Here is a 56448-nt window from a genome sequence, read left to right as displayed (position 1 = left end):
GGAGATAAAAGCGCGCCTGTCCCTGCGTGTTGAATCGCGTCGTCAGCTCCTCCAGCTCGGTCTTGCGGGTGACGACGATCACCCGGTCGATCGGCCTGCCGCTCTGGTCGCTTGCCACCCGTGCTTGCCTTTCAGGACCCGGCTTTCGGCGTGGAAAGCTGGCTGAGCGCGCTGGTGAGCATGTCAGGCGTGATCGACAGATTGCCGACCGAACCGCCCTTTTCCGCCCAGGCCTTGAAGGCCATCGCCGTCAGCACGTGGGCGGGCGCCGACGAATAGACGGTCAGTTCCAGCTGCTGCGCCTTGGCTTGCGCCTCGGCAAGCGTCAGCTTGTTGCGCGCTTCGGTGTCGACCAGCAGCTTGTTGCGTTCGGCAAGCTCGATTTCGGTCGCCAGCTCGCTCTGCTTGATCTCGCGCTCCTTCTCCACGCCCCAGGCACGGCGCCCATAGATCGCGGCATCGGCCTGGCGCTGCAGCGCCTCGCGATATTCGGTCTGGAGCGCCTTGCGGATCTCCGGCGTCGGCTGGACCGAGGTGATGTGAACCTCCTCGATCGACAGGCCGGCGGTCGCGGCAATCGGATCGTTGCGCAGGAGTTCGGCGAGATTGCCACCGAGCTTGGTCACCTCGGCCAGCGCCTGTTCCAGCGTCATGCTCGAAACCACCGCGCGGGCGCGGCTCTGTATCGCAAGCACCAGGCGCTCGGCGATCTTCTCCCGGCCGTCGCCGACGACGTCGGCACGGCTGAGCTTGGCGCTGAAATCAAAACCTTCGGCTGCCTTGAGTGGATCGATGATGCGGTAGCTGACCGACCCCTGGATTGCCAGATCCTGAAAATTCGCCGTCGTCTCGGTGAAGATGAAGGGGTTATCGAGCGACGTCACCGGCACCATCGCTATCGTGGTGCCGAACGTGCCGTACCAGAAGGAGATGCCGCGCCCCTGCTCCGTGATCTTGCCGTTCTTGAAGCGCAGGATGTGATACTCAGGCGTTCCCTTGAAATAGCTGATAAACATGCGCCCCCCAAGGTTTATCAATTCAATCAGATGTTTAGCCGCGATCCCTGAAACGGTTGGTGATGGGATAGCGGCGGTCGCGGCCAAAATTCTTCCGGGTGATCTTCACACCCGGCGCCGCTTGCCGGCGTTTGTACTCGGCAATGTAGAGCAAATGTTCGACGCGCGTCACCGTCGCCCGGTCGTGGCCGCGCGCGACGATGTCGTCGACGCCCATTTCGTTCTCGACCAGGCATTCCAGAATGTCGTCCAGCACCGGATAGGGCGGCAGCGAATCCTGGTCGGTCTGGTTCTCGCGCAATTCCGCCGACGGCGCCTTGTCGATGATATTCCTGGGGATCACCTCGCCTGAGGGACCGAGCGCGCCCGGCGGCACATGGCTGTTGCGCCAGCGCGACAGCGCATAGACCTGCATCTTGTAGAGGTCTTTTATCGGGTTGAAGCCGCCATTCATGTCGCCATAAAGCGTGGCGTAGCCGACCGACATCTCGCTCTTGTTGCCCGTGGTGACGACCATCGAGCCGAACTTGTTGGAGATCGCCATCAGGATCGTGCCGCGCGCGCGGCTCTGTAGATTCTCTTCGGTGATGCCTTCCTTGGTGCCTTCAAAAAGCTGCGCCAGCGTGTGTAGGAAACCCTCGACCGGTTCGAAGATCGGCACGATGTCATAGCGGCAGCCAAGCGCACGGGCGCAATCCTCGGCATCCTTCAGCGAATCCTCCGAGGTATAACGGTAGGGCATCATCACCGCCCGCAGCCGCTCCTCGCCGAGCGCATCGACGGCCAATGCGGCGCAGATCGCCGAATCGATGCCGCCGGAGAGACCCAGCACGACGTTCTTGAAGCCGTTCTTGTTGACGTAGTCGCGCAGGCCGAGCATGCAGGCGCGGTAGTCCGCCTCCTCGCGCTCGGGGATTTTCGACATCGGCCCTTCCGAGCAGACCCAGCCGTCGAACTCTTCTGCGTTTTGCGCGCCTGCGGCGACGCGGTTGCGCTTCCAGGTCGTGACGTCGACAGTTTCCTCGAACTGGCTCATCTGGAAGGCGAGCGTCTTGTCGGCGCCGATGGCAAAAGAGGCGCCGTCGAAGATCAGCTCATCCTGGCCGCCGATCTGATTGGCATAGATCATCGGCAAACCGGTCTCGATGACCTGGCGGATAACGACCTGATGGCGCACGTCCATCTTGGCGCGGTAGTAGGGCGAGCCGTTCGGCACCAGCAGGATTTCCGCGCCGCTCTCGGCCAGGGTTTCACAGATGCCGACGTCGCCCCAGATGTCCTCGCAGATCGGAATTCCGATGCGCACACCGCGGAAGTTGACGGGTCCCTGAGCCTCGGGGCCGGCCTGAAAGACGCGCTTCTCGTCGAACTCGCCATAGTTTGGCAAATCGAGCTTGTAGCGCTCGGTGAGGATCTTGCCGCCATCGGCGACGATGATCGAATTGTGGGTGCCGCTCTTGCGCTTCAGCGGCGTGCCGATGATGACGCCCGGCCCGCCATCGGAGGTATCCGCGGCGAAATCCTGCGCGGCCTTCTCGCAAACCTTGAGGAAGGCCGGCTTCAGCACCAGGTCCTCCGGCGGATAACCGGCAAGGAAAAGCTCGGTGTAGAGCACGATGTCGGCGCCCTGGCGGGCGGCATCCGCCCTCGCCTCGCGCGCCTTGGCAAGGTTGCCGGCGACATCGCCGACCGTCGGGTTGAGCTGGGCAACGGCGATGCGCAGAATATCGGGTGCGGTCTTCTGGGTCATCTGTGCGGTTTAGCGCGGCAAATTTGCCCGGGCAATGGCGTTCGTTTGGACCAATTCGGTGATCAGTCGTCGCCCATATATTCGCGCAGCGATTGCGGCGAATGGTTCTCTCCGATCGACATCGCCAGAATGCGCGAAATGTGCCGGCGCGGCAGGCCGGTTTCCTGCGCCCATTTGTTGATCTGCGCCTGAATCTTGTCGAGATCCCTCTTCGACGTCGGACTTTCGGCGATGTCGAGGCCGGCGTCGCGCAGTGCCGCCCCCATATCGGCTGAGATGACAAATGCGTCCCAGCCCAGCCAGCGCAGGAAATACTGGCCGGTGTTGCCGCCAAGCCGGCTGCCATGCTTGCCGAGATACGCCATCAGCCCGACCTGGTCGTCGTCAGGCCACTCCGCGAGGAATTTGCCGAAACCGCCATGTTCCTTCGACACACGCTCAACGAAGGCGGCGTTGTCGCGGACGGATTTGATCTTCTGCGGGTTGCGCACAATGCGTTGATCAGCCGTCAGGTCGTGCCAGAAGTCATCAGGTTGAAACAACAGCCGTTTCGGCTCGAAATGGAGAAAGGCTTCCTCGAAGCCCGGCCATTTCTGTTCGATGACGCGCCAGACGAAGCCGGCGGCAAACACCCGCTCGGCCATCGTCGACAGGATGCGATCGTCCGTAATGTCGGCAACAGCAGCATTGTCAGACGCCGGCCCGAGCAGCGACGTCAGCACCGCGTCGCCGCCTTTGCGTTTTGCAGCACGGGCGCGAATCTTCGCGAAATCGGGCATCCTGCATCCTCGCGCCGCGCTTTTGACGAAACGCCATCTTCCTATATGCAAACAAGGCTGCCAAGCCGACGCTTTTCCTATGGAGACATCCATGCACAAGACCGTGCCAGAACTTGCCAACCGCTGGTTGAGGCGAACGCCTGAAACCCTCAGCGAGCTCGAGCGGCGGGTGTTGCAGAGCACTGTCGACCGCAAGCCCATCTCGCAGGATATCAACGACAGCCTCACCGGCCTTCAGGGCGCCGGCGACCGGATCGCCGATGCCATTGCCCGCATCGGCGGCTCGTGGACGTTCATCCTGTCATTCATTGCTTTCCTGGTGCTGTGGATCGGCGCCAATTGGTGGCTGCTCGGGCGAGACTCGTTCGACCCCTACCCCTTCATCTTCCTCAACCTGGTGCTGTCGATGATCGCCGCCTTGCAGGCGCCGGTGATCATGATGTCGCAGAACCGCCAGGCCGCGCGCGACCGCATCGACGCCGCGCATGACTATGAGGTCAACCTCAAGGCCGAGATCGAGATCATGGCTCTGCATGAAAAGCTGGACGAACTGCGCCACAGCCAGATCATCGGCGTGCGCGAGGACATGGCGCGCCTGGCCGAACAGGTGAACCGCATAGACGAAAAACTGTCGGGCCGGCAAACCTCTCAATGACCGGGATCGTCCATCACCTCATCGAGCAATATGGGTTGATCGCGGTTTTCATGGGCTGTGTCGCCGAAGGCGAAAGTGCGGCCATCCTCGGCGGCTTCTTCGCCCATCAGCATGTCTTCATCCTCTGGAAGGCTTTCCTCACGGCCGCCATTGGCGCCTTCGTCGGCGACACGTTTTTCTTCATTCTCGGCCGCAGCTTTGCCGACCATCCCAGGGTGCTGAAACTGAAGGCGAGGCCCGGCTTCAACCACGCCTACCGTCTCGTCTCGTCCCATCCCAACATATTCGTCCTGTCCAACCGCTACATCTATGGCCTGCGCCTGGTCGGCGGCATCGCGGCCGGTTTAGCCAGCATTTCGGTAGCGCGCTTCGTTATCCTCAACGCGGTGTCGTCGCTGGTCTGGGCGGCTTTGTTCTGCGGCATCGGCTACGTCTTCGGCCTCGGCGCCGAGCAGATGATAGGCAAGGCACTGCTCCATCACGAACGGCTGCTGATCGCGCTTGCCATAGGTCTGGGTGTCGCCATCCTTGCCTGGCTCATCGCCCGCACCGTCGCCGGCAAGGAGCGCGCCAAGGACGCCCGCGACAGCGAAACCATATCGTAAGGTTCAGTCGTCGTCCTCGACCAGAGCCCGGTCGCCGCGATCGAGGATCAGCGGGATGATGAGATCTTCCTCGTCGGCCAGATGCCGCTTCAGCATGGCGATCAGCCGGCTGTTCTCGTCCGCATAGGCGTCGGCGGCGAAGCGCTGCCTGTCCTCGCTCTCCTCGAGCGTGCGGATGAAGGCGTTCGCCGTCTCGGCGTTGCGCTCCAGCCCCTCATGAATGGTGTGATGGTCGGCATCGAGGATTTCGAAGCCGCGCTTCAGGCGCGGCTCCGCCTTGGCGAAAGCCGGGAAATACTGGTAGTCCTCGACATTGTGGTGGCCGTCGAGATTGCCGAGAAAGTGGTTCAGCCGCGGCGCGAACCAGCGCGCGAAATCCGGCGCCGTCAGCCTGCCTTCGCGATAGTCGCCAATGCCGTTGGTGAGCATGCCGCCCAGCTCTCGGAACATGTCGTGCCGCTGCAGCCACATGTTTGCCATGCCGTGGATGTTGGCGTGGCCCTGCCATGTCTCGCGCGGATATTTTTCCGCCAGCCAGCGCAGGTCTTCCGGCAGGCCGGCTCTTTCAAGCAGCAGAAAATTGGCTTCCACGACGTTAGTCTCCTTTGGTGACTAACATATGGGAGCGTTCAGATCAGATCGGTAGTCCCGTGATGCGCTCGATGAGGGCGATTCCCCAGACGCCGGCGACGATAACAACCGAAATCAGCACCGCCAGCGAGCCGCAGTCCTTGGCGAGTTGGATGTCGACGTTGAACTCGCGACTGAAGGCATCGCAGGCTGCCTCGATGCCGGTGTTCAGCACTTCGACCATGATGAGCAGCAGCACCGCGCCGATCAACAGCGCGTAGCCGCGCCACGAGATCGAGACGAACCAGCCGAGCGGCAGCGCCAGCACCAGCAGCATCAGTTCCTGCTGAAATGCCCTTTCGCTGGCGGCGAGCTTGCGAAAGGCTCGCACAGAATTGAAGTAAGCACCGATCAGCCGCTGCATGCCGCATCCCCTTCGAATCACCGGCAGGGGATATCGCAATGGCTGGATCAAGGGAATAAGGCAGCCGCCGCAAAATCACTCCTCCGCAACCTTGATCGTCGGCGTCGACTTCTCGAACTGCGGCAGTCCATCGTCGATCGTATAGTAATCGCCCTTGTCGCCGACAAAGATGTGGCATTGGCCTTCGAGCCCGGTCGGGTTGTCGAACGATCCGGCCAGAACCGAGACATAGGCATCCTGACCCGGCTTCCAGAACAGCACCGAGCCGCAGATCTTGCAAAAGCCGCGCTTGGCAAAGGAAGACGATTCGTACCAGCTGATGTTGTCGGCGCCGGTTATCGTGATGTCGCCGTCGGCGACGTTGGTCGCGGCGTAAAAATGCCCGCTCTGCTTGCGGCACTGCGAACAGTGGCAATAAATGACGCCGCGCAACGGCCCTCGCGTCTGGAAACGCACGGCTCCACACAGGCAAGATCCGCTGTGGTTGTTGCTCATCCCTACCTCCACCAGCCATCGTCCACGGCTTCGCCGCTGGCCGAGAGGATTTCAGTTTTGCCGCAGCCGGGCACCGGCAAATGCGACATGGGGTGGGCGTGTTCGGACCTGACCTCAGGATCTTTGCAAACCATTTCTGCAGCCTGCGGTAGAACGGACGCGTTACCTGGCGGCACATTAAGGAAACTTTAGCGCCGGCGCATCTATGGTCGTTGCCAAGCGAATGTCGCGATTGGGGACGTGTCTTTCGCAGGATGATCCGAAATACGGCTGGCACTCTCCGGTCGGCGGCATCTCGCACGGTCTGCGATGGTTCCCAGAGGCAGAGTGAACAGAACATGCAGCCGGCAGCCGTCCAGACCGACCGAAACAGCGACATTGCAACAGCCGTTGTGGCGACCATGCGTCAGCTCGGCGTGCTTGGCCTGCCGCGCAATTACGAAATCTTCTACGAAGCACTGAAAGGCACCAATCGCGAACTCGGCCTGGCCGTCGTCGCGCTGGGCAACCAGCCGACGCAGGACGATCTCGACCGCATCGGCCGCGCTTTCTTTGCCCAGCATCACGGTCCTGGCATTGTCGAGCAGGCGCGCGACGTGCTGGCCAGGGAACTCGAGGACATCGCCTTGCTGCTGCGCAGCGAACGTAGCCATATCGAGAAATACGGCAAGATCCTCGATGAGACATCGAGTGGCCTCGCCAACCGCAGCCTGCTTTCGCAGGATCTGCTGCAGAAGGTCGCCAGCGCCATGGCGGCGGCCACCAACTCGACCCTCGACCACGGCAAGCAGGTTGCAACCACGCTGAGCGACAAGACGGCGGAACTGGAGAGCGTCAAGTCGAAGCTTGAGGAGTACAAGCGGCTCGCCGACACCGACCCCTTGACGCATATCTGGAACCGCCGCGCCTTCGACAAGCAAATCACGGCGATTTACACCTCCAACAAGGGGATCCTGTTCAACGCCCTGATCCTTGCCGACATCGACCATTTCAAGGGTGTCAACGATCGCTACGGCCACCCGGTCGGCGACAAGATCATCCAGATCGTCGCTGAAATCTTCCAGACCAGCATCCGTGAAGACATGTTCGTAGCCCGCACCGGCGGCGAGGAATTCGCGCTGATCGTCGAGGGCGCCAGCGAGGATACCACTTACGAGATCGCCGAACGCATCCGCGTGCTGATCGAACAGACGCCGTTCACCAGCAGCCAGACCGGCGCCAATTACGGCACGGTGACCGTTTCCATGGGCATCTGCATGGCTTCCGAAGCGGAAAGCCCGGAGGATCTCTACACCAAGGCGGACCGGGCGCTCTACCGCTCCAAGGTTGGCGGGCGCAACCGCGTCACCCGGCACTCGACAATGGCCGGCCGCACCGGCAAGAACTGGCTGCTATACAAGAAAGACTGACGCTTCGGCGTCCAGCCAATTCCCGGGCACGGGCAAATTTATCGGATCCCGCCTCTTTCCATATGAATTTTCGTGGACTATATTTTCCATGGAAAGAGAGAGGCCATGTCTGTTACACAACCCAATGCTGCCGCCCCTGATCTGACCGCGAAGGCGGCCGAAAATGCGGTTCTGACCAAGGCCACGCTGCGCGCCGCCGAACTCCTGGATATAACCGCCAGGGTGCTTGCGTCGATCATCGGCGTCTCGGAAGCCACGGTTTCACGCATGCGCAGGCAGGAATTCCTGCTGGAGCGCGGCACCAAGCCGTTCGAACTCGCGGTGCTGTTCGTGCGGCTGTTCCGTTCGCTCGACGCCATTGTCGGCGGTGACGAGACGATAGCCCGGGCATGGCTGAAGAACGCCAATACCGCGTTCGATGGCAGCCCGCTTGAAAAGATCCTCACCATTACCGGGCTTGTCGATGTCATTGCCTATCTGGACTCCCGACGCGCTCTCGTCTGAAGCCGTCCGGCTCGACGGCAAATACTGGCGCATGGTCGAGGCGCAGCACCGCGTCTCCACGCTGAAGATCGTCGACACGCTGGACGAACAGGCGCTGCTCGAGGATCTGATCGAGGAGACCAAGCCGCAGATCCCCATGGAATGCCGGCATCTCCACTATCTCTTGGCGACGCCCTTCCGCTACGGCTCGATCTATCCCTGCGGCTCGCGCTTCCGCCGCGCCGGCCGCACTCTGGGGGTCTACTACGCGGCGGAGACGATCATGACGGCGGTCGCCGAAATGGCCTTCTACCGCCTGCTGTTCTTCGCCGATTCGCCCGAGACGCCATGGCCGCACGACGCCGCCGAATACACCGCCTTCGCCGCCGCGATCCGTACCGACAATGCCATCGACCTGACGCGGCCGCCGCTCGACCGCGACCGGGCCCATTGGACGCATCCGACCGACTATGCCGCCAGCCAGGCGATTGCCGATGTCGCGCGTGAGGCTGGGCTGGAGGCGATCCGTTACCGTTCGGCGCGCGACCCGAAGGGCGTCAATGTGGCGCTGCTGACATGCCGCGGCTTTACCAAGGCCAAGCCGCTGGAGCCGCATACCTGGCGCATCCGGCTCGGCGCGTTCGGCGTCCAGGCCATCTCAGAATTTCCGGAGAAGCGGATCGAGTTTTCCAGAACCGCCTTTGCCAACGATCCCCGGCTCAACGGATTGCGCTGGGAACGCGGGCGTTGATCTAAACGAAAAAGCGCCGGATTTCTCCGGCGCTTATCATTTCAGTTTCTGAAAACAGGCTCTCAGCCGTTCACGGCCTGCTTGTGCTGGATCGGATGGGTCTTCTTCAAGAGGTCGGACACCAGGAACGCCAGCTCGATCGCCTGGTCGGCGTTGAGGCGCGGGTCGCAATGGGTGTGGTAGCGATCCTGCAGTTCCTCTGCGGTGATGGCGCGGGCGCCGCCGGTGCATTCGGTAACATTCTTGCCGGTCATTTCGACATGGATGCCGCCGGGATGCGTGCCTTCGGCGCGATGCACCTCGAAGAAGGTCTGGACTTCCTTGAGGATGCGGTCGAACGGCCGCGTCTTGTAGCCGGCGGCCTCGATCGTGTTGCCGTGCATCGGATCGGATGACCAGACGACGCTGCGGCCTTCCTTCTGCACCGCGCGCACCAGCTTCGGCAGATGGTCGGCGACCTTGTCGGAGCCGAAGCGTGCGATCAGCGTCAGCCGGCCCGGCTCGTTCTCCGGATTGAGCAGGTCGATCAGTTCCAGCAAGCCATCCGGCGTCAGCGACGGGCCGCATTTGAGGCCGAGCGGGTTCTTGATGCCGCGGCAATATTCGACATGGGCATGGTCGGGCTGGCGGGTTCGGTCGCCGATCCAGATCATGTGGCCGGAGGTTGCATACCAGTCGCCCGACGTCGAATCGACGCGGGTCAGCGCCTCTTCATAGCCGAGCAACAGCGCTTCGTGGCTGGTGTAGAAATCGGTCTCGCGCAAGGCGTAGTTGGTTTCCGAGGTGATGCCGACGGCCTTCATGAAGTCCATCGTCTCGGTGATGCGGTTCGCGAGCTTGCCGTATTTCTCGCCCTGCGGGCTGTCGGAGACGAAACCCAGCATCCAGCTATGCACGTTCTCAAGGCTGGCATAGCCGCCCTGGGCGAAGGCGCGCAACAGGTTGAGCGTCGCCGCCGACTGGCGGTAAGCCATCTCCTGGCGGGCCGGGTCGGGAATGCGCGACTTCGGGTCGAACTCGATGCCATTGATGATGTCGCCACGGTAGCTCGGCAGCGTCACTTCGCCCTTGGTCTCATTGTCGGACGAGCGCGGCTTGGCGAACTGGCCGGCGACGCGGCCGACCTTCACCACCGGCTGCGCGCCGGCGAAGGTCAGCACCACCGACATCTGCAAGAAGACGCGGAAGAAGTCGCGGATGTTGTCCGCGCCATGCTCGGCGAAACTCTCGGCGCAATCGCCGCCCTGCAGAAGGAATGCGTCACCGGCAGCGACAGCTGCAAGCTGCTTCTTCAGCTTGCGCGCCTCACCTGCAAAAACCAGCGGCGGAAAGGTGGAAAGCTGGGCTTCCGTGTTCTTCAGCGCGGCAAGGTCCGGATAGGCAGGAACCTGCTTGATCGGCTTTGCTCTCCAAGAATTCGGCGACCATTTCGTCATCGCTGCACCCAAACGCTCTTTCCAGCAGGTCTTTTGCCCGCCATTTCCGCCCCATATGGGGATCCCGGCTCCATACACGAAGCCGATTTCCTATTCTAGACCGGAATTCAAGCGCTGGCGAATGGGTGGCTGGCAGTTCACTCTGCCGTCTGTGACAAAGCGACATAGAAAAGGCCCAACCCCAGCAGCAGACATGACGGGCTGTAGAACCAGCTGTCGTAGCTGGCAAAACGCGTGGTCCTTACCTGCTTGAACAGCCCGAAATATCTCGACCAGCTCAAAGTCCTTGCGGTGAAGATAAGCGCCCACAGGATGATGCCCGCCTTCAGCAGTTGTTGCGGCACCGGCAGGCGGATCACATTGGTGAAGCCGAAAATCAGCAGCAGCATCAGCGCCAGGATCAACCCTACCACCATCGCCCCAAAGGCCGTCTCCTTGACGGCGGGAGTGCCGTCCTCGCGTTGCGGCAACGCGACGCCGGCGCCAACACTCCCACCGAGACCCCAATAGAGATGAAAGCCGGCCCCGAGCAGCAGAATGGCCGAACAGAGAGCGACGACCGCTGTCGCCATACTATCGGGCGACCTCGTTCAATCGCCTGAGCTGACGACCGAGCCCACCTGTCAGCTCAAGTGCAAGCATGCGCAGCAAGGCGATGGCGCTCCATAACGGCCGATCCGCAAACGGCTTGTTGCTGTTATGCTCGAGGAAAGGGTGAGTGAGAAAAGCCGCGACATAGAAGAACGGAATGATGACCAGGAAAGCCCACCAGACGACCATGAAAGATGCCGCAATCCCGGCGAGCGGCGCGAAAAACAGGCCGATATAGTGGATAAACCGGGTCGAAGGTTTTGAATGGCCGGCAAGATAACCGAGCCAGTATTCATCGAAGGTCTGCGGGTTCATGGATTTCCCCGTTCAGCGATGAGTTGCAGGATCCATCTGATCCCTTGGGTCAAACTGATCCCTTGGGCCAAAATACTTCAATGGCTCCAATCGTCGCAGACCCAGAAGCGATCTTTGCTAAGCGAAGTCCCACAACTAGGCGGCCTTCTCCACCAGCCGCGCCAGTTGCGTCATGACGACGGCCGAGCCCGCCAGGCGCTTCTCCGCCGTTGGCCAGTCGCGGATGAAGACCACGCTGTGGTCGGTCCTGATCTTGGCCAGCGAACCCTGCTCGCCGATGTATTTGACCAGCCCGACCGGGTTGGAGAACTCGCGCTTGCGGAAGTGGATGACGACGCCCTTGGGGCCGGCATCCAGCTTTTCGACATTGGCCCTGCGGCATAGCGCCTTGATGAAGACAATCTTCAAGAGATGCTTCACCTCTTCCGGCAGCGGGCCGAAGCGGTCGATCAGTTCGGCGCCGAAAGCGTCGATTTCCTCGGTGTTTTCGAGGTCGCCGAGGCGGCGGTAGAGCGCCAGCCTGAGCTGCAGGTCCGGCACATAGCTCTCCGGGATCATGACAGCCGTGCCGACGGCGATCTGCGGCGACCAGCCGCCATCCTGAACCTCGCCGGAATCCTTCACCTCGGCCACCGCCTCCTCCAGCATCTGCTGGTAGAGTTCGAAGCCGACCTCCTTGATATGGCCGGATTGCTCTTCGCCCAGAAGGTTGCCGGCGCCACGGATGTCGAGGTCGTGGCTGGCGAGCTGGAAGCCCGCGCCAAGCGTGTCCAGCGACTGCAGCACCTTCAGCCGGCGCTCGGCCGTGTCGGTGAGCTTGCGATTGGCCGGCAGCGTGAACAACGCATATGCCCGCACCTTGGAACGGCCGACGCGGCCGCGCAGCTGGTAGAGCTGCGACAGGCCGAACATATCGGCGCGATGGATGATCAGCGTGTTGGCGGTCGGAATGTCGAGCCCGGATTCGACGATGGTGGTCGACAACAGCACGTCGTACTGGCCGTCATAGAAGGCGTTCATGATGTCGTCGAGTTCGCCCGGCGGCATCTGGCCATGGGCCACCGCCACCTTCAGCTCGGGGACGGATTCGCGCAGGAAATCATGGATTTCGGCGAGATCGCTGATGCGCGGCACGACATAGAAGGAATGGCCGCCGCGATAGCGTTCGCGCAGCAGCGTCTCGCGGATGACCAGCGGATCGAAGGGCGAGATGAAGGTGCGCACCGCCATGCGGTCGACCGGCGGCGTGGCGATCAGCGACAGTTCGCGCACGCCGGTCAAGGCAAGCTGCAGCGTGCGCGGGATCGGCGTCGCCGACAGCGTCAGCACGTGGACGTCGGTCTTGAGGTCCTTCAGCCGTTCCTTGTGCTTGACGCCAAAATGCTGCTCCTCGTCGATGATCAGCAGGCCGAGATTCTTGAACGAGATCGCCGACCCGAGCAGTGCATGGGTGCCGATGACGATGTCGACCTGCCCCTCGGCGATGGCTTTCTTGGTTTCCGCCAGTTCCTTGGCGCCGACCAGCCGCGAGGCCTGGCCGACGCGGATCGGCAGGCCGGAGAAGCGCTGCGAGAAGGTCTTGAAATGCTGGCGCGACAACAGCGTCGTCGGCACCACGACCGCGACCTGGAACCCTTCCATCGCCGCGATGAAGGCGGCGCGCAACGCCACTTCGGTCTTGCCGAAGCCGACATCGCCGCAGATCAGCCGGTCCATCGGCTTGCCGGCGCCGAGATCGTCCACGACGGCATCGATCGCGCCTTGCTGGTCGTCGGTCTCCTCGTAGGGAAAGCGCGCCGAGAATTCGCCGTAAAGCCCTTCCGCCGGCACCATGGGCGGCGCGGTACGCATCTGGCGCTCGGCGGCAATGCGGATCAGCTGTCCGGCCATGTCGAGCAGGCGCTTCTTCAGCCGCGCCTTGCGCGACTGCCAGGCGCCGCCGCCGAGCTTGTCCAGCGTCGCCTCGGCTGTGTCAGAGCCGTAGCGCGACAGAAGCTCGATGTTTTCTACCGGCAGGAACAGCCGGTCGTCGCCGGCATAGTGGATTTCCAGGCAGTCATGCGGCGCACCGACCGCCTCGATGGTGCGCAGGCCGATGAAGCGGCCAATGCCGTGATCGGCGTGGACGACGATGTCGCCGGCCGACAGCGACGAGGCCTCGGCGATGAAATCCGACGCGCGCTTCTTGCGCTTCGAGCGGCGGATCAGCCGGTCGCCCAGAATGTCCTGCTCGGCGACGACAACCAGCTGTTCGGTCTCGAAGCCGGATTCCAGCGGCAGCACGGCGAGTGCCGCCTGCCCCGGCTCGAGCTTTTCCGCCTCGGCCAGCGTCGCCACCGGCACGAGATTGCCGAGATGGTGCTCGGCCAGGATCTGGCCCAACCGGTCGAGCGAGCCTTCGGTCCAGCCGGCGACGATGACCCGGCGGCGCGCCGCGCGCTCGTCGGCGATGTGTTTTACGACGACATCGAAGACGTTGATGTTTGGGTCAGCCCGTTCCTCGGCAAAGCTGCGGCCATGGCGCGAGCCGCCATGGAAGACCTTCTTGGCCCCGACATCGGGCGCGTCGAAGGCGGTGAAGTCGATGGCTTCGCGCGGTCCGAGCGACGCCACGAGGTTTTCCGGTGAGAGATAGAGCAGGTCCGGCGCCACCGGCTTGTAGGGCACGGCGTCCTTCAAGGCGGCGTCGGCCTGTTTGCGGCGCGCTTCGTAGTGGTCGAGGATCAGCGTGTGACGCTCAGCCAGCGCTTCGTGCGCCAGATGGTCGAAGATGACAGGCGCATCCGGCAGATAATCAAACACTGTCTCCAGCCGCTCGTAGAACAGCGGCAGCCAGTGCTCCATGCCGGCAAAGCGCCGCCCTTCGCTCACCGCCGCATAAAGGCCGTCGTCGCGCTGCGGCGCGCCAAAGGCTTCGATATAGGAGCGGCGGAAGCGGCTGATGGTTTCGGGGGTCAGCGCCACTTCACTCATCGCCTGCAGCGCCATCGACTTGCGCTGGCCGGTGGTGCGCTGCGTGGCGGCGTCGAAGACGCGGATCGATTCCAGCGTGTCGCCGAAGAAATCGAGCCGCAGTGCTTCCGTCCAGCCGGGTGCGTAGAGGTCGAGGATGCCGCCGCGCACGGCGAATTCGCCGATACCCCGCACCGTCGGCACCCGCTCGAAGCCGGAAATCTCCAGCCGGGACACCAGCGCGTTCATGTCGATCTGGTTGCCGGGCTTTGCGTGGAAAGTCTGCGCTTCGACCAGATCGGCCGGCGGAATGCGCTGCAGCAGCGCATTGGCAGTGGTCAGGATGACCGCGCGATGCGGCTTTTTTGCCAGCGCGATCATCGCCGTCAGGGCGTCGAGCCGCTTGGCAGCGGCATCGGAGCCTGGCGAAACGCGGTCATAGGGCAGGCAATCCCAGGCCGGCAACTCCAGCACCGGCAGGCCGGGGGCGGCAAAGGTCAGCGCCTCGATGATCGACGGCAGGCGCTGGCCGTCGCGCGCCACGAACAGCACCGGTTTGTCAGGCGCAATCTCATGGATCGCCTGCACCAGCGCAAAGGCTTCGTAGCCATCGGCAACGCCGTCGACGATGAACTGGCCGGCACGGCCTTTCGGCAGACCGATTTTGGGAATGAGGCTCATGGTTGCACGTTTAAAATGTCATGGTCCGGCGCGATGCCAGGATCTTTTGCAGGACGGCACAGTCGATATTCCTGGGAACCGGGCGTTCGCCGGTGACCATGGGCAGGAATTCGGTGTCGGGAATGTCGAGCAGCCTTTCATATTGGTCGATTTCATCGCCGGTCAAGGCGCCGATCTCGTTGTCGGCAAACGTACCGAGGATAAGGTCCATCTCGCGCATCCCGCGATGCCAGGAGCGGAACAACAGCTTGCGGCGCCTGATATCCAGCCCCTCGCTTGATCGTTTCGTCCCGGTCATCGTGCCGCATCCTTGCTTGGTGCGGCGCATATAGCGTGGATAGAGGGCGGTGTCAGCCTTGCAACGCACGGGTGGGCGGCTAAACATCCCGGGTGTGAAGAACACTCCTGACAACGCTGGTGCCGGACACCGCCCGCACTTCACCCTCCCCCTTGTGGGGAGGGTCGGCGAGCACGCTTCGCAAAGCGAAGCGGGTGAGACGGGGTGGGGGTGCGGCGCTGACCTACCGACTTCCTCGAAAGTTAGACGCGCACCTACCCCCACCCCGCTCCGCTTCGCGGATCGACCCTCCCCACAGGGGGGAGGGTAAAGGCATGCGCCCCTCCCTCCTCGACCCTCTCTTCGTCCCCATCACTTCGCTTGCCGGCGTCGGCCCCAAGGTTGGCGCTCTGATCGAGAAGGTGGTGGCGGCCGATCTCGGCGAACGGCCGGCGCGCGCGGGCGACCTGTTGTTCGTGCTGCCGCACACCGTCATCGACCGTCGCAATCGTCCCGGCATCGCGCTTGCGCCGGCCGGCGCCATCGTCACGCTCGACGTGCGCATCGACCGCCACCAGCCGCCGCCGCGCGGCAACCGGTCGGTGCCTTACCGCGTCTATGCCCATGACGACACCGGCGAGATCGGCCTGATTTTCTTCCACGCCCATGCCGCCTATCTCGAAAAGGCGATGCCGGTGGGCGAGCATGTCGTCGTCTCCGGCCGCATGGAGTGGTTCAACGGCCGCCCGACCATGGTCCATCCCGACCATATCGCCCTGGTGAGCGAGGCGGAAACACTGCCGCTGGTCGAACCGGTCTATCCGCTGACCGCCGGCCTGTCGGGCAAGGTGCTGCGCCGCGCCATCGGCCAGGCGCTCGGCCGGCTGCCGGAATTGCCGGAATGGCAGGACGGCGCCTTCATGCGCAAGCAGACTTTCCCCGCCTTCGCCGACGCGCTCGCCCGCATCCACTATCCCGCGGACCCGATCGATGTCGCCATCGAGGGGGTGGCATGGCGCCGCCTTGCCTATGACGAGCTTCTCGCCGGCCAGGTCTCGCTGGCATTGGTGCGGGCAAAAGTGCGCCGGCTGTCGGGCCGGCCGCTCATCGGCGACGGTCGCATCGTCGAGAAACTGCGCGCAGCCCTGCCGTATTCATTGACCGGCAGCCAGGAATTCGCGCTTGCCGAAATCAATGCCGATCTGGCCGACCCCGAGCGCATGCTGCGCCTGCTGCAAGGCGATGTCGGCTCCGGCAAGACGGTAGTGGCGCTGCTGGCCATGGGGCGCGCAGTCGAGGCCGGCGGCCAGGCGGCCTTGATGGCGCCGACCGAAATCCTGGCGCGCCAGCATCTGGCTACAATCACGCCGCTGGCCGAACAGGCCGGCCTGCGCGTCGCTATCCTGACCGGCCGCGAAAAGGGCCGCGAACGCACTGAAACGCTATCAGGTCTCGCCAGCGGCGAGATCGACATCGTCGTCGGCACCCATGCGCTGTTCCAGGAAACGGTGACCTATCACGACCTCGTCTTTGCCGTGGTCGACGAGCAACACCGCTTCGGCGTCCACCAGCGGCTTGCCATCACCGCCAAGGGCGACGCCCCCGACATGCTGGTGATGACGGCGACGCCGATCCCGCGCACTCTGGTGCTGACCGCCTTCGGCGACATGGACGTCTCCAAGCTGACGGAAAAACCGATCGGCCGCCAGCCGATCCGCACCGTAACGCTGCCGCTGGAACGGCTGGACGAACTGGTCGGGCGCATGCTTGATGCCGTTGCCGACGGCCAGAAGATCTACTGGATCTGCCCGCTGGTCGAGGAATCCGAAGAGATCAAGCTGATGTCGGCCGAGGACCGTTTTGCCTCGCTGCAGCCCTTGTTCGGCGATCGCATCGGCCTCGTCCACGGCCGCATGAAGGGGGCTGAAAAAGACGAGGCGATGCGCGCCTTCAAGGCCGGCGAAACCCGCATCCTGATCGCCACCACCGTCATCGAGGTCGGCGTCGACGTGCCGGACGCTACGATCATGGTCATCGAGCATGCCGAACGTTTTGGTCTCGCGCAACTGCACCAGCTGCGCGGCCGCGTCGGGCGCGGCGACAAGCCTTCTTCCTGCGTGCTGCTCTACAAGGACCCGCTCGGCGAGACGGCAAAGCGCCGGCTGTCGGTGATGCGCGAGACCGAGGACGGTTTCCTGATCGCCGAAGAGGATCTGAAGCTGCGCGGCGAAGGCGAATTGCTCGGCACCCGCCAGTCCGGCACGCCGGGCTTCCAGGTGGCGCGCATCGAGGTGCACGCCGACTTGCTCGAAGCAGCCCGCGACGATGCAAGGCTGATCCTGTCGCGCGACCCGGAACTACAGTCTGAGCGCGGCGAGGCGCTGCGCCTGCTGCTCTATTTGTTCGGCCGCGACGAGGCCGTGCGGCTCTTGCGCGCCGGCTGAGCGCCCTCGGCGATCAGCCCGCCAAGCGGCGGGTTGGCGAGATCTCCGTCGATCGGCTGGCCGTTCATCGTCACCATTTTCGGCTTGACTTCGGGCGCCACCAGCCCGGCCGAGACGATCAGCCTGGCGCCGTCCTCAATCGTCATGTCGAGCAGCACGATGTCGGATTTCGGCACGTACATCAGGAAACCGGTGGTAGGGTTCGGCGTGCACGGCATGAACACGGCGATCATCGGGTCGCCTGCATGGTCGAGCTTCTGGTTGATCTCGGTTTCCTTCTCACTGGCGACGAAGACCAGCGACCAGACGCCTTTTCGCGGATATTCGACCAGCCCAACCTGGCGGAACATATCGCCCTTGTTCGACAGCACCGTCTGGAAAATCTGCTTCAGCGAACCGTAGATGCCGCGCACCAGCGGCATACGGCCAAGCAGCCGTTCGCCGAAATTGACGATGGCGCGACCGACGATGTTGGCGGTCATGAAGCCGATCAGCGTGATCAGCACGAGCGCCACGATCAGGCCGAAGCCGGGCACCGGAAACGGCAAATAGGTGTCGGGGCTGTAGCGCGCCGGAATGTACGGCTTCACCCAGGAATCGACCCAGCCGACGAACGACCAGGCGATATAGGCGGTGATCGCCAGCGGCGCGCAGACGATAAAGCCTGTGAGGAAATAGTTCCTCAGCCGGGTCATGCCGGAAGTTCTGGGAGCATCGGACATGGTTCACCGGGGATGCGGGTTGCAGCGCCACACTAGTGAAGCGGACGGCGCTTTGGAACTGCGAAGTTTTTTAGACCCCCGATGAGCGCCGACTACTCCACGGTCACCGATTTCGCCAGGTTGCGCGGCTGGTCGACGTCCGTCCCCATGAACACGGCGGCGTAGTAGGCTAGCATCTGGATCGGCAGCGCATAGATGATCGGCGAGATGATTTCCGGCACGTCAGGCAGGATGATCGTCTCCATCGTCTTCACGCTCACCTGAGCCGCGCCCTTGGCGTCGGTGATCAGGATGATCTTGCCGCCGCGCGCCGCCACCTCCTGCATGTTCGACACAGTCTTTTCGAAGATGCGGTCATGCGGCGCGATGACGATGACCGGCATGTTCTCGTCGATCAGCGCGATCGGCCCATGCTTCAGCTCGCCCGCGGCGTAGCCCTCGGCGTGGATGTAGGAGATTTCCTTGAGTTTCAGTGCGCCTTCCATGGCCAGCGGGAAATTGGTGTCGCGGCCGAGATAGAGCACGTCCTTGTAGCGCGAGATTTCGCGCGCGATGCGCTCGATCTGCTCCTCGAGCTTGAGCACCTGGTTGGCGTAGCGAGGCGCCTCCGAAAGAGCGCGTACCAGCGTCTTTTCCTCGTCCTTCGAGATCGTGCCGCGGGCCACGCCGGCGCGCACCGCCAGCGAGGCCAGCACCGAAAGCTGGCAGGTGAAAGCCTTGGTCGAGGCTACACCGATCTCCGGGCCGGCCAAGGTCGGCAGCACGACATCGGATTCGCGCGCCATGGTCGATTCGCGCACATTGACGATGGCGCCGATCTTCATGCCCGCCTTGCGGCAATAGCGCAGCGAGGCCAGCGTGTCGGCGGTTTCGCCGGACTGCGAAATGAAGAAGGCCGCGTCATCAGCCGATAGCGGCATTTCGCGGTAGCGGAACTCCGAGGCGACATCGATGTCGACCGGCAGCCGCGCATAGCGCTCGAACCAGTATTTGCTGATCAACCCCGCGAGATAGGCGGTGCCGCAGGCCGAGATCGCCAGCCGGCCGATCTTGGCGAAGTCGAACGGCAGCTCCAGCGGCTTCGACACGCCGGAGACGAAATCGACATAATGCGCCAGCGTGTGCGAGATCACTTCCGGCTGTTCATGGATTTCCTTTTCCATGAAATGGCGGCGGTTGCCCTTGTCGACCATGAAGCTGGTCGACAGCGATTGCTGGCGCTTGCGGGCAACCTCTTTGCCGTCGATGTCGAAAATGGTGACGCCATCGCGGCGCACCACCGCCCAGTCGCCGTCTTCGAGATAGGTGATGGAATTGGTGAACGGGGCGAGCGCAATGGCGTCGGAGCCCAGAAACATCTCGCCATCGCCGTGGCCGACGGCCAGAGGCGGACCATTGCGGGCGCCGACGATGAGGTCCTCGTCGCCGGTGAACATGATGGCCAGCGCAAAGGCGCCTTCCAGCCGCTTCAGCGCCTGATGCGCGGCCTCGATCGGCTTCAGCCCCTTGGCCAGTTCGCGCGCCACCAGATGCGCTACGACCTCGGTGTCGGTCTGCGACGAGAAGGAATAGCCGTCGCGGATCAGCTCATCGCGCAACTCGGCGAAATTCTCGATGATGCCGTTGTGAACGATGGCGACGCCGTTGGAAAAATGCGGATGGGCGTTGGTCTCGTTGGGCACGCCATGTGTGGCCCAGCGCGTGTGGCCGATGCCGATCGTGCCATCGAGCGGCTCGTCCTTCAGCCGACGTTCGAGGTTGATCAGCTTGCCTTCGGCGCGGCGGCGGCCAAGCCGGCCATGCTCGATCGTGGCGACACCGGCCGAGTCATAGCCGCGATATTCCAGCCGCTTCAGCGCATCGACGATGAGCGGCGCGACCTGGCTCTGGCCGACAATTCCGACGATACCGCACATATGCCTGCCCCCAATTCCCGCTGGAAAACCAGTCCCGATGGAAAACCAGCGCTATCTAGGGATTGCCGGCCCGCCGCGAAAGTCACTTTGCGTTTCGTCTGCTGTAACGGAACGCTTCTCAACCCGATGCACTATGACACACCGCTCTTGCAATCCGGTTACCGCAATTCCTCGGTTGTTCAATTGCTTCGGCGGTTAATGGTCGGTGCCGGCCTTTTTCTTCGCCGCTGCGGCAGACGCGAAGCGCTCGCGCAATTCCTTGCCCTTGCCGGGAATGGTCTTCTGGCGGGCGCGGCCGAAGGCCAGCGCATCGTCCGGCACGCTTTCGGTTATGACGCTACCCGAGGCGATGTAGCCGCCCTTGCCGATCGTAACCGGCGCCACCAGCGACGAGTTCGAACCGATGAAGGCGCCCTCGCCGATGTCGGTGAAAAACTTCGAGTAGCCGTCATAGTTGCAGGTAATGGTGCCGGCGCCGATATTGGCTCCCGCGCCCACACGGGCATCGCCGATATAAGTCAGATGATTGACCTTGGCGCCCTCCTCGATGACCGCCTGCTTGACCTCGCAGAAATTGCCGACCTTGGCCTTGTTGCGAAGATCGGCACCCGGCCGCAGCCGCGCGAACGGCCCGACAACGCAGTTGGAGGCAATGGTGGCGCCTTCGATGTGGCTGAAAGCGTGGATCTTGGCGCCGGTTGCAATTTTCACGCCCGGTCCGAACCAGACATTGGGCTCGACGATCGTATCGGCGCCGATTTCGGTGTCATGCGAGAAATACACGGTTTCCGGCGCGATCAGCGTTACGCCCGACCGCATGGCCTCGTAGCGCCGGCGCACCTGCCAGATGCCTTCGGCCTGCGCCAGTTCGGCTCGGTTGTTGATGCCGAGCGCACTCTCGAAGCTGGTTTCGGTGGCAACGACATCGAGCCCTTTCGCACTGGCGATCTCGACGATGTCGGTGAGATAGAACTCGCCCTTGGCGTTCTTGTTGCCAACCTGGTCGAGCAGGTCGAGCGCATGCTTGCCCGCCACCGCCATCATGCCGGCATTACAGAAGCCGATCTTCTTTTCCTCGGCGGAGCAGTCCTTCTCCTCGCGGATGGCGGTGAGCTTGCCGCCCTTTTCGATCAGCCGGCCATAGCCGGTCGGGCTGGGCGGGCGGAAGCCGATCACCACAACAGCCGCGCCATCGGCAAGCTTTTGCCGCGCGGTCACCAGGGCTTCAGCGTCGATCAGCGGCGTGTCGCCGAACATCACGAGAATATCGTCATAACCCTTTGATATCGCATCGCCCGCAGCCAGCACGGCATGCGCAGTGCCGAGCCGTTTCTCCTGCACGAAGGTCTCGGCCTTGGGCGCGAACTTCGCGGCCGCCTTGCGCATATCATCGGCGCCATGGCCGATCACCAGCGCCTGGCTGGCAGCACCGGCGGCCTCGGCCGCTTTCACCACATGGGCGACCATCGGCATTCCGGCGATCTGGTGCAGCACCTTCGGCATCGCGCTCTTCATGCGCGTGCCTTCACCGGCGGCGAGAATGACGGACAAGCAGGATCTCTGGCTCATGGAAGGACAACCGTATGAAATGGGATCAGGAATCGCAGAGTGGTAGCATCTGGTGTCATGCTGCACCAATGGGGTTAAATTCCGGTGAGGTGATAGGCAGTTCACTCTCGATCAGCGGATCGCTACCCCAGCCGGCCCAGCACCGGAAAATTCTCCAGCAGCCAGTAGGACACCGTCTGCACGCCGCCGGTGAGAAAGAACACCCCGGCGACGACCAGCAGCGCGCCGATCGCCTTTTCGACGCGACCGAGATGGACGCGGAATCTGCCGAGGAAGCGCATGAAGGCGCCGGAGAACAGTGCAGCGATCAGGAACGGAATGCCGAGGCCAAGCGAATAGGCGGCGAGCAGAAGAGCGCCCTCGCCCACCGTCTCGCGGCCGCCGGCCAAGGTCAGGATCGGCCCCAGCACCGGGCCGATGCACGGCGTCCAGCCAAAGGCGAAGGCCAGCCCCATGACATAGGCGGCGACCATGCTGGCAGGCTTGCCCTGCGACTGAAAGCGCGCCTCGCGCGACAGAAGTGGTATGCGCAGGATGCCGAGGAAATTCAGCCCCATCAGGATGATCAGCACCCCGGCCGCCATCGCCAGCGGCTCCTGCCACACGCGCAGCCAATGGCCGATGGTCGAGGCGCCAGCGCCGAGCGCCACGAACACGGTGGAGAAACCAAGTACGAAGGCGAGCGAGGAATAGATGAGCGCGCCGCGGGCGCCGGCCTTGGCCGTAACGCCGGCATCGTCACCGCGAAAATCGTCGACCGACACGCCGGCCATGTAGCAGAGATAGGGAGGCACCAGCGGCAGCACGCAAGGCGACAGGAACGAGATCGCCCCCGCTCCGACCGCGCTGACATAGCCGATGTCCAATGGCATTCCAGAACTCCAGATTCCTTGGCGCCGATATAGCGACGCAAAATCGTGTTCGCCAATCACCATCGTGTGGAATTTGGCTACAGATACGATCCGGCCGGACGAATTGTTGTCGGCCAATCCCAAGTTGACCAAGCCGGGGAAGAAATGTCCCTCGCCGAACGTTCACAGAGCGAAGCCGCGGTTTCTGCGCGCTTCGTCGGATCACCAGGGAGATTTCCATGAAAACGATCACCGTCGGCCTGGCCGCCCTTCTGCTCAGCACCGCCGCATCCTTCGCCGCCGAAGCGTGGAAGGAAGCGGAAGTCGCTGGCACCAAGATCTACACCGATGCCAACGGCATGACGCTCTATACCTATGACAAGGACGAGAAGGGCAAGACCAACTGCTATGAGAAATGCGCCACCAACTGGCCGCCGCTGAAGGCCGAGGATGGCGCCAAGGCGGACGACGAATGGACCATCGTCGAACGCACCGACGGCACCAAGATGTGGGCCTATGACGGCAAGCCGGTCTACACCTTCATCAAGGACAAGAAGGCCGGTGACATCACCGGCGACGGCGTCGGCGAAGTCTGGCACATCGTCAAGGCCGACTGATCGTCCGAGCCTCTATCCCGCACCCCATCGGCGGGACTCGGCTGGCCGCCGGCTCCAAGCGACCCGGCGGCCAGTTCGGCATTTACGGGCAGCACGAACTGGTCGCGGCGCCTTTCCCGGTGGCTCGAAACACGAACCCTCCCAGACAAAAATTTTGTGATCTTCTCCATACACTCTAAGAGTGTATTGCGGCACACGCCTCCGCATTTTGGCCGCTTGCCCTTGACCGATCGCAAAAGCGCGGCCATGTGAGCGACCAATTGAATGCGTCACGCAGCGGAATTCTTCTGCCGCCCCACAGCTGATATGAGACCTCATGGACGTCGTCGTCGTCGAATCGCCGGCCAAGGCAAAGACAATCAACAAGTATCTCGGCAAGAACTTCAAGGTTCTGGCCTCGTTCGGCCATGTCCGCGATCTGCCGGCCAAGGATGGTTCGGTGCGTCCCGACGAGGATTTCGCGATGTCCTGGGCGGTCGACACCGCGTCCGGAAAGCGTCTCACCGACATCGCCAACGCGGTCAAGGATGCCGATGGCCTGATCCTCGCCACCGATCCGGATCGCGAGGGCGAAGCCATTTCCTGGCACGTGCTGGAGGTGCTCAAGCAGAAGCGCGTGTTGAAGGACAAGCCGGTCAGCCGCGTCGTCTTCAATGCCATCACCAAGTCGTCGGTGCTGGAAGCGATGGCCAATCCGCGCCAGATCGATGCGCCATTGGTCGATGCCTATCTGGCTCGCCGCGCACTCGATTATCTCGTCGGCTTCACGCTGTCGCCGGTGCTGTGGCGCAAATTGCCGGGCGCCCGTTCCGCCGGCCGCGTCCAGTCGGTGGCGCTGCGCCTGGTCTGCGACCGCGAATCCGAAATCGAACGTTTCGTCCGCGAGGAATACTGGCAGATCGCTGCCCTCCTCGGCACGCCACGTAACGACAGCTTCGAGGCGCGGCTGACCGCGTTCGAGCGCAAGAAGCTGCAGAAGCTCGACATCGCCAGCAAGGCGCAGGCCGACGATATCAAGGGCATGCTCGAACGCGCGACCTTCAAGGCTCTGTCGGTGGAAGCCAAACCGACAAGGCGCAATCCTGGCCCGCCCTTCACCACTTCGACGCTGCAGCAGGCGGCATCGTCGGGCCTCGGCTTTTCGGCGACGCGCACCATGCAGGTGGCGCAGCGCCTCTATGAAGGCATGGAGATCGGCGGCGAGACCACCGGCCTGATCACCTATATGCGAACCGACGGCGTGCAGATGGCGCCGGAGGCGATCGACGCCGCCCGCGACACCATCGCCAAGGAATTCGGCCCAAGATACCTCCCGGAAAAGCCGCGCCAGTACACAGCCAAGGCCAAGAATGCCCAGGAAGCGCACGAGGCGGTCCGCCCGACCGATTTCATGCGCACGCCGGCTTCGGTCAGGCAGTATCTCGATTCCGACCAGCTGCGGCTTTACGAATTGATCTGGAAGCGCGCCATCGCCAGCCAGATGCAGTCGGCCGAGATCGAGCGTACCACGGTCGAAATCGAGGCGGTCAATGGCGCTCGCACCGCGGAGCTTCGCGCCGTCGGTTCCGTCGTTCGCTTCGACGGCTTCATCGCCGCCTACACCGACCAGAAGGACGACGACGCCGAAGACGAGGAAAACCGTCGTCTGCCCGAGATCCGTGCCGGCGAGCAACTGGCCCGTCAGGCGATCAATGCCACCCAGCACACCACCGAGCCGCCGCCGCGCTACTCCGAGGCGTCGCTGATCAAGAAGCTGGAAGAGCTCGGCATCGGCCGTCCGTCGACCTACACCGCGATCCTGAAGACGTTGGAAGACCGTGACTACGTCACCATCGACAAGCGCCGGCTGGTGCCGCAGGCCAAGGGCCGGCTGCTGTCGGCTTTCCTCGAAAGCTTCTTCGAGCGCTATGTCGAATATGACTTCACGGCCTCACTCGAGGAAAAGCTTGACGAGATTTCCGACGGCAAGCTCGCCTGGAAGGACGTGCTGCGTGACTTCTGGAAAGATTTTTCCGGCGCCGTCGCCGACATCAAGGAACTGCGCGTCACCGACGTGCTCGACGCGCTGAACGAGGAACTGGCGCCGCTGGTGTTCCCCGCGCGGGAGGATGGCTCGAATCCCCGCATCTGCCCAAAATGCGGCTCCGGCAATCTGTCGCTGAAACTCGGCAAGTTCGGCGCCTTCGTCGGCTGCTCCAACTATCCGGAATGTTCCTTTACCCGCCAACTCGGCGATGCCGCCAACCCGAATGGCGAGAATGGCGGCGGCGAGGACGGCACCAAGGTGCTCGGCAACGATCCCTACACGGCAGAGGAAATCACGCTGCGCTCAGGCCGCTTCGGTCCTTATATCCAGCGCGGCGACGGCAAGGAAGCCAAGCGCTCCAGCCTGCCCAAGGGCTGGACGCCCGACTCGATCGACCATGAAAAGGCCTTGGCGCTGCTGTCGCTGCCGCGCGATATCGGCAAGCATCCTGAATCCGGCAAGATGATCTCCGCCGGGCTTGGCCGCTATGGTCCATTCGTTTTGCATGATGGCACCTATGCCAATGTCGACAGCATAGAGGATGTGTTCTCGATCGGCCTCAACCGCGCTGTCACCGTGATCGCCGAGAAGCAGCTGAAGGGCAAGGGCGGCCGCAATGGCGGCACCGCGGCGGCGCTGAAGGAACTCGGCGACCATCCCGATGGCGGCGGCAAGATCGTCGTGCGCGATGGCAAATACGGGCCCTATGTCAACTACGGCAAGGTCAACGCGACACTGCCCAAGGGCAAGGATCCGCAGTCGGTGACCGTCGAGGACGCGGTGGCGCTGATTGCCGAGAAGGAAGCCAAGGGCGGCGGCAAGAAGCCGTTCCGCAAGGCGGCAGCCGCCAAGGCCCCCACAGCCAAGAAAACCACTGCCAAAACAACCACTGGCAAGAAAACCACAGCCAAGAAGTCGGCGACCAAGAAGCCGGCGGCGAAGAAAAAGGGATAGCAGAGTGGCGCGCAGGATCACCGGTAGAAGCCACGGCGATCCGCGCACCGCCGACACGAGGGCCAAGGTCAAGGACGACTACAGGCCGTCGCGTGACGAAATCCTGCGCTACATCGCCGAGAACCCCGACCGCGCGGGAAAACGCGACATCGCAAAGGCGTTTGCCTTGCGCGGCGACGACCGCATCTGGCTGAAGGACATCCTGCGCGACCTGCAGGACGAAGGCATCCTGACCAAGGAGCGCAAACGGCTGGCCCGTGTCGGCGCCTTGTCGCATGTCGCCGTACTCGACATTTTTGGCCGCGATGGCGACGGCATCCTGCTGGCGCATCCTGCCGAGCCCGTAGGCACCGGCGAACCGCCCGTCGTCTCGATCCGCGTCTCGCGCGGCGGCAATGGCCCGCAGCCGGGCATCGGCGACCGTGTGCTGGCCAAGACCTTCCCGACCGACGAGGCGACCGGGCCTGCCTATACCGGCCGCGTAATGAAGATTTTCGAGAAGCGGACAGATGCCGTGCTGGGCGTCTTCCGTATCCTGAGGGACGGCACCTTCCGAATCGAGCCGGTCGAACGTCGCCAGCCCGAACTGATCGTCGACAAGGAATTCCAGAACGGCGCCAGGAACGGCGACCTTGTCGAGGTCGAGCCGGCGCGGGCCTCCCGGTATGGTTTGCCGCGCGCAAAAGTGCTGGCGGTGCTGGGCTCGCTGACCAGCGAAAAGGCGGTCTCGATGATCGCCATCCACGCGCACGACATTCCGCATATCTTCCCGGCCGACGTCATCGCCGAATCCGAGGCGGTAAAACCGGCGACGCTTGCTCACCGCGAGGACTGGCGCGACCTGCCGCTGGTGACCATCGACCCGGCCGACGCCAAGGACCATGACGACGCCGTCTTCGCCACGCCCGACCTCGACGAGAAGAACCCCGGCGGCGTGATCGCCACGGTGGCGATCGCCGATGTTGCAGCCTATGTCCGCTATGGCACCGCACTCGATCGCGAGGCGCTGAAACGCGGCAATTCTGTCTATTTCCCCGACCGCGTCGTGCCGATGCTGCCAGAGCGCATCTCCAACGACCTGTGCTCGCTGCGCGAAGGCCAGGACCGTCCCGCGCTTGCCGTGCGCATGATTTTTGCCGCCGATGGCCGCAAGCTGCGTCACACCTTCCACCGCGTCATGATGAAATCGGCGGCAAAGCTCGCCTATCCGCAGGCTCAGGCCGCGATAGACGGCCTTCCTGACGACAAGACCGGCCCGATCCTCGATACGGTGCTGAAGCCGCTGTGGGACGCCTACGCCATCCTCAAGCGCGGCCGCGATGGCCGCCAGCCACTCGAGCTTGATCTGCCCGAGCGCAAGATCCTGCTCAAGCCGGACGGCACCGTCGACCGCGTCGTCGTCCCGGAGCGGCTCGACGCCCACAAGCTGATCGAAGAATTCATGATCCAGGCCAATGTCGCCGCCGCCGAAACGCTGGAAGCGAAGAAGCAGGCGCTGGTCTACCGCGTCCACGATGCGCCGTCGCTGGCCAAGCAGGAATCGCTGCGCGAGTTCCTGCAGACGCTCGGCCTGTCGCTGGCGCGTGGCGCGCAGATGCGGCCCGCCCAGTTCAACGGCATTCTCGAGCGCGTGCGTGGCGCCGACAATGAGGGGCTGGTCAACGAAGTGGTGCTGCGCTCGCAGAGTCAGGCCGAATATTCGCCCAAGAACATCGGCCATTTCGGCCTCAACCTGAAGCGCTACGCGCATTTCACCTCGCCGATCCGCCGCTATGCCGATCTGATCGTGCATCGCGGGCTGATTGCCGCACTTGGGCTCGGCCCTGGCGGGCTGACGCAGGACGAAGAGACGCGGCTGGAAGACGTCGCGGTGCTGATCTCCGGCACCGAGCGCCGCGCCATGGCGGCCGAGCGCGACACCGTCGACCGGCTGATCGCTGCCTACCTCGCCGAGCGCATCGACGACCGCTTCGACGCCCGCATTTCGGGCGTCACCAAATCGGGACTATTTGTCCAATTGCCGCAGTTTGGCGCAGATGGCTTCATCCCGGTGTCAAGTCTGGATGGCGATTACTATATATATGACGAAACCGCGCGATCGCTGTTCGGAGAACGCACCGGCAAGGGCTATCAGCTTGCCGACCGCGTCGAGGTTCGCCTGATCGAGGTGGCGCCTATGGCCGGCGCGATGCGTTTCGAGATGCTGACCGACCCGAAGCCCCTGCCCGGCTCCAAACGGTCGTTTCACAAGGCAAAAGGCCGCGCCCGCGCGTCGCAATCGCGCCCGGGGTCGCGCGGCAGGAGACGATAATGGCAAGCGAAATGGGAATCCAGAAGCAGGTTTTCGGCGGCGAACATCATTCGGGCCGAGTCGCCCGCCCGCTGTGGACGGCGATGAAGCGCGGCGCCCTTGGCCGCTGCCCGCATTGCGGCGAAGGCAGGTTGTTCGCCGGCTTCACCAAAAGCGTCGACAAATGCGCCGTGTGCGGTGAGGAGTTCCACCACCACCGCGCCGACGACCTGCCCGCTTATCTCGTCATCGTCATTGTCGGCCACATCGTTCTCGGCGCCTTCATGGGCGTCGAGGCGACCTCGACGCTCTCCATGTGGCAGCACATCGCCATTTGGGTGCCGCTGACCATCGTGTTGTCGGTCGCTCTGCTGCAACCGGTCAAGGGCGCCGTCATCGGACTGCAATGGGCGCTCTATATGCACGGCTTCGGCGGCGAAAAAGACGGCACCGAGCCGCATCCCGGAACCTAGTTTGCGTCAGGGCAATGTCGCCTGGCGCAACATGCCGACCGTGAAAGGCCACTTTCGTTTGCCAGAAGTTTCCGCTAGGTCCTGCGCATGGAAGGTATGACCAAGGCGGAAGTCAGCAGGATGGACCGTGGCGCAGCCGCCCACAGCGGCCTGCCCATACGCCCGCGCGATGCCGCCACCCTGATCCTGCTCGACCGCGAGGGCGGTGAGATTCTGGTGCTGATGGGCCGGCGCCACGCAGGCCACGCCTTCATGCCCGGCAAGTTCGTCTTTCCCGGCGGCCGCACCGATTCGGCCGACAGCCGCATTGCCGTTGCCACCCCATTGCTCCCGGAGGAGGAAGCCAGGCTGACCGCCGGCGTCGGCCGCATCAGCCCGTCGCGGGCCCGTGCCATCGCGCTCTCGGCCATCCGCGAGACTTATGAGGAAGCCGGCCTGCTCATCGGCAGCAAAGGCTCTTTCGCAACCGACAAACGCGACTGGCAGGGCTTTGTCGAGCACGGCGTCCAGCCTTCGCTGGCGCCGCTGCGCTTCATCGCCCGCGCCATCACCCCGCCCAATCGCGTGCGTCGTTTCGACACCCGCTTCTTCAGCGCCTGGCGCAGCGATGTCGCCGTGGAACTGCCGGGTGGCGGCCCGACCAATGAGCTGGAAGAACTGGTCTGGCTGCCGCTTGCCAAGGCCAGAGAGGCCGATATCCCCGACATCACCCGAACGATCTTGCAGGAGCTGGAGACGCGGCTTGCCGGCGATCCGCGCCTGCGACCCGGTGGGTCCGTGCCGTTCTACCGGCTTGTCCGCAACCGCTTCGTTCGCGAAATTCTTTAGAGCAATTCCAGGAAAAGTGTGACGCGGTTTTCCGTCCGGAATTACGCAATATCAAACAAACAGAGTATTCAGGCATCACATGACGGTCGATACCCAGCAAGAGGGCGACGAGCGCGTACATTGGCTACCTATGATCGCCGCGATCTCCTCGATCAGCGTCGTCGGCATCGCCATAGGCCTCGGCATGCCGCTGCTCAGCGTTATTCTCGAGAGCCGCGGCCACTCGGCATCGATGATCGGCCTCAACACCGCGGTCGCCGGCCTCGCCTCGATCGCCGGCGCCCCGTTGGCCACGCCGCTGGCGATGCGCTTCGGCGTCGCCTGGACGATGATCGCCATGATCGCCGCCGGCGCGCTCGCCTTTGTCGGCTTCCACTTCGCCCCGGACTTCTGGATGTGGTTCCCACTACGCGTCGTGCTGCACATCGCGCTGACGGTGCTGTTCATCCTGTCGGAATTCTGGATCAGCACCTCGGCGCCGCCGCGCCGGCGCGGCCTGGTGCTCGGCATCTACGCCACAGTGCTGTCGCTCGGCTTCGCCGCCGGGCCATGGATCTTCGCCCATATCGGCAGCACCGGCTTCTTGCCGTTTGGCGTCATCATCGTCCTGGTCGCGCTGGCCGCAATCCCGGTGCTGGCCGCACGGAATGAAAGTCCCACAATCGTGGTTGACGGCGAAACCAGCAACTTCCTGCGCTACATCTGGCTGGTGCCGACAGCGACCGCCGCCGTGCTGGTGTTCGGCGCCGTCGAGACCGGCGGCTTTGCGCTGTTCCCCGTCTATGGCAACCGCATCGGCTATTCCGAGGCGGATGCAGCCCTCCTGCTCACCATGATCGGCCTCGGCAACGTGCTGTTGCAGATCCCTATCGGCATGATCAGCGACCGCGTCTCAGACCGCCGCTATCTGCTTTTGGCCTGCGCCACGGTCGGACTTGCCGGCACCATCTTCATGCCGTTCTTCGCCGGCAATTGGCACCTGATGGCGGCGCTTCTGTTCGTCTGGGGCGGCGTGGTGGCCGCCATGTACACGATCGGCCTTGCCCATCTGGGCTCGCAGCTCTCCGGCCACGAACTGGCCTCGGCCAACGCCGCCTTCGTGCTCTGCTACGGCGTCGGCATGGTGCTTGGCCCGCAGGCGATCGGCATCGGCATGGATGCCTTCGGGCCCTCCGGCTTCGGCTGGTCGCTCGGCCTGTTCTTTGCCGCCTATATCGTCTTGGTCAGCGCCAGGCTGGTCCGCAAGATCTGGTAGCCTGTCCGTCGCCAGTCTGCGCAATCCTGACGGGATGTCGCCGCTGCTGACAGAACCGTGTCAGGAGACCTCAGCTAAAAGGGTGTCCCAAAAAACCCGAGTTTGAGGATACGGCGATGATCGACAGCGGCTTTGAAACCACATCTCTGCGCATGACGCTTCTGCTGCTTGTCAGCTTCCAGGCCCCGGCAGCCGATGTCGACCGCATCATGGACGCCGTGGTCGCGATCGCGCCGCTGGCAATGGGCAAATACGACCGCAACGCCGATCAAACCGCGCACGGCATCGAACGCTACCGACCGCTGGAAGGTGCAGCCGCCGGCGTCGAAACCGAACTGCGCCGCCGCCCCGGCACCGTCGAGGTCTCGTTCGAGTTGCCCGACGACCAGGCGCTCGTCGCCCGCGTCGTCGAGGCAATTTTCCAGGCGCATTCCTACCAGGAGCCGGTGATCCGCATCCAGCCAATCCTCGCCAGCCGCTCCAAGGGCCTGGACGACCGCGCCAATCCGAATCGCTGGTGGAACACCACCGGGGACTGGAAGAAAGCGCTTCCAGTTAAGGAAGAAGCCTAGAAATCCGGCCCCGCTGAGGGCGAGCAACAGCGACCTTACCTTCTCTCCTTGTGGGGTGAGAAGCGGCCTCGTAGCGGACGAAAAGCCAATTGCTTGGCTTTTCAAGATTCGAACGCCCTGAGCCTCAGCCTCCATCGAGCCGGTGATAAAACCGGACAACTCATGTGCTACCTAATCCGGACAACTCATGTGCTTACGACACGGCCGCCGAGCCGGGCTTGACTTTCCGGGCACGTTCTTTATGTGTCGCGCCAAGTTTCCCGCGTCCGGGTGTTTTCCCCCGCTCCAGCGGCCAGAACCCCACGAACATAACGGACTGATACAATGGCCAAAGCCGCAAACATCAAGATCAAGCTTCTGTCGACCGCCGACACCGGTTTCTTCTACGTGACCAGCAAGAACAGCCGTACCAAGACCGACAAGCTGTCGTTCCGCAAATACGACCCGGTCGCCAAGAAGCATGTCGAGTTCAAGGAAACCAAGATCAAGTAATCTGGTTTTCATACGCTCTGTCAAAAGCGCCGCCCCTTCGGGCGGCGTTTTTGATTCAAGGCCCCGAAAGCCAGAACCCTCCGCTGTTTGGCGCGAAGTGCTCATCTCATTTTTTGGTAAAAAAGGGGGCCGGTCGGCGTATGGCAGCGGTACGAGGAGGCCACTATGTGCCAGCGCCGGCCGGCCGACCCCACGGACCCAGGAGATGCGGCGGACCTGAGCATCATGGGGTATTCGGCGAAGCGATGCGGCTGTCTACCCTCGTGCCCGCATCGCCCTTGTTCTTGCACCGCACATTTGCGCAACAATGTTTGAAAATCAATAGTTTCTTAACCAAGCCTGCCGAATCGCTTGGATTAAGGTAAATTCCTAACCCTGTCCGATTGACTGCATAATCGGTGGTCTAGCCTACGCTGCCTTGGCGACGACCCGGTTGCGGCCGCCACTTTTGGCTTCGTAGAGCGCCACGTCGGCACGTTTCATCAACGCCGCGACCGTGTCCGCGCCCTTCAGAACCGATGACACGCCGACGCTGACCGTGACTTCGATCGCCTTGCCTTCAGGGCCGATGGCAAAGGGCAGCTGGGCGATTTCGGCGCGAATGCGCTCGGCAACCTTCTCCGCCACCGCGCCGTCCGTGTCCGGCATCACAACGACGAATTCCTCGCCGCCGAAGCGGCAGGCAAGGTCGATGCCCCTGACGTTCTTGCGCAGCCGCCTTGCGAACTCGCGCAGCACATCGTCGCCGCCATCATGGCCATGCGAGTCATTGACGGTCTTGAAGCGGTCGAGATCGGTGATCATCACCGACAGAGGCCGCCGCCGCGCCACGGCGCGGTCGAACAGCGTCTGCAAATGGCTGTCGAGGTAGCGGCGGTTGTGCAGCCCGGTCAACGCGTCGGTCACCGCCATCTCGATGGTCTGGGTGACACTGGCGCGCAGCTGGTCGTTGTAGCGCTTGCGGCGCACCTGCGTGCGCAGCCGCGCCGTCAGCTCCTGCTGGTCGATCGGCCGCATCAGATAGTCGTTGATGCCGAGTTCGAGGCCTCTGATGATGCGGCCCTCCTCGCCTTCGTCGGCAATCAGGATGATCGGCAGGAAGCGGGTGCGGTCGAGCGAACGCAATTGCGAACACAACCGCAGCGGATCGAAATCGGTAAAACCGGTCGAGATCAGCACGCACTCATAGGGCGCCTCGGCGGCCTGGAAGAAGCCGGCATGCGGATCGGTGGCAATGTCGAGCTCGGCGCTGCCGCGCAGCATGTTCTGGATGCGCTCGAACGACGATTTGCGCTCGTCGATCAACAGCACCTTCGGCGTGGCGTCCTCCGACGCGAAGCTGCGGCTCAACAGCGCCTCGATGCCGATGTTGCGGGTGGTCGATGCGCGCAGCCGCAGCTCGTCGGTCAGCGACTTCAGCCTGACCAGGCTCTTCACCCGCGTCATCAGTTGCAGATCGTTGACCGGCTTGGTGAGAAAGTCGTCGGCGCCTGCCTCGAGGCCGCGCACCCGGTCGGCAACATGGCCCAGCGCGGTCACCATGACCACCGGTATATGCGCGGTCGCCGGATCGCTTTTCAGCCGCTTGCAGACCTCGAACCCGTCCATGCCGGGCATCATCACGTCGAGCAGCACGACATCGACCTTGCCGTTTTCGCAGGTCTCGATCGCGTCCGGCCCGTTGGAGGCCGTCAACACCTCGAAATATTCGGCCAGCAGCCGAACCTCGAGAAGTTTGACATTGGCAGGGATGTCGTCGACGACGAGGATCCGCGCGGTCATGTCACAAGGCTCCGGCTGGAATGGGTGAAGGCATCAGGCATCACCGAGATAAGATTTGATGGTCTCGATGAAACGCGGCACCGAGATCGGCTTGGAGATGTAGGCCTCGCAACCGCCCTGGCGAATGCGTTCCTCGTCGCCCTTCATGGCGAAGGCGGTGACGGCGATGACCGGAATGGAATGGAGGTCGTCGTCCTCCTTCAGCCATTTCGTCACTTCCAGCCCCGACACTTCGGGCAGCTGGATGTCCATCAGGATCAGGTCGGGCCTGTGCTGGCGCGCCAGATCGAGCGCCTCGAGCCCGTTGCGCGTGCGAACCGTCTCGTAACCGCTGGCTTCGATGAGGTCGCGAAAGAGCTTCATATTGAGCTCGTTGTCCTCGACGATCATGACCTTCTTAGGCATCGATTTCCCGTCCCGGCCAGGCTTCTGCCCGAAGCCCTGCCGCTATGCGCCCTTGTCGAAGCACACCAAACCCTCGCTCACTCTTAAGGCAATATGATTGACGAAATGGAAACCCGAAGCGGCAAAAGCCATTCGGATTCCACCTCGAAAACCACATTGGATCGGGGCTGTGGCTTGCCGCAGGCGACGCTTGCGATTACTGCGGAAAAGAGACTCATTTCCGCAACGAGAAAGTAGTGATGGCAAACGCAGCGTCAATGCGCGAGGAAGCGGAAACCATTGCCGTGAAGGCACTGGGCTTCGTCGCCGCCGACCCCGAACTCCTGCCGCGCTTCCTGGCCATCACCGGCATCGAGGCGTCCGCCATCCGCCGCGCCGCGGCCGAACCGGGATTCCTGGCCGGAGTGCTGCAGTTCATCCTTGCCCACGAGCCGACCTTGCTGCGCTTTGCCGAGGAAACCGACACCCCCCCGGCCGCCATCGGCAAGGCGTTGCGCGCGCTGCCTCTTGGCGGCGACGACCATGAGCATTCGATATGAGCGACGATCCCGAGACGGCACGCCAGATCGCCGAACTTGCAGCCGACGACCGGCCTCTGCTGATCCTCGATGTCGACGATGTCGTGCTCGAATTCATCCGGCCGTTTCCGCAGTTCCTGAAATCGCGCGGCTTCGGCCTGACCCTGGCCTCCTTCCGTCTCACCGGCAACATTGCCGAAACGGCGAGCGGCCGGCTGATCGAACAGCCGGAGGTGACGGCACTTCTCGGAGATTTCTTCGATACGCAGGCCGACTGGCAGAGCGTTACCGACGGTGCCGAACAAGCGCTTGCCAGCCTCAGCGACCGCGCCGAGATCGTCCTTTTGACCGCCATGCCGCACCGGCATCGCGCTGCGCGCCGCGCCCATCTCGATGCGCTCGGGCTGCCCTATCCGCTGTTGACCACCGAGATGGCCAAGGGACCGGCGGTGGCGAAACTGCGCGGCAAGAACGGCCGGCCGGTGGCCTTTGTCGACGACCAGCCCGCCAATCTTATCTCGGCGCGCAACTCGATTGCCGACGCCCATCTCTTCCACCTGATGGCCGACAATTCGCTGCGCGCCTTCCTGCCGCCGGTGCCGGACGACATCATCTCCGTCGAGGACTGGCACGAGGCCGCGCCGAAGATCGCGAGCGCGCTCGGGCTTTAAGCCCAAGCGCCTCCAAGCTTGGCGATCAAGGCTGCAGCTTCGCCCCTGCTCCGCCATTGTTGCCCTCGCCAGGGATCGCATCCTGATCGGTGTTGTCTTCCACGACCGGATCCGGCCCCTTCAGCATGGCGCCGTTGACCGTCACCGACCCATCGTGCCTGGCGTTGATAACCCATTCCACACGACCATCCGGCAGCGTCTTGGCAAATCCCTTGATGGCCAAGGCGCTGGTAAAAGCCTGTGAGGCCTGCGGGTCGGTCTTCGCCGCCTCCTGCAGGCTTGCCACGATCTTGTCGTAGCCGGTCACGTCGATTGTCACGTTGGCATCGGGCTTCTTGTCGGGGAAGGTCATTTCGCCTTCCATGGCGACCTCAATGTCACCATTCTTGACCGTGCTGTGTCCAAGCACGAACTTTGGTGTCTTGGCCAAGAAATCGGCGGAAATCTCATCGCCGAAATCTGCCGGAAGCGGTGGATCCTTACTGAAATCGAGGGTTTCTATGGTTTTCCGAGCCATACTGTCGAGATCGATGTTGGCGCCGCCGAAATTCAGGTCGAGATCCGTCGGCAGCAACGCAACGGTCCAACTGGGCAGCATCTGCTGCGGTATTGTCAGGCCGGAAACCTTGAATGCGTAGCTGATCTTGCCGTCCTTGCTGATGCCGTCCATGCCGACAACGGTGTTCAGCTGCGCCGCGCCGAAATTGCCGGCATATGTTTCAATGGCAAGGTTTTTGAATGCGTAGGTCCCATCGATCCGTTCCCATAGCGGCAGCGCACCGAGCAGAAGCGTTTTGAACTCTGCTTGATCGGCCTTCATCCGGGCCTCGTCCTCATGGGCGACGGCGAACGCCAAAAGATCCAGAAGCGGCTTGGTCTGAATGGCCTTAGCGGTCACGTTCACAGCGAGCTCCGGTGCCCGGAGCGCTGCGATTGACCGGTCATCGATTTTGACCGTTTCGACGAAGTCCGCCATCGCCTGTGTGAAATTAAGATCGACGCCGCCGTTGGCCGACTTCCTGGCGTCAAATTTGGAAGAGCCCAGCCCCACGCTCAAATCGGTCAATTGACTGACTTGGCGCGACGTCATCGTCATGCCCGCAATCGAACTGGTGCCGCTGGTAAATGCCGCCAGTTCCGGGTCATAGACGCCCGTGAACTTGCCATCCTTGACAACGATTTGCCCGGTGTTCAGGCCATTTGGGCCATTTACCTCGATGGACCCAGTCGTAGAGAAATCCGAGGCGACATCCCAGCCTCCGTCGCTGCGCGGTTTGACCCGCAGCGTGACGGGCGGGAAATCGAACCGCTTCAGATCCTGCTTCGGCATCTTCGCCACAAGCGCCTTCACATCGAAGGTGATCTTGTAGGCACCCTCCTCGGCTGAGATCTTCAAAATGCCTTCATTGAGCGCCTGTTTGCCGACATAGCGAGAGAGCTCATCGGAAAGTTGCTTGGCACCTTGGGCATCGACAGCCTGGCCAAAGGCAGGAGCGCTGAGGGCGAGAAGGAAAGCAAGCGGCAAGACACGGTTCACAAAATTCTCCATTTGACCAAAAAGGAACGCTTCGTTCGTCTGCTATGAAACCAACCTACAGCTTCCACAGGACATCAACAAACGCCGACGGGTAATTGACTACAACACCAGCCGCATCAGCGGCCGTCCGGCCTTGCGTTCGACAAGCCGCTCGAAGTCGGCCTTTTCAAACACACGCGACGAGCCGACGAACAGCCCGATCGAACGCGAATCGCGCGACACGTCGATCGGACACGCCTCGACCAGCCGCGCCTTGTTCTGGCGGGCAAAAGCGATGCCGCCCTCGACCAGGCGGTGGCTGACGCCCCGGCCGCGCGCGCTGGCGCGGATGAAGAAGCAGGAGATGGCCCAGACGCCGGGATCTACGGCGTCGGTTGGATCGACCGGCGCCGAGCCCCGGCCCCGATTGTTCCATTCGGGCACGTCGGCGCGTGGACCGATCTGCATCCAGCCGACCGCCTGGCCGTCCTCGAAGGCCAAAAGCCCCGGCGGCGGTCCGGCCTCGATACGCGCCTTGATATGATCCTTGTTGCGCTGCTTGTCCCTGGCCCGTCGGACCGCCGGCGCCATCCGGAAATGCGTGCACCAGCAGCCGTAACAGGCGCCCTGCTTGCCGAAAAGATCCTCGAAATCCGCCCATAGGTCAGGCGCCAGCGGCGCTATGGTGGTGCTCATGAGTTCTCTCCCGGCTAACCGCTTGTGGCGGCTTCCGTCCTGACGTACCATTGCATCTGTTCTCTTTATGTTCGCAGCGATGGCGGCCCCTGTCAACAATCCCGAGCACGGTTTTTGCCGCGACTGCCTGACCTTTCAGCGCAGCGATACCAGGCGCTGTGAGCGTTGCGGCAGCCCTCGACTCACCCGCCATCCCGAGCTCTACCAGCTGCATCTGGCGCATATCGATTGCGACGCCTTCTATGCGGCGATCGAAAAGCGCGACAATCCGGCGCTGAAGGACAAGCCGCTGATCATCGGCGGCGGCAAGCGCGGCGTCGTTTCCACCGCCTGCTACATCGCCCGCATCAAGGGGGTGCGCTCGGCAATGCCGATGTTCAAGGCGCTCGAAGCCTGTCCGGAAGCGGTTGTCATCCCGCCCAATATGGAGAAATACGTCCGCGTCGGCCGCGAGGTCCGCGCGCTGATGCAGGCGCTGACGCCGCTCGTCGAGCCACTCTCCATCGACGAGGCGTTTCTCGACCTCGCCGGCACCGAGCGCCTGCACGGCATGCCGCCGGCAGTGGTGCTGGCACGCTTTGCGCAGACCGTCGAAAAGGAAATCGGCATCACCGTTTCGGCCGGCCTTTCCTACTGCAAGTTCCTGGCCAAGGTTGCCTCCGATTTCCGCAAGCCGCGCGGCTTTTCGGTGATCGGCGAAGCCGAGGCGCTGGGTTTCCTGGCCGAACAGCCGGTGACGTTGATCTGGGGCGTCGGCAAGGCTTTTGCCGCAACGCTCGAACGCGACGGCATCCGCAGCATCGCCCAGTTGCAGCGCATGGAGCGCGCCGATCTTATGCGCCGCTATGGCGTGATGGGCACCCGGCTCTACCATCTCTCGCGCGGCCAGGACGACCGCCGTGTCGATCCTGACCAGGATGCGAAAAGTGTGTCGGCCGAAACCACTTTCGACACCGACATAGCTGAAATGGGCGAACTGGTTCCAGTGCTGAGGGGATTGTCGGAAAAGGTCTCGGCGCGGCTGAAGAAGTCAGGCATTGCCGGGCGCACCGTGGTGCTGAAGCTGAAGTCGCAGGATTTCAAGCTGCGCACCCGCAACCGCCAACTCGGCGATCCGACCAGATTGGCCGACCGTATTTTCCAGACCGGTCTCGAGCTGTTGCGCAAGGAGGCGGACGGGACAAAGTACCGGCTGCTCGGCATCGGTGTCAGCGATCTCTCCGATGACGAGAAAGCCGATCCGCCCGATCTCGTCGACGTCGGCTCACGCAAGCGCGCCATGGCCGAAAGCGCCATCGACACGCTGCGCGACAAGTTCGGCAAGAAGGCGGTGGAAACCGGCTACACCTTCGGTAAAGGCCGCAACGCCAACCCGCCGGAGCCGATCGAGGAGTGAGACGGCTTAGATACGCTTGAGATCGATGCGGCTCGTCACCACGTTGTTGCCGGTTTTCGGATCGACGTCGGTAACGGTCAACCGCATTCCGTCGCCGCTGGTTTTCTCGACCGTCAACCGCGCCTTGCGATCGCCATTGACCTCCGCCGCCCAGCGAATGACGAGACTGATCGCGTTGCCGGAACGGCTGCCGGCGAGCTGTGCCGGCCCGGTGCGCGACCCGACATAGACGCCTGTATACTTAGTCCCGCGGGCCTTCAGATTCGCGCTGATGGCGCGCGTCACCACGACAAGACCACGGCAATTGCCGTCAAGCGACAATGAGCTCGAGGTCGCGTCTGAATTGAAGGTGCAGGACACATTCATCGTCGGTGCGTCGGTGGTGACCTTGACTGTCCCCTTGCCGGAGAAATTCCCTTGCAAGGAGCTGAGAAAATTCGCCTCGTCGGCATGGGCCGCGGCGCTTGCAGTTAGCAGGCAGCCGGCTAGCAGAAACCGCGCGAATGATTTCATCGGAATCTCTCCCCGTTGATGTTGAAGAAACGATGCGTCCAGCAATTGGCCAATACCGGGAACCAACGCCTGCCGTTGCGTCAGGTTCCACTTCCAGCATGGCTGTTTTGCAACGGGTCTGGCCCAGTCGAATGCGTCGCCTAACGGTTGCGATAGAAGTCCCGGCTTGCGACATAGCGCCTATGGCACCTTCCCCATCGATCCCCAAAGCCGCGTTCTGGATGGCGCTGTCGATCGCCTCGTTTCTGGCGATGTCAGTCGCCGGCCGCGCAACCACCGCCGAGCTCAACGTCTTCCAGGTGCTGGAACTGCGCTCGGTGATCGGCTTCTTCATCCTGTTGCCGCTGGTGATGATGAGCGGCGGATTCGCTGCAATGCGCACGCAGCGCCCGTTGGCCCATATCGCTCGCAATGTCATCCACTATACGGGCCAGGCCGCATGGCTCTATGCGCTGACGCTGATCCCGCTTGCGGTGCTCATATCGGTCGAATTCACCACGCCGATCTGGACCGCGATCCTGGCGGTGGCGTTTCTTGGCGAAAGGCTCTCCCGCCCGAAAATTGCGGCGGTCGTGCTTGGCCTGATGGGCGTGGTGGTCATCGTTCGCCCCGGCGTCGGCTCCATGGATCCGGGTCACCTCGTCGTTCTCGGCGCGGCCGTGTGCTTTGGCGTATCGGTGGTGTTGGTCAAGTCGCTGACCCGCACGGACAGCGTCGTGCGCATCATCTTCTGGATGCTGATCATCCAGTCGGTGGTCGGCCTGATCCCGGCGCTTTATGAATGGCGCAACCCACCGCTCGAACTCTGGCCATGGATCCTGCTGATTGCCTTCACCGGCATGTCGTCGCATTTCTGCATGGCGCGCGCCCTCACCTATGCCGACGCTACGGTGATTTCACCGATGGATTTCATGCGCGTGCCACTGTCGGCGCTGATCGGCTGGCTGCTCTACAGCGAACAGATCGACATCTTTACAGCCGGCGGCGCCCTGCTGATCCTGATGGGCAACCTGCTCAACCTGCAGCGCAAGGCGCCAAAGCCGGCCGAGGTCGCGGCCTCGTAGCGGTCGGTCAATTCCCCTCATCCGGTATGTTGAGAAGATGCCCGCAGGCCTTGCAGTGCACGGCGTCCGGCTCATGCCGTTGCAGTCCGCACTGCGGACAGGGAAAGAACACCTTGGCGGGTCGAAAAATCGCGGTCGCCAGTCTGACGAACAGCGAGATGCCGATGATCATGGTGGCGATCGCGGTCAGCTTGCCGGCGATCCCCGGCAGCACGATGTCGCCGAAACCGGTCGTCGTCACCGTGGCAACGGTGAAATACAGCGCATCAATGTAGTTTTCGAGGCCCGCGCCGGTGCGGAAGAAGAAGGTGTAGACGAAGCCGGTGATGACGAACAGAAACGTCAACAGGTTGATGACCGCGTGGCTCGCCTCGCGCCAGGGCCTCAAGCCACGCATTTCGAAATGCCGCCACAGCGACCCGCTGCGCGACAGCGACCACAGCCGCAGGATGCGCAGGAACGCCAGATTTGCCAGCGCCGTCGGCATCAGCAGCGTCAAAAGGATGAAGACATCGACCCAGGATGTCGGCTGTTTCATCAGCCGCAACATGTCGTTGGAGGCTAACAGTCGGGCAATCAGGTCGGCGGCGACCAATGCGGCGACGGTATAGTCGAGCCACAGGAATGACGGCTTGTCCTGGAGCACCGGCGTGGCAACGAAGAAGGCGACTATGGTGAGGTCGATGATGACCGCCACCAGTTGAAACCGGAACGCCGCCGGCGTGCGTCCGTGATAGAGCTTGCGCAGCCTGTCACGCAGCCGCGCCATCGCTGAGCTTTGCTGCAATCCGTCCTTCTCGGCTGCTTTCATCACCAAGTGCGTAACGGTCCCAGCCGGGGTCGTCTAGAGCATGATCCCAAAAAGTGGGTGCCGGTTTGCGGAAAAGATCATGCTCCAACAAAGGGTTAGATCATGATGAGATTTCAACCGAATCTCATCATGATCTAGTGGCCCCGGTGATCGTCAGCCCTCCACCACCTTGCCGTCCGGCCCCACGAGGCGCCAGGCCGAGGCGGTGTCGTAGACGAACCGCTCCTCCGCAATCCGGTCACCACGCCAGCGCTGCAGGGCCACCTCTTCCAGCCGGCGCACGGTGCCGGCCTTGTCGATACGGTCGAAGGTCCAGCGGATGGCGACATTGTCGCCATCGACCAGGAATGTCTGGACAGGATGGGTGTGCATCTTCTCGATCCGGTCGAGTGCTGCCTGCTCATGCGCCATCAGTGTTTCCTTGCCGCGCCGCGGGACGCCGAGATTTTCCTGCATGGTGGCATCGTCATGGTAGAAGTCGGCGATCGCCTTGACGTGGCTGCCTTCGACCACCTCCTTGAGGAAGGCTTCGACGCGTTCGCGGCTGGGCATGATTGTGCGTTCCTGTGAAGTTTCTGCTCAACGCATGTGGTTCAAAGGAAGGTCAGTTCAACCACGCCCCGCACGCTGGCCCTATCGGCTGCAATGTCAGGCCCAGAGCATCTTTATGCCGTCATGCACTGGCCGACGTCGATGCGATTGCCGTGTATATCAGCGCAGCCTAGACGAGCTCGACTTCGACCACACCCGGCACCGCGCGCATGGCCGACGCGATCTGCGGCGAGATGCGGTAGCGGTTGGGCAATTCGATCTCGATCTCGCCCTGCGCCTCTTCTTTGATGACGATAATGCTTACCTGACTTTCCCCACGCTGGGTAAGCTGCGATTGAATCGCCGACGCAGGCCCGTCATTTCGAACGAAGATGCGCAGCGCCTTCTGGATACGGCTGGCCTCATCCTCCAGCGACTGCACCGTCTGGATGCGCAGATTGACCCCTTCGGGCCTATCCTCGGCCGAAACGGTGATCACCACCGAACGTCCGGGCTCGAGCAGATCGCGATACTGCGCCAACCCTTCCGAAAACAGCACGGCTTCATATTGGCCAGATGTGTCGGAAAAGGCGATGACGCCCATCTTGTTGCCGGTTCGGGTCTTGCGCTCCTGCTTGGTGGTGACGGTGCCGGCGAGCCGGCCCGCGGCGGCACCGCGTTTGACCGCAGCCGAGAACTCGCCCCAGTTTTGCACGCGCATCTTCTGCAGGGCCGCCTTGTACTCGTCGAGCGGATGCGCCGAAAGATAGAAGCCGACGACCTGGAATTCGCGGTGCAGCCGGTCGGCGGCAAGCCACGGATCGGTCTGCGGCAAATTGAGCGCCTGCTGCTGCGCGCCGAGCGACGCGCCGAAAATGTCGTGCTGGCCCGAAATGGCATTCTGCTGCGCCAGAGAAGCCAGCCCCATCATCCGTTCGACGCCGGCCATCATCTGGGCGCGGTCGTGGCCGAAGCAGTCGAGCGCGCCGGCCATGATCAGGCTTTCGAAGACGCGCTTGCCGACGATCTTGGGATCGACCCTTTCACAGAAATCGGCGAGATTCTTGAACGGCTTTTCGCCGCGCATGGCGACGATGTGCTCGACCGCAGCGTCGCCGACGCCCTTGAGGGCCGCCAGCGAATAGTAAATGCGGTTCTCGCCGACCTCGAAATTGCGGAAGCTGGTCATCACTGACGGCGCCACCACCTCGATGCCGAGACGCAGCGCATCCTGGCGGAAATCGGCGAGTTTGTCGGTATTGCCCATGTCGAGCGTCATCGACGCCGCCAGGAACTCGACGGGGTAATGCGCCTTGAGATAGGCGGTCTGGTAGGACACGACGGCGTAGGCGGCCGCGTGCGATTTGTTGAAGCCGTAGTCGGCGAACTTGGCCAGAAGGTCGAAGATGAAGTCGGCCTGCGGCTTGCCGACACCGCGTTCGACCGCACCGGTGACGAAGCGCTCGCGCTGCTTGTCCATTTCGGCGCGGATCTTCTTGCCCATGGCGCGGCGCAGCAGGTCGGCTTCGCCGAGCGAATAGCCCGACAGCTCCTGCGCGATTTGCATCACCTGTTCCTGGTAGACGATGACGCCTTGCGTCTCCTTCACCAGATGGTCGATCTTGGGATGGATCGATGCCATCTCCTCCTCGCCATGTTTTCTGGCATTGTAGGTCGGGATGTTCTCCATCGGGCCGGGACGGTAGAGCGCCACCAGCGCGATGATGTCCTCGATGCAGTCGGGCCGCATGCCGATCAGCGCCTTGCGCATGCCGGCACTTTCCACCTGGAACACACCGACCACTTCGCCGCGCGACAGCATGGCGTAGGTTTCAGGATCGTCGAGCGGGATCGTCGCCAGGTCGATCTCGATGCCGCGCCGGCGGATCAGCTTCACCGCCGTCTCCAGCACCGTCAGCGTCTTCAGGCCGAGGAAGTCGAATTTTACCAGCCCGGCCTGCTCGACATATTTCATGTTGAACTGGGTGACCGGCATGTCGGAGCGCGGATCGCGGTACATCGGCACCAGTTCCGACAAGGGCCGGTCGCCGATGACGATGCCGGCGGCGTGCGTCGAAGCGTGGCGGTAGAGCCCTTCCAGCTTTTGCGCCATATCGAGCAGCGTCTGCACGATTGGCTCCTTCTCGGCCTCCTCGGCAAAGCGCGGCTCGTTGGCGATGGCATCCGCCAGCTTGACCGGATTGGCGGGGTTCTGCGGCACCATTTTGGAGAGCTTGTCGACTTGGCCGTAAGGCATTTGCAGCACGCGGCCGACGTCGCGCAGCACCGCGCGCGCCTGCAGCGTACCGAAGGTGATGATCTGCCCAACCTGGTCGCGGCCATATTTCTGCTGGACGTAGCGGATGACCTCTTCGCGCCGGTCCTGGCAGAAGTCGATGTCGAAGTCGGGCATCGACACGCGGTCGGGGTTGAGGAAGCGCTCGAACAGCAGCGAGAAGCGCAGCGGATCGATGTCGGTGATGGTCGTGGAATAAGCGACCAGCGATCCGGCGCCCGAACCACGGCCCGGCCCGACCGGAATGCCTTGCGCCTTGGCCCATTTGATGAAGTCGGCGACGATCAGGAAATAGCCGGGAAACTTCATCTTCTCGATGATGGAGAGTTCGAAATCGAGCCGCTCGCGGTATTGTTCGACCGTGTAGCCGGAAGTGGGCCCATGCGCAGCCAGCCGCGCCTCCAGCCCCTCATGCGCCTGCCGGCGTAGCTCATCGGCCTCCGCTTTCAGCGCCACCTCATTGTCGGCGACATCGCCGCCGGTAAAGCGTGGCAGGATCGGATTGCGGGTCTTGGGATAATAGGAACAGCGCAGCGCGATCTCGACGGTGTTGTCGATCGCTTCCGGCAGGTCGGCGAACAGCCGCGCCATATCCGCCTGGCTGCGCAGGAAATTGTCCGAAGTCAGCCGGCGACGGTTGTCGGCGGCAACCACCGAACCCTCGGCAATGGCGATCAGAGCATCATGCGCGTCATAGTCGTCGCGGGCGGCGAAGAACGCCTCATTCGTGGCGACCAGCGGCAGATCATGGATATAGGCAAGGTCGACCGATGATTTCTCGATAGCGCGGTCATAACCGGAAACACGGTCCAGCTCGACATAGAGCCGGTCGCCGAACAGCGCCTTGAGTGCCAGAAGCCGCGTCTCGGCAAGATCTCGGCGATCCTCCTTCAGCGCCCGGCCGATCGGGCCGCGCGGCCCGCCGCTGAGGCAGATCAGGCCATCGCAATGGCCTTCCAGCATTGCTGACGTCAGATGCACGGGCTCGCCCGGCGGCGTCTCCAGATAGACCTGGCTGACCAGCCTGACGAGGTTGCTATAGCCAACCTCGGTGGCGGCGAGCAGCACCACGGCGTGCATCTCCGGACCATGGCGGCGGCGGTCGCGCTGCGCGTCGCTGGTCTCGCCGGAAAAGGCGAGATCGATCTGGCAACCGATAATCGGCTGGATGCCTTCCTTCACCGCCTTCTGGGCAAATTCCAGCGCGCCGAACAGATTGTTTGTGTCGGTGACTGCGATTGCCGGGCACTCGTCCTTGACGGCATGACCGACAACGGCGGCGACCTGCAAGGCGCCCTCGAGCAGCGAATACGCCGAATGCACGCGCAGATGGATGAACGGCCGCGCCGGCGCCTCCGGGCGCGCAGCAGCGAGCGCTGCTTCGCGCCTCAGGGGATCGCGTGGAAGTTTGTCATCCGCCATGATGTTTCAAATTGCTCGAAGGGCTTTGAGTCGATGGAGATGTATTGTCCCGGACCGGGCGATGCCAGTCCAGCACAAATGACCACCGACCACAGGCTTCCGTACCCAGCCGCACGGCTCAGAGATTGTTTCTGAAATTCGCTCTGGCGAGTCATATGATGGTGGTTTCGAGAACCGGAGCGCAGCGGCCATTGGTCCGTGAGCACGGGAAGCGCAGAAACCGCCTTCAGATGGCCGCCGGAGTAGAATTTCCAAACAATCTCTAGGCGAACTCCATGATCACCGCATCCACAGCCAGGCTGTCACCCGGCTTGGCGTTGAGCTTCGACACGACAAGATCGCGGTCGGCGCGCAGCACGTTTTCCATCTTCATCGCCTCGACCACGGCCAGCGTCTCGCCGGCCTTGACCTCCTGCCCCTCGGCAACCGCGATCGACACGACCAGGCCCGGCATCGGGCAAAGCAGCATCTTGGACGTGTCCGGCGCCACCTTCTCCGGCATCAGCCTTTCCAGTTCAGCCGTGCGCGGCAGCATGGCGCGTGCCCTCACCGACATGCCTTTCCAGGCAATGCGCAGGCCGTTCGGCGCCGGCCTGATCTGCGCCGTGACCTTGCGGGCACCGACAGTGCCGCGCCAGATGAGGTCGCCCGGCCGCCAGTCGGACGCCACCGTCAGCGCTTTGCCGCCATCGACCGACAGATCGATTTCCATCGGAATGGAGATCATGCCCTCGATGATCGAAGCCTGGAGATAGTCGTCGCCGAGCTTCACCACCCAATCGCGCTTGAGTGCGCCCGAATGCGGCGCCAGCCGCCCGCCCAGCCGGTCGAGCCGGTCGCGGCGCAGAAGCTCGACCGCGGTGGCGATCGCCGCCAGCACTGCCTTTTCATCGCCATTGGGCACGATCGGCGCGAAGCCGTCAGGATATTCCTCGGCGATGAAGCCCGTCGATATCCGCCCCTCGCGCCAGCGCGGATGCTGCATCAGCGCCGCCAGGAATGGAATGTTGTGCTCGATGCCGTCGACGACGAAACTGTCCAGCGCTTCCGACATGGCGTCGATTGCCGCCAGCCGTGTCGGCGCCCATGTGCAGAGTTTTGCCACCATCGGGTCATAGAACATCGAAATCTCGGAACCTTCGGTGACGCCGGTGTCGTTGCGGATGACGATGTCGCCGAACGTGCCCTCCTCTGGCGGCCGGTAGCGCGTCAAACGGCCGATCGAGGGCAGGAAATTGCGATAGGGATCCTCGGCATAGAGCCGGCTTTCCACCGCCCAGCCGTTCAGCTTGACGTCGCTCTGCTCGATCGCCAGCTTCTCGCCGGCGGCGACACGGATCATCTGCTCGACTAGGTCGATGCCGGTAACAAGCTCCGTCACCGGATGCTCGACCTGCAATCGTGTATTCATTTCAAGGAAATAGAAGTTCTTTTCAGCATCGACGATGAACTCGACGGTGCCGGCGCTCTGGTAATCGACCGCCTTGGCCAGCGCCACGGCCTGCTCGCCCATGGCCTTGCGCGTCCTGGCATCGAGGAATGGCGACGGCGCCTCCTCCGCAACCTTCTGGTTCCGGCGCTGGATCGAGCATTCGCGCTCGCCGAGATAGAGGGCGGTGCCATGCGCGTCGGCCAGCACCTGGATTTCGATATGACGCGGATCGACGACGAACTTTTCGATGAAGACGCGGTCGTCGCCGAACGAGCTTTTCGCCTCCGAGCGCGCCCGGTCGAAGCCGTCGCGCACTTCCGACTGGCTCCAGGCAATGCGCATGCCTTTACCGCCGCCGCCGGCCGAGGCCTTGATCATCACGGGATAACCGATCTCGCCGGCGATCTTTTCGGCATGGTCGGCATTTTCGATGACCCCAAGCCAGCCGGGAACCGTCGACACCTCAGCGGCCTTGGCGAACTTCTTCGATTCGATCTTGTCGCCCATCGCCTTGATAGCCTTGGGTTTCGGACCGATGAAGACAATGCCCTCAGCCTCAAGCGCTTCGCAGAAGGCGGCCCGCTCCGACAGAAAACCGTAGCCGGGATGCACGGCCTGCGCGCCCGTCTCCTTGCAGGCAGCGATGATCTTTTCAGGCAGAAGATAGCTTTGCGCGGCAGGCGATGGCCCGATATGCACGGCTTCGTCGGCCATTTCGACGTGCACGGCGTCGCGATCGGCGTCGGAATAGACCGCTACGGTGGCAATCCCCATCCTGCGCGCCGTCTTGATGACGCGGCAAGCAATCTCGCCGCGATTGGCGATCAGGATTTTCGTGAACATCGAAGGCGTTTCCTCGGTCTTTCGTCCTTCTTATGGGCTTCGGCAGCCGGGCTCAAGCACCGCCGGCAGCGCACCCATCAAGACACTCCCTGCCCGCCAGGCCCGTGCCGAGGGGCGAAGGTTGGGCTCGCCGACGACTGGGCCAAGATTTGCGCCATATTTGGTCGCCAAATCGGGTTGAAACAGTATAAAAACCCTGAAAGCCTGAAGACCAATCGCCTTGGGAGGGATTGCCTGATGAAAACCCGCGCCGCTGTCGCTGTCGCCGCCGGAAAGCCGTTGGAAATCATGGAGGTCGACCTCGACGGACCGCGCGAAGGCGAGGTGCTGGTCGAGATCAAGGCGACCGGCATCTGCCACACCGACGAGTTCACCCTGTCGGGCGCCGATCCCGAAGGCCTGTTTCCGGCAATCCTCGGCCATGAAGGCGCTGGCGTTGTCGTCGATGTCGGCAAGGGCGTCACCTCGGTCAAGAAGGGCGACCACGTCATCCCGCTCTACACGCCGGAATGCCGGCAGTGCCCATCCTGCCTGTCGCGCAAGACCAATTTGTGCACCGCCATCCGCGCCACGCAGGGCCAAGGCTTGATGCCCGATGGCTCCTCGCGCTTCTCGATCGGCAAGGACAAGATCTTCCACTATATGGGCTGCTCGACCTTCTCCAATTTCACCGTTTTGCCCGAGATCGCCGTCGCCAAGGTCAACCCGGACGCGCCCTTCGACAAAATCTGCTACATTGGTTGCGGCGTCACCACCGGCATCGGCGCGGTCATCAACACCGCGAAGGTCGAGCAAGGCGCGACTGCTGTCGTCTTTGGTCTCGGTGGCATCGGCCTCAACGTCATCCAGGGCCTGAAGCTCGCCGGCGCTGACATGATCATCGGTGTCGACCTCAACAACGACAAGAAGGCATGGGGCGAGCGCTTCGGCATGACGCATTTCGTCAATCCGAAGGAGATCGACGGCGACATCGTTCCTCACCTCGTCAACTTGACCAAGCGCGGCGCCGACCAGATCGGCGGCGCCGACTACACATTCGACTGCACCGGCAACACCAAGGTGATGCGCCAGGCGCTGGAAGCCTCGCATCGCGGCTGGGGCAAGTCGGTCGTCATCGGCGTGGCCGGCGCCGGCCAGGAGATTTCGACCCGGCCGTTCCAGCTGGTCACCGGCCGCACCTGGATGGGCACCGCCTTTGGCGGCGCACGCGGCCGCACTGACGTGCCGAAAATCGTCGACTGGTACATGGACGGCAAGATCCAGATCGACCCGATGATCACCCATTTGCTGAAGCTTGAGGACATCAACAAGGGTTTTGATCTCATGCATGAGGGCAAGTCGATCAGGAGCGTCGTCGTTTACTAAGTGCGATCAGCAAAAGTGGCGCCCGGTTTTGCGTCCGATCGCACACCAAACGGAGGAAGAACAAGCCGCCGACCGAAGGGCCAGCGACTGAAGTTGCACAGGTTCAACAAGGGAGGAAGACAATGCCTGAGAAACTGCATCCCAAAATCGACAATGGCTTGCCAAAGGAGAGCGCAAGCTTTGCCGGCGGCACGCTGGTCTGCGCCTGCACCAGCAAGCCGGTGAAGGTGACGGTCAAGGGCCAGATCGCCCACAACCATGCCTGCGGCTGCACCAAATGCTGGAAGCCTGACGGCGCGGTGTTCTCGGTCGTGGCCGTAGCCGGCACCGGCGATGTCACAGTCACCGAAAACGGCGACAAGCTGAAAGTGGTCGACCCCTCGGCACTTATCCAGCGTCACGCCTGCACCGGCTGCGGTGTCCATATGCACGGACCGGTCGAGCGCGACCATCCGTTCAAAGGTCTGTCCTTCATCCATCCCGAGCGCTTCCAGGAAGACGGCTGGTCACCGCCGGGCTTCACCGCTTTCGTTTCGTCGATCATCGAATCCGGTGTCGACCCCAAGCGCATGGACGGCATCCGCGGCCAGTTGAAGTCGATGGGCCTCGAGCCCTATGACTGTCTCAACCCCGGCCTGATGGATTACATTGCCACCTGGACGGCGAAGAAGTCGGGCGCGCGGCCGGCCTGACAGTACGAGATTTCTGGCATGGGGCCGGGTAACATGCCGGCCCCATGTCCGTTTTGGAGAGATAATGCCGGCACCCGCCATCTACGTCGACGCCGACGCCTGCCCGGTGAAAGCCGAGGTCGAGAAGGTCGCCGAGCGCCATGGCGTGGTCGTCACCTACGTCTCCAATGGCGGGCTGCGTCCGTCGCGCGATCCGATGATTCGCAACGTCGTCGTCTCTAAAAGCGCCGATGCCGCTGACGATTGGATCGTCGAGAACGCAAAACCCAACGACATCGTGATCACCGCCGACATCCCGCTTGCCGCTCGCACCGTGGCGCTCGGCGCGCATGTGCTTGGGCCAACCGGCCGGCCGTTCACGCCGGAGACCATCGGCATGGCGGTTGCAATGCGCGATTTGAAGCAGCATCTGCGCGAAACCGGCGAGAGCAAGGGCTACAATGCCAGCTTTGCGCCACAGGATCGCTCGCGTTTCCTGGGTGAGCTCGACCGTATCTTGCGGCGGGCTCTGAAATCCGTCACACCCGACCAGACGTGAAGCATCATCCGAGGTCGGGCTATGGCCGACACATCGCCGAATAACCCCTTGCAGCGGCACAAGCAGTTCTTTGTGTCGCTAGCCGTCGGTCTGGTCGTATTTGCCGCGGTATTGCCTTTGATTGGATCGCTCCCCGTCTCCACGCGGCTTGCCTATTCGATCTCGATTGCCGCCGATTCCTTCTTCGTCGTCTTCATCGCGCTCGTCATCGCCAAGATGCCGCTGCTGTCCGGCCGCTATCTCAGCAAGAACGCGCGCGAACTGGACCTCCCAGTGCTGGGCATCTTTGCCATCACGCTCGGCATCGTCGCCATGGCCATTGTCCTGCTGTTCCTTTTGATCAATCACAAGGATCGCGACCCCATCGAACTCGGCTTCGCCATGCTGTCGATCCCGCTTGGCTGGTTCACCATCCATGCCATGGCCGCCCTCCACTATGCGCATGTCTACTGGATGGACGGCGACGCGATCGATGCCGAAACCAAGAAGAAGATACCGGTCGGCGGCCTCGATTTTCCCGGCAGCAAACGGCCGGACGGTTGGGACTTTCTCTATTTCGCGACGGTGATCGGCATGACCGCGCAGACCGCCGACACCGCGATCACGACCTCGCATATGCGCCGCGTGGTGCTTGTCCATTCGATCCTGTCGTTCTTCTTCAACGCCGTCATCGTCGCCGCCGTCGTCAATCTCGCGGTGAGCCTCGGCAATTGAGTATCCGTGCCCGCGATAAACCCGTGCCCGTAATAAAAACGTGACCGCATGAAACATCGCTTTCGATAGCGACGTATTGGGAGGACAAGGACGAGCGCGGCCATCCCAGGATCGCGCAGCCGGAGGCGAGGAAAAGATGGAAACCATTACCGTGAGTCAGCCCGGCGCAGGCGTCGATGCCGCCTCAACGAAGGATGCGACGCTGATCTACCGGCAATCGCGCTGGACCCGCCTGACGCACTGGCTGTGGGCGATCTCGCTGTTCTTCATGCTCTTGTCCGGCCTGCAGATCTTCAATGCCCGGCCGCAGCTCTACATCGGCAAGCAATCCGGCTTCGAGTACAACAACACCGTCTTTGCCATCGGCGCCGAAAACACCGCCACCGGCCCGCGCGGCTATACCGAAATCTTCGGCCATCGCTTCGACACCACAGGCGTGCTCGGCTGGTCGGGCCCGGCCCGGCAGCAAACGTCGCGTGCCTTCCCGTCCTGGGCGACAATCCCGTCCTACTACGATCTCGGCACCGCCCGCGTCGTGCATTTCTTCTTCGCCTGGATACTGACAACCACCTTGGTCGTCTGGCTGGTCGCCAGCCTGGTCAACGGCCATCTGCGCCGCGATCTGGCGCCGCGCCTTGACGATCTCAAGCGGCTGCCGCAGGACATCATCGAGCACGCCAAGCTCAGGTTCCACCACACACGCGAATACAACACGCTGCAGAAAATGGCCTATGGCGGCGTACTGTTCGTGCTGTTGCCACTCATGATCATCACCGGCCTTGCCATGTCGCCGAGCATGAACTCGGTGCTGCCCTGGCTCAACGAACTGCTCGGCGGAAGGCAGACGGCGCGCACCATCCATTTCACGGTGATGGTGCTGCTGGTCGGCTTTTTCATCGTCCATATGATGATGATCCTCGCCGCCGGCCCGATCAACGAACTGCGCTCGATCATCACCGGCTGGTACCGCACCGATCCGCCAAGGCATGGCGACACCGAGAGGAGTGCGTGAGATGGCCAAATTCCAGATCAGCCGCCGAAAGTTCCTGACGGGCGCCGGCCTCGGCGTTTCCGGCATCATGTTGTCGGGCTGCGATGCCTTCGACAGCCAGCTCGGCATGGGCGACGGCCTGCGCAGTTTCCTCGAAAACGCCAATGGCCTGACCTACCGCGCGCAACGCTGGCTTGCCGGCCGCGATGCTCTGGCGCCGGAATTCACCGAGGCCGACATCCGCCAGCCGCAGCGGCCGAACGGCGTCACCGCGCCCGACGATGACACCTACAAGGGCCTGCTCGCCAACAATTTCGCCGACTGGCGGCTGGAGGTAACGGGCCTGGTCGAAAAGCCGCTGTCGCTCAGCCGCGAGCAGTTGGAGAACATGCCGAGCCGCACGCAGATCACCCGCCACGACTGTGTCGAAGGCTGGAGCTGCATCGCCAAATGGACCGGCACCCCGCTGTCGCTGGTGCTCGACCAGGCTGTGGTCAAGCCGCAGGCCCGCTATGTCATGTTCCACTGCCTCGATACGATCGATCGCAGCCTCTCCGGGGAAATCAAATATTACGGCACCATCGACCTGATCGATGCCCGCCACCCGCAGACGATCCTCGCCTACGGCCTCAACGGCAAGCCGCTGCCGGTCGAAAACGGCGCGCCGCTGCGCGTGCGCGTCGAACGACAGCTCGGCTACAAGATGCCGAAGTATCTCTACAAGATCGAGCTCGTCGACAGTTTTGCCAATATCGGCGGCGGCCGCGGCGGCTATTGGGAAGACAATGGCTATGACTGGTATGGCGGGATTTGATGGCCTCGCATTCTGACCGAGCACGATCTGACTCCGACCGAACCGAGCTTGCCTGAGGAAGCCGGTTTCGAGCGCGTGGCCGAACTTGGCGATTGGCCTGAAGACACTCCAATATCGTCCTCTGCAAAACGGTCGCAGAAAACGGCGCGGCTTAAGCAACCTTGTCGAGCAGTGGCTTGAGCGCCGGATGTATCTCCGGCGAGGCGAGTTTGATCAGCGTCAGCAGCGCGCGTTCATTGTCACGCAGCGGGCGGTCGGTGCCGATGCGATCGGCCAGCCATTTCGCCTCGCTGGCGTCGATCGTCTCGGCGCGGCGCGCGAGTGCCTCGGCGGCACGGTTCTTCGACTCCCATTCGGCCTCGATATAGCCGGGCGAACGATAGGCTTCCATGATGCCGGCCAGTCCGCCCGACACCATGCGGCTGAAGAAGCCACCAATTTCGGGCTCGACCTGGTCCAAGAAACTGTCACGACGCAGCGCCACATCGCGCGTCGGCGCTTCGTAGCCGGCCGAACACATGACGAAATTGGCGAGCGCCTTGACGAACAGGTCGTTCCAGGACGGGTCGTTGTGGGCCGCTGCGGTCTGCTCGTTGATCTGGAACAGCACCTCGGCCTCAACCCGTGTGATGGCGATGTTACCGTCGCCGCCATAGGCATGGAGAATGCGGCGCAACAGATCGACCTCTGCCTTGGCGACCAGCCCGGGAACCAGCGCGCCGCCGAGCATCAGTGGTCCCTTGCCGTCGACCACCGCGTTGGCGACCTGCTCGAGCGCATAGGCGGAGAGCCGGCCGGGCGATGATTTCGCCCTTTCCAGCACATGCACCAGCAGCTCCAGTTCGGTCACACTGTCGACCATTCCGTCGCGCGAGATGGTCTGGATCAGCCAACCGGCATTGTCTTCAGAGATATAGCCTGCCGGCTTTTCCTGGTGGACGATGTAGTCGGTAACGGCCTCGACGAAGAATTCAGGCCATTGCGGGCATTTGTCCGTCGCTGTCGCATCGAGCGCGAACAGTGCTTCAGCCTCGCCGCGCGTCACCACGCCGTCGGCGAACACTTCGCGACGCAGCATGACGACATCTTCCGCCGTGATGCGGTCCTTCGAGGCCAGCCCCGCCACCGGCGCGCTCCCGATCCGTTCGCCCATCTGTCAATCCCCATCCGCCGTGCCCAACGCAATTGCCGGCCAAACCGTCAGCCCAGAATATCGCCATTGTCTTGAAAAACCGGCAAACGGCGTGGTTAGCGAAGACTGTAAAGACGACTCGCTTTACGTGTCGCTGGCAGGTGACAAGGTGTCGCCGACAAGCTATGGATGGCGCGTCGAGGGCTTAAGTTTTGAGTCCTACCTGTTTGCGGGAGAGAGCAGCGCGAGCTGCCGCCGAAGGGGAAATCGCCCGAAATCTCTCAGGCAAAAGAACCGTAGACGGGAAAGACACTCTGGAAAGTCGGGGCTTGCCCCCGCGCCGAAGGTGTAAGCGTCGCCGACAGAGTTCCGGTTGCGCGAGTCTCTCAGGCTTCAGACAGAGGGGCACGGACTGGTCGCCAGCAGCGGCCGATTGCGTGCGACTCTGGAGATGACATGACGGGCGACGACACCAAACACCTTCCTCTCGAAGATCTGCACACCGCCGCCGGCGCACGCCTTGGCGCCTTTGCGGGCTGGTCGATGCCGCTGACCTATCCGGCCGGCGTGATGAAGGAGCACCTTCACACCCGCGAACATGCCGGCCTGTTCGACATTTCGCATATGAAGCTGTTCGAGATCAGCGGACCGGGCGCTGCGGCACTGCTCAACCGCGCCAGTCCGCTCGATGCCGGCGCGCTTGAGATTTCACAGTCCAAATATACCTTCTTCCTCAACGAGGCCGCCGGGATCATCGACGATCTGATCGTCACCCGGCTCGTCGCCGAGCGCTTCATGGTGGTCGCCAACGCCGGGAATGCGGTCGAGGACGAGAAGCATTTGCGTGCGCTGGCGACCGATTTCGACGTGAAGGTCGATGCGCTCGATCGCGTCTTCCTGGCGATCCAGGGGCCCGAAGCCTGGGCTGCCTTGTCCCGCGCCGGCATCGAGACCGGCTCGCTCTTGTTCATGCATGGCATCGAGCCGAAGCAAAACTGGTTCATGAGCCGCTCCGGCTACACCGGCGAGGACGGCTTCGAGATCGGCCTGCCGGAGGCGGATGCGCGCGCTCTGGCCACGAAACTGATCGAGGACGAGCGTGTGTTGTGGATCGGCCTTGCTGCCCGCGACTCGCTGCGGTTGGAGGCTGGCCTGTGCCTGCACGGCCAGGACATCACGCCGGAGATCGATCCGGCCAGTGCCGGCCTGATGTGGGCGATCCCCAAAGATCTCCGCGCCGGCGGATCCTTCATCGGCGCCGATGCGCTGCGGTCCATCTTGGAGCGAGGACCGTCGCAAAAGCGCGTCGGCCTGAAGCCGGACGGCCGCCAGCCGGTGCGCGCCGGCGCTGCCGTGTTCCACGCCGACGGCAATCCGGCCGGCCACGTCACTTCAGGCGGCTTCGGCCCGTCGGCCGGCCATCCCGTCGCCATGGGCTATGTGTCAACGGCCTTGGCCAACCCGGGCACGAAACTGTTCGCCGACGTTCGCGGGACGAAAATCCCGGTCAATATCAGTTCCTTGCCCTTCACTCCTCATCGCTACCGCAAAGGATAATTCCGATGGTAAAAACCTATTTCACACAAGATCACGAATGGCTGAGCGTCGAGGGAGGCATCGCCACCGTCGGGATAACCGACTATGCGCAGGAACAGCTTGGCGATCTCGTCTTCGTCGAACTGCCTCAAATCGGCACGAAGCTCAGCAAGGGTGATACCGCCGTGGTCGTCGAGTCCGTCAAGGCGGCATCCGACGTCTATGCCCCGGTGGACGGCGAGATTACCGACGCCAACGGCGCGCTGTCCTCGGACCCGTCGCTGGTCAACTCCGCTGCGACCGGCGACGGCTGGCTGTGGAAGATGAAGCTCGCCGACGAAGGCCAACTCGCAGGCCTCATGGATGAGGCCGCCTACAAAGCCCATATCGGTTGATATCAGGACCTATTGCCATGAGCGCAGCACTTACCCCCTTCTCGGCCCGCCACATCGGTCCTGATGTAAACGATGTCAGAGCCATGCTTGCCGTGATCGGCGTTCCCTCTGTCGAGACGCTGATCAGCCAGGCTGTGCCGCAGTCGATCCGCCTCGACCTGCCGCTGGCCCTTCCCG

At 62.8% G+C, this 56448-nt stretch carries 53 protein-coding genes and 1 riboswitch (2 of these 54 only partly in view); of the genes, 27 read left to right on the top strand and 26 right to left on the bottom strand.

The window, feature by feature from the left end; translation table 11 throughout:
* The 4 genes from NKJ77_RS17845 to NKJ77_RS17830 form a co-directional block, all read right to left on the bottom strand.
* On the bottom strand, nucleotides 1-118 hold the 5' portion of the coding sequence (locus NKJ77_RS17845; protein ID WP_196815043.1) for a diacylglycerol kinase catalytic domain-containing protein. 833 nt of this gene lie to the left of the window's left edge; only the first 118 of its 951 coding nucleotides appear in the window; its start codon is at nucleotides 116-118; its stop codon lies off the left edge, out of view.
* A 13-nt stretch (nucleotides 119-131) separates the two neighbouring features.
* Nucleotides 132-1016: an SPFH domain-containing protein gene (locus NKJ77_RS17840; protein WP_352535551.1), complete on the bottom strand. Its 885-nt coding sequence runs from the start codon at nucleotides 1014-1016 to the stop codon at nucleotides 132-134.
* 34 nt (nucleotides 1017-1050) lie between these two features.
* Nucleotides 1051-2766 carry an NAD+ synthase gene (locus tag NKJ77_RS17835; protein WP_352535550.1) on the bottom strand — a complete coding sequence of 572 codons (1716 nt, stop codon included), beginning with the start codon at nucleotides 2764-2766 and terminating at the stop codon, nucleotides 1051-1053.
* 62 nt (nucleotides 2767-2828) lie between these two features.
* Complete coding sequence (locus NKJ77_RS17830; RefSeq protein WP_352535549.1) at nucleotides 2829-3545, bottom strand: DNA-3-methyladenine glycosylase I; 717 nt, start codon at nucleotides 3543-3545, stop codon at nucleotides 2829-2831.
* 91 nt (nucleotides 3546-3636) lie between these two features.
* Between NKJ77_RS17830 and NKJ77_RS17825 the strand changes: the two genes are divergently transcribed.
* A complete protein-coding gene (locus NKJ77_RS17825; RefSeq protein ID WP_352535548.1) occupies nucleotides 3637-4200 on the top strand; it encodes a DUF1003 domain-containing protein in 564 nt (187 codons plus the stop codon).
* Nucleotides 4197-4805, top strand: coding sequence for a DedA family protein (locus NKJ77_RS17820; RefSeq protein WP_352535547.1), 609 nt, complete (start codon nucleotides 4197-4199; stop codon nucleotides 4803-4805). Before NKJ77_RS17825 ends, NKJ77_RS17820 begins: the two co-directional genes overlap by 4 nt.
* A 3-nt stretch (nucleotides 4806-4808) precedes the next feature.
* On the opposite strand, the gene NKJ77_RS17815 is transcribed toward NKJ77_RS17820, so the two are convergent.
* From NKJ77_RS17815 to NKJ77_RS17805, 3 genes are all read right to left on the bottom strand, one after another.
* Complete coding sequence (locus NKJ77_RS17815; RefSeq protein WP_023667553.1) at nucleotides 4809-5396, bottom strand: hemerythrin domain-containing protein; 588 nt, start codon at nucleotides 5394-5396, stop codon at nucleotides 4809-4811.
* 43 nt (nucleotides 5397-5439) lie between these two features.
* Entirely contained in the window at nucleotides 5440-5799 is a 360-nt protein-coding gene (locus tag NKJ77_RS17810) for a diacylglycerol kinase (RefSeq protein WP_352535546.1), read from the bottom strand.
* A 75-nt stretch (nucleotides 5800-5874) separates the two neighbouring features.
* A complete protein-coding gene (locus NKJ77_RS17805; RefSeq protein WP_023667555.1) occupies nucleotides 5875-6294 on the bottom strand; it encodes a GFA family protein in 420 nt (139 codons plus the stop codon).
* Between the two features lie 338 nt (nucleotides 6295-6632).
* On the opposite strand from NKJ77_RS17805, the gene NKJ77_RS17800 reads away from it, so the two are divergent.
* The 3 genes from NKJ77_RS17800 to NKJ77_RS17790 all read left to right on the top strand — a co-directional run bounded on the left by NKJ77_RS17800 (nucleotide 6633) and on the right by NKJ77_RS17790 (nucleotide 8937).
* Nucleotides 6633-7703 (top strand): GGDEF domain-containing protein, encoded by a 1071-nt coding sequence (locus NKJ77_RS17800; protein WP_023681555.1) that lies wholly within the window; start codon nucleotides 6633-6635, stop codon nucleotides 7701-7703.
* 105 nt (nucleotides 7704-7808) lie between these two features.
* The gene (locus NKJ77_RS17795; protein ID WP_023681556.1) at nucleotides 7809-8207 is read left to right on the top strand and encodes an MbcA/ParS/Xre antitoxin family protein; all 399 of its coding nucleotides are present in this window, start codon (nucleotides 7809-7811) and stop codon (nucleotides 8205-8207) included.
* A complete protein-coding gene (locus NKJ77_RS17790) occupies nucleotides 8167-8937 on the top strand; it encodes an RES family NAD+ phosphorylase (protein ID WP_352535545.1) in 771 nt (256 codons plus the stop codon). The genes NKJ77_RS17795 and NKJ77_RS17790 overlap by 41 nt, the downstream gene beginning before the upstream one ends.
* 62 nt (nucleotides 8938-8999) lie before the next feature.
* On the opposite strand, the gene NKJ77_RS17785 is transcribed toward NKJ77_RS17790, so the two are convergent.
* The 5 genes from NKJ77_RS17785 to NKJ77_RS17765 all read right to left on the bottom strand — a co-directional run bounded on the left by NKJ77_RS17785 (nucleotide 9000) and on the right by NKJ77_RS17765 (nucleotide 15210).
* The gene (locus NKJ77_RS17785; RefSeq protein WP_352511618.1) at nucleotides 9000-10373 is read right to left on the bottom strand and encodes a class II 3-deoxy-7-phosphoheptulonate synthase; all 1374 of its coding nucleotides are present in this window, start codon (nucleotides 10371-10373) and stop codon (nucleotides 9000-9002) included.
* 137 nt (nucleotides 10374-10510) lie between these two features.
* A complete protein-coding gene (locus NKJ77_RS17780; protein WP_352535544.1) occupies nucleotides 10511-10945 on the bottom strand; it encodes a DUF3995 domain-containing protein in 435 nt (144 codons plus the stop codon).
* Between the two features lies 1 nt (nucleotide 10946).
* Nucleotides 10947-11279: an Mpo1-like protein gene (locus tag NKJ77_RS17775; RefSeq protein WP_352511620.1), complete on the bottom strand. Its 333-nt coding sequence runs from the start codon at nucleotides 11277-11279 to the stop codon at nucleotides 10947-10949.
* 135 nt (nucleotides 11280-11414) lie between these two features.
* Entirely contained in the window at nucleotides 11415-14912 is a 3498-nt protein-coding gene (gene mfd, locus NKJ77_RS17770; protein WP_352535543.1) for a transcription-repair coupling factor, read from the bottom strand.
* Between the two features lie 10 nt (nucleotides 14913-14922).
* Entirely contained in the window at nucleotides 14923-15210 is a 288-nt protein-coding gene (locus tag NKJ77_RS17765; protein ID WP_023681561.1) for an FAD assembly factor SdhE, read from the bottom strand.
* 314 nt (nucleotides 15211-15524) lie between these two features.
* On the opposite strand from NKJ77_RS17765, the gene recG reads away from it, so the two are divergent.
* Entirely contained in the window at nucleotides 15525-17633 is a 2109-nt protein-coding gene (gene recG, locus NKJ77_RS17760) for an ATP-dependent DNA helicase RecG (protein WP_023688323.1), read from the top strand.
* Here the strand turns inward: recG and NKJ77_RS17755 are convergent.
* From NKJ77_RS17755 to NKJ77_RS17740, 4 genes are all read right to left on the bottom strand, one after another.
* Nucleotides 17585-18355 (bottom strand): DUF502 domain-containing protein, encoded by a 771-nt coding sequence (locus NKJ77_RS17755; RefSeq protein ID WP_031193123.1) that lies wholly within the window; start codon nucleotides 18353-18355, stop codon nucleotides 17585-17587. The two genes, recG and NKJ77_RS17755, sit on opposite strands and share 49 nt — an antisense overlap.
* 92 nt (nucleotides 18356-18447) lie before the next feature.
* Nucleotides 18448-20271: a glutamine--fructose-6-phosphate transaminase (isomerizing) gene (gene glmS, locus NKJ77_RS17750; RefSeq protein WP_023681564.1), complete on the bottom strand. Its 1824-nt coding sequence runs from the start codon at nucleotides 20269-20271 to the stop codon at nucleotides 18448-18450.
* A gap of 195 nt (nucleotides 20272-20466) precedes the next feature.
* Nucleotides 20467-21840 carry a bifunctional UDP-N-acetylglucosamine diphosphorylase/glucosamine-1-phosphate N-acetyltransferase GlmU gene (gene glmU, locus NKJ77_RS17745; RefSeq protein WP_023830662.1) on the bottom strand — a complete coding sequence of 458 codons (1374 nt, stop codon included), beginning with the start codon at nucleotides 21838-21840 and terminating at the stop codon, nucleotides 20467-20469.
* Between the two features lie 122 nt (nucleotides 21841-21962).
* Entirely contained in the window at nucleotides 21963-22712 is a 750-nt protein-coding gene (locus tag NKJ77_RS17740; RefSeq protein WP_023710621.1) for a cytochrome c biogenesis CcdA family protein, read from the bottom strand.
* Nucleotides 22713-22930: 218 nt separating this feature from the next.
* On the opposite strand from NKJ77_RS17740, the gene NKJ77_RS17735 reads away from it, so the two are divergent.
* From NKJ77_RS17735 to rpmG, 8 genes are all read left to right on the top strand, one after another.
* Nucleotides 22931-23308, top strand: coding sequence for a COG4315 family predicted lipoprotein (locus NKJ77_RS17735; RefSeq protein WP_023830661.1), 378 nt, complete (start codon nucleotides 22931-22933; stop codon nucleotides 23306-23308).
* A 316-nt stretch (nucleotides 23309-23624) separates the two neighbouring features.
* Nucleotides 23625-26288 (top strand): type I DNA topoisomerase, encoded by a 2664-nt coding sequence (topA, locus tag NKJ77_RS17730; protein WP_023830660.1) that lies wholly within the window; start codon nucleotides 23625-23627, stop codon nucleotides 26286-26288.
* Nucleotides 26289-26292: 4 nt separating this feature from the next.
* Nucleotides 26293-28599 carry a ribonuclease R gene (gene rnr, locus NKJ77_RS17725; protein ID WP_023830659.1) on the top strand — a complete coding sequence of 769 codons (2307 nt, stop codon included), beginning with the start codon at nucleotides 26293-26295 and terminating at the stop codon, nucleotides 28597-28599.
* The gene (locus NKJ77_RS17720; protein ID WP_031194788.1) at nucleotides 28599-29051 is read left to right on the top strand and encodes a DUF983 domain-containing protein; all 453 of its coding nucleotides are present in this window, start codon (nucleotides 28599-28601) and stop codon (nucleotides 29049-29051) included. Before rnr ends, NKJ77_RS17720 begins: the two co-directional genes overlap by 1 nt.
* A gap of 87 nt (nucleotides 29052-29138) precedes the next feature.
* Nucleotides 29139-29879, top strand: a complete 741-nt coding sequence (locus NKJ77_RS17715; RefSeq protein WP_023830658.1) for an NUDIX hydrolase — start codon at nucleotides 29139-29141, stop codon at nucleotides 29877-29879.
* A 79-nt stretch (nucleotides 29880-29958) separates the two neighbouring features.
* The gene (locus NKJ77_RS17710) at nucleotides 29959-31134 is read left to right on the top strand and encodes an MFS transporter (RefSeq protein ID WP_023830657.1); all 1176 of its coding nucleotides are present in this window, start codon (nucleotides 29959-29961) and stop codon (nucleotides 31132-31134) included.
* A gap of 116 nt (nucleotides 31135-31250) precedes the next feature.
* Nucleotides 31251-31706, top strand: a complete 456-nt coding sequence (locus NKJ77_RS17705) for a YqfO family protein (protein WP_023830656.1) — start codon at nucleotides 31251-31253, stop codon at nucleotides 31704-31706.
* A 324-nt stretch (nucleotides 31707-32030) separates the two neighbouring features.
* Nucleotides 32031-32198: a 50S ribosomal protein L33 gene (rpmG, locus tag NKJ77_RS17700; RefSeq protein ID WP_006201775.1), complete on the top strand. Its 168-nt coding sequence runs from the start codon at nucleotides 32031-32033 to the stop codon at nucleotides 32196-32198.
* Between the two features lie 408 nt (nucleotides 32199-32606).
* Here the strand turns inward: rpmG and NKJ77_RS17695 are convergent, their stop codons facing one another.
* The gene (locus tag NKJ77_RS17695; RefSeq protein WP_023667573.1) at nucleotides 32607-33980 is read right to left on the bottom strand and encodes a PleD family two-component system response regulator; all 1374 of its coding nucleotides are present in this window, start codon (nucleotides 33978-33980) and stop codon (nucleotides 32607-32609) included.
* A 33-nt stretch (nucleotides 33981-34013) separates the two neighbouring features.
* A complete protein-coding gene (locus NKJ77_RS17690) occupies nucleotides 34014-34385 on the bottom strand; it encodes a response regulator (RefSeq protein WP_023667574.1) in 372 nt (123 codons plus the stop codon).
* A gap of 239 nt (nucleotides 34386-34624) precedes the next feature.
* Between NKJ77_RS17690 and NKJ77_RS17685 the strand changes: the two genes are divergently transcribed.
* Complete coding sequence (locus NKJ77_RS17685; RefSeq protein WP_023830655.1) at nucleotides 34625-34924, top strand: DUF3572 domain-containing protein; 300 nt, start codon at nucleotides 34625-34627, stop codon at nucleotides 34922-34924.
* Nucleotides 34921-35574 (top strand): hypothetical protein, encoded by a 654-nt coding sequence (locus NKJ77_RS17680; protein ID WP_352535542.1) that lies wholly within the window; start codon nucleotides 34921-34923, stop codon nucleotides 35572-35574. The genes NKJ77_RS17685 and NKJ77_RS17680 overlap by 4 nt, the downstream gene beginning before the upstream one ends.
* A 25-nt stretch (nucleotides 35575-35599) precedes the next feature.
* Here the strand turns inward: NKJ77_RS17680 and NKJ77_RS17675 are convergent, their stop codons facing one another.
* Together NKJ77_RS17675 and NKJ77_RS17670 are read right to left on the bottom strand one after the other, a co-directional pair.
* Complete coding sequence (locus NKJ77_RS17675; protein ID WP_352535541.1) at nucleotides 35600-37111, bottom strand: hypothetical protein; 1512 nt, start codon at nucleotides 37109-37111, stop codon at nucleotides 35600-35602.
* A 99-nt stretch (nucleotides 37112-37210) separates the two neighbouring features.
* A complete protein-coding gene (locus tag NKJ77_RS17670; RefSeq protein WP_023830653.1) occupies nucleotides 37211-37786 on the bottom strand; it encodes a GNAT family N-acetyltransferase in 576 nt (191 codons plus the stop codon).
* 67 nt (nucleotides 37787-37853) lie between these two features.
* Here NKJ77_RS17670 and NKJ77_RS17665 point away from each other — a divergent pair, with 67 nt between their 5' ends.
* On the top strand, nucleotides 37854-39182 hold the full coding sequence (locus NKJ77_RS17665; RefSeq protein WP_352535540.1) for a DNA polymerase IV: 1329 nt from the start codon (nucleotides 37854-37856) through the stop codon (nucleotides 39180-39182).
* Nucleotides 39183-39188: 6 nt separating this feature from the next.
* Here NKJ77_RS17665 and NKJ77_RS17660 read toward each other — a convergent pair whose 3' ends face one another.
* Nucleotides 39189-39695 carry a hypothetical protein gene (locus NKJ77_RS17660; RefSeq protein ID WP_352535565.1) on the bottom strand — a complete coding sequence of 169 codons (507 nt, stop codon included), beginning with the start codon at nucleotides 39693-39695 and terminating at the stop codon, nucleotides 39189-39191.
* Between the two features lie 182 nt (nucleotides 39696-39877).
* Here NKJ77_RS17660 and NKJ77_RS17655 point away from each other — a divergent pair, with 182 nt between their 5' ends.
* The gene (locus tag NKJ77_RS17655; protein ID WP_352535539.1) at nucleotides 39878-40759 is read left to right on the top strand and encodes a DMT family transporter; all 882 of its coding nucleotides are present in this window, start codon (nucleotides 39878-39880) and stop codon (nucleotides 40757-40759) included.
* Nucleotides 40760-40766: 7 nt separating this feature from the next.
* On the opposite strand, the gene NKJ77_RS17650 is transcribed toward NKJ77_RS17655, so the two are convergent.
* The 4 genes from NKJ77_RS17650 to NKJ77_RS17635 all read right to left on the bottom strand — a co-directional run bounded on the left by NKJ77_RS17650 (nucleotide 40767) and on the right by NKJ77_RS17635 (nucleotide 48094).
* Nucleotides 40767-41570: a potassium channel family protein gene (locus NKJ77_RS17650; protein WP_023710633.1), complete on the bottom strand. Its 804-nt coding sequence runs from the start codon at nucleotides 41568-41570 to the stop codon at nucleotides 40767-40769.
* 153 nt (nucleotides 41571-41723) lie between these two features.
* Nucleotides 41724-42122: a nuclear transport factor 2 family protein gene (locus NKJ77_RS17645; protein ID WP_023710634.1), complete on the bottom strand. Its 399-nt coding sequence runs from the start codon at nucleotides 42120-42122 to the stop codon at nucleotides 41724-41726.
* Between the two features lie 169 nt (nucleotides 42123-42291).
* Complete coding sequence (dnaE, locus tag NKJ77_RS17640; protein ID WP_352535538.1) at nucleotides 42292-45819, bottom strand: DNA polymerase III subunit alpha; 3528 nt, start codon at nucleotides 45817-45819, stop codon at nucleotides 42292-42294.
* Nucleotides 45820-46081: 262 nt separating this feature from the next.
* Complete coding sequence (locus tag NKJ77_RS17635) at nucleotides 46082-48094, bottom strand: acetyl-CoA carboxylase biotin carboxylase subunit (RefSeq protein ID WP_352514838.1); 2013 nt, start codon at nucleotides 48092-48094, stop codon at nucleotides 46082-46084.
* A 237-nt stretch (nucleotides 48095-48331) separates the two neighbouring features.
* On the opposite strand from NKJ77_RS17635, the gene NKJ77_RS17630 reads away from it, so the two are divergent.
* The 6 genes from NKJ77_RS17630 to NKJ77_RS17605 all read left to right on the top strand — a co-directional run bounded on the left by NKJ77_RS17630 (nucleotide 48332) and on the right by NKJ77_RS17605 (nucleotide 53208).
* Nucleotides 48332-49459 (top strand): S-(hydroxymethyl)glutathione dehydrogenase/class III alcohol dehydrogenase, encoded by a 1128-nt coding sequence (locus NKJ77_RS17630; RefSeq protein WP_023681583.1) that lies wholly within the window; start codon nucleotides 48332-48334, stop codon nucleotides 49457-49459.
* Between the two features lie 122 nt (nucleotides 49460-49581).
* Entirely contained in the window at nucleotides 49582-50151 is a 570-nt protein-coding gene (gfa, locus tag NKJ77_RS17625; RefSeq protein ID WP_023710637.1) for an S-(hydroxymethyl)glutathione synthase, read from the top strand.
* Nucleotides 50152-50215: 64 nt separating this feature from the next.
* Nucleotides 50216-50689 (top strand): YaiI/YqxD family protein, encoded by a 474-nt coding sequence (locus NKJ77_RS17620; protein ID WP_023695438.1) that lies wholly within the window; start codon nucleotides 50216-50218, stop codon nucleotides 50687-50689.
* 21 nt (nucleotides 50690-50710) lie between these two features.
* The gene (locus NKJ77_RS17615) at nucleotides 50711-51403 is read left to right on the top strand and encodes a DUF1345 domain-containing protein (RefSeq protein ID WP_023688301.1); all 693 of its coding nucleotides are present in this window, start codon (nucleotides 50711-50713) and stop codon (nucleotides 51401-51403) included.
* A gap of 136 nt (nucleotides 51404-51539) precedes the next feature.
* Entirely contained in the window at nucleotides 51540-52415 is an 876-nt protein-coding gene (locus NKJ77_RS17610; protein WP_352535537.1) for a cytochrome b/b6 domain-containing protein, read from the top strand.
* 1 nt (nucleotide 52416) lies between these two features.
* Nucleotides 52417-53208: a molybdopterin-binding protein gene (locus NKJ77_RS17605; protein ID WP_023681588.1), complete on the top strand. Its 792-nt coding sequence runs from the start codon at nucleotides 52417-52419 to the stop codon at nucleotides 53206-53208.
* A 151-nt stretch (nucleotides 53209-53359) separates the two neighbouring features.
* Here the strand turns inward: NKJ77_RS17605 and NKJ77_RS17600 are convergent, their stop codons facing one another.
* Nucleotides 53360-54361, bottom strand: coding sequence for a hypothetical protein (locus NKJ77_RS17600; protein ID WP_023830643.1), 1002 nt, complete (start codon nucleotides 54359-54361; stop codon nucleotides 53360-53362).
* A gap of 199 nt (nucleotides 54362-54560) precedes the next feature.
* Nucleotides 54561-54647: riboswitch (glycine riboswitch) on the top strand.
* A gap of 149 nt (nucleotides 54648-54796) precedes the next feature.
* Between NKJ77_RS17600 and gcvT the strand changes: the two genes are divergently transcribed.
* The 3 genes in view from gcvT to gcvP are tightly spaced (at most 17 nt apart) and all read left to right on the top strand, a layout consistent with a single transcriptional unit that may run on beyond the window.
* A complete protein-coding gene (gene gcvT, locus NKJ77_RS17595) occupies nucleotides 54797-55897 on the top strand; it encodes a glycine cleavage system aminomethyltransferase GcvT (RefSeq protein ID WP_352535536.1) in 1101 nt (366 codons plus the stop codon).
* Nucleotides 55898-55902: 5 nt separating this feature from the next.
* Nucleotides 55903-56271, top strand: a complete 369-nt coding sequence (gcvH, locus tag NKJ77_RS17590; RefSeq protein WP_352535535.1) for a glycine cleavage system protein GcvH — start codon at nucleotides 55903-55905, stop codon at nucleotides 56269-56271.
* 17 nt (nucleotides 56272-56288) lie between these two features.
* On the top strand, nucleotides 56289-56448 hold the beginning of the coding sequence (gene gcvP / locus NKJ77_RS17585) for an aminomethyl-transferring glycine dehydrogenase (protein ID WP_352535534.1). Its footprint extends 2651 nt past the window's final position; only the first 160 of its 2811 coding nucleotides appear in the window; its start codon is at nucleotides 56289-56291; the stop codon falls past the right edge of the window.

The sequence above is a fragment of the Mesorhizobium sp. M0052 genome (genome assembly GCF_040323255.1).
In the GTDB taxonomy this organism is placed as follows: domain Bacteria; phylum Pseudomonadota; class Alphaproteobacteria; order Rhizobiales; family Rhizobiaceae; genus Mesorhizobium.
Note: the sequence above shows the minus strand (reverse complement) of the source record. Positions and strands in the feature narration are given on the sequence as shown.

Coding starts and splice junctions, on each gene's coding strand:
- NKJ77_RS17840 (WP_352535551.1), bottom strand. CDS start 1,016: ATGTTTATCAGCTATTTCAAGGGAACGCCTGAGTATCACATCCTGCGC.
- NKJ77_RS17630 (WP_023681583.1), top strand. CDS start 48,332: ATGAAAACCCGCGCCGCTGTCGCTGTCGCCGCCGGAAAGCCGTTGGAA.
- topA (WP_023830660.1), top strand. CDS start 23,625: ATGGACGTCGTCGTCGTCGAATCGCCGGCCAAGGCAAAGACAATCAAC.
- glmS (WP_023681564.1), bottom strand. CDS start 20,271: ATGTGCGGTATCGTCGGAATTGTCGGCCAGAGCCAGGTCGCGCCGCTC.
- NKJ77_RS17650 (WP_023710633.1), bottom strand. CDS start 41,570: ATGAAAGCAGCCGAGAAGGACGGATTGCAGCAAAGCTCAGCGATGGCG.
- NKJ77_RS17825 (WP_352535548.1), top strand. CDS start 3,637: ATGCACAAGACCGTGCCAGAACTTGCCAACCGCTGGTTGAGGCGAACG.
- NKJ77_RS17665 (WP_352535540.1), top strand. CDS start 37,854: ATGTTCGCAGCGATGGCGGCCCCTGTCAACAATCCCGAGCACGGTTTT.
- NKJ77_RS17605 (WP_023681588.1), top strand. CDS start 52,417: ATGGCCAAATTCCAGATCAGCCGCCGAAAGTTCCTGACGGGCGCCGGC.
- NKJ77_RS17720 (WP_031194788.1), top strand. CDS start 28,599: ATGGCAAGCGAAATGGGAATCCAGAAGCAGGTTTTCGGCGGCGAACAT.
- NKJ77_RS17740 (WP_023710621.1), bottom strand. CDS start 22,712: ATGCCATTGGACATCGGCTATGTCAGCGCGGTCGGAGCGGGGGCGATC.
- NKJ77_RS17615 (WP_023688301.1), top strand. CDS start 50,711: ATGGCCGACACATCGCCGAATAACCCCTTGCAGCGGCACAAGCAGTTC.
- NKJ77_RS17610 (WP_352535537.1), top strand. CDS start 51,540: ATGGAAACCATTACCGTGAGTCAGCCCGGCGCAGGCGTCGATGCCGCC.
- NKJ77_RS17620 (WP_023695438.1), top strand. CDS start 50,216: ATGCCGGCACCCGCCATCTACGTCGACGCCGACGCCTGCCCGGTGAAA.
- NKJ77_RS17690 (WP_023667574.1), bottom strand. CDS start 34,385: ATGCCTAAGAAGGTCATGATCGTCGAGGACAACGAGCTCAATATGAAG.
- NKJ77_RS17765 (WP_023681561.1), bottom strand. CDS start 15,210: ATGACCGGGACGAAACGATCAAGCGAGGGGCTGGATATCAGGCGCCGC.
- NKJ77_RS17785 (WP_352511618.1), bottom strand. CDS start 10,373: ATGACGAAATGGTCGCCGAATTCTTGGAGAGCAAAGCCGATCAAGCAG.
- NKJ77_RS17600 (WP_023830643.1), bottom strand. CDS start 54,361: ATGGGCGAACGGATCGGGAGCGCGCCGGTGGCGGGGCTGGCCTCGAAG.
- NKJ77_RS17790 (WP_352535545.1), top strand. CDS start 8,167: ATGTCATTGCCTATCTGGACTCCCGACGCGCTCTCGTCTGAAGCCGTC.
- NKJ77_RS17780 (WP_352535544.1), bottom strand. CDS start 10,945: ATGGCGACAGCGGTCGTCGCTCTCTGTTCGGCCATTCTGCTGCTCGGG.
- recG (WP_023688323.1), top strand. CDS start 15,525: ATGCGCCCCTCCCTCCTCGACCCTCTCTTCGTCCCCATCACTTCGCTT.
- NKJ77_RS17680 (WP_352535542.1), top strand. CDS start 34,921: ATGAGCGACGATCCCGAGACGGCACGCCAGATCGCCGAACTTGCAGCC.
- NKJ77_RS17775 (WP_352511620.1), bottom strand. CDS start 11,279: ATGAACCCGCAGACCTTCGATGAATACTGGCTCGGTTATCTTGCCGGC.
- gcvH (WP_352535535.1), top strand. CDS start 55,903: ATGGTAAAAACCTATTTCACACAAGATCACGAATGGCTGAGCGTCGAG.
- mfd (WP_352535543.1), bottom strand. CDS start 14,912: ATGAGCCTCATTCCCAAAATCGGTCTGCCGAAAGGCCGTGCCGGCCAG.
- NKJ77_RS17655 (WP_352535539.1), top strand. CDS start 39,878: ATGGCACCTTCCCCATCGATCCCCAAAGCCGCGTTCTGGATGGCGCTG.
- NKJ77_RS17755 (WP_031193123.1), bottom strand. CDS start 18,355: ATGTCCGATGCTCCCAGAACTTCCGGCATGACCCGGCTGAGGAACTAT.
- NKJ77_RS17805 (WP_023667555.1), bottom strand. CDS start 6,294: ATGAGCAACAACCACAGCGGATCTTGCCTGTGTGGAGCCGTGCGTTTC.
- NKJ77_RS17820 (WP_352535547.1), top strand. CDS start 4,197: ATGACCGGGATCGTCCATCACCTCATCGAGCAATATGGGTTGATCGCG.
- NKJ77_RS17685 (WP_023830655.1), top strand. CDS start 34,625: ATGGCAAACGCAGCGTCAATGCGCGAGGAAGCGGAAACCATTGCCGTG.
- NKJ77_RS17800 (WP_023681555.1), top strand. CDS start 6,633: ATGCAGCCGGCAGCCGTCCAGACCGACCGAAACAGCGACATTGCAACA.
- glmU (WP_023830662.1), bottom strand. CDS start 21,840: ATGAGCCAGAGATCCTGCTTGTCCGTCATTCTCGCCGCCGGTGAAGGC.
- NKJ77_RS17830 (WP_352535549.1), bottom strand. CDS start 3,545: ATGCCCGATTTCGCGAAGATTCGCGCCCGTGCTGCAAAACGCAAAGGC.
- gcvT (WP_352535536.1), top strand. CDS start 54,797: ATGACGGGCGACGACACCAAACACCTTCCTCTCGAAGATCTGCACACC.
- gfa (WP_023710637.1), top strand. CDS start 49,582: ATGCCTGAGAAACTGCATCCCAAAATCGACAATGGCTTGCCAAAGGAG.
- NKJ77_RS17670 (WP_023830653.1), bottom strand. CDS start 37,786: ATGAGCACCACCATAGCGCCGCTGGCGCCTGACCTATGGGCGGATTTC.
- NKJ77_RS17705 (WP_023830656.1), top strand. CDS start 31,251: ATGATCGACAGCGGCTTTGAAACCACATCTCTGCGCATGACGCTTCTG.
- NKJ77_RS17710 (WP_023830657.1), top strand. CDS start 29,959: ATGACGGTCGATACCCAGCAAGAGGGCGACGAGCGCGTACATTGGCTA.
- NKJ77_RS17635 (WP_352514838.1), bottom strand. CDS start 48,094: ATGTTCACGAAAATCCTGATCGCCAATCGCGGCGAGATTGCTTGCCGC.
- NKJ77_RS17795 (WP_023681556.1), top strand. CDS start 7,809: ATGTCTGTTACACAACCCAATGCTGCCGCCCCTGATCTGACCGCGAAG.
- NKJ77_RS17695 (WP_023667573.1), bottom strand. CDS start 33,980: ATGACCGCGCGGATCCTCGTCGTCGACGACATCCCTGCCAATGTCAAA.
- dnaE (WP_352535538.1), bottom strand. CDS start 45,819: ATGGCGGATGACAAACTTCCACGCGATCCCCTGAGGCGCGAAGCAGCG.
- NKJ77_RS17810 (WP_352535546.1), bottom strand. CDS start 5,799: ATGCAGCGGCTGATCGGTGCTTACTTCAATTCTGTGCGAGCCTTTCGC.
- NKJ77_RS17835 (WP_352535550.1), bottom strand. CDS start 2,766: ATGACCCAGAAGACCGCACCCGATATTCTGCGCATCGCCGTTGCCCAG.
- NKJ77_RS17660 (WP_352535565.1), bottom strand. CDS start 39,695: ATGAAATCATTCGCGCGGTTTCTGCTAGCCGGCTGCCTGCTAACTGCA.
- NKJ77_RS17645 (WP_023710634.1), bottom strand. CDS start 42,122: ATGCCCAGCCGCGAACGCGTCGAAGCCTTCCTCAAGGAGGTGGTCGAA.
- NKJ77_RS17715 (WP_023830658.1), top strand. CDS start 29,139: ATGGAAGGTATGACCAAGGCGGAAGTCAGCAGGATGGACCGTGGCGCA.
- NKJ77_RS17735 (WP_023830661.1), top strand. CDS start 22,931: ATGAAAACGATCACCGTCGGCCTGGCCGCCCTTCTGCTCAGCACCGCC.
- rpmG (WP_006201775.1), top strand. CDS start 32,031: ATGGCCAAAGCCGCAAACATCAAGATCAAGCTTCTGTCGACCGCCGAC.